Source organism: uncultured Mobiluncus sp. (assembly GCF_902488535.1).
Lineage (GTDB): Bacteria > Actinomycetota > Actinomycetes > Actinomycetales > Actinomycetaceae > Mobiluncus.
In genome coordinates this window covers 1-57,671 of the sequence record NZ_CABTWO010000009.1, presented here as the reverse complement: position 1 = coordinate 57,671, position 57,671 = coordinate 1, and the positions used below count along the sequence as shown (strand labels likewise).

Below are 57,671 nucleotides of genomic sequence, written 5' to 3'. Positions count from 1 at the left end.
TTGGCGTGACTACTACCATTCGGAACCGGAGGAACCTTGGGCCTATTCGCTGCCCGAGCTGCTGCACGCCAACGAAAGTTCGGCCCAGGCGCAGCGCGCCGTGTTGCGCCAGGCTGCGGAGATTGCGGTACCGGGGTGCAATGTGACTGCGGTGACCTTGGCTCTGCTGCCGGCGGTATGGGCAGGACTGGTGGACACGTCGGACATTGTGGCGAACCTCGCGGTGGGCTATTCCGGGGCTGGCAAAGCCATGAAATCCCACTTGATGGCCGTAGCGGCGTTCGGCAACGCCCAAGGCTATGCCATGGCCGGCGTACACCGACATATCCCCGAAATCGCTCAAAATTTCCGAGTTGCCGGCGCCACCGAAGTCAAGCTCAGTTTCACTCCCGTATTGGTTCCCATGAATCGCGGCATTCTCGCTACCGTTACCGCGCCCTTAGTCGGGTCTGGCGACACGAGTGAACTACGCCGTGCCTATCACGAAGTTTGCGACAACGAACCGCTATTGGAATTCCTTTCCGAGGGCGTCTGGCCCACCGTGTCGATGGTGAGCGGCTGCGCCAAAGCGGCGATTCAAGTGGCGGTGGATGAACGCGCCGGTAAGGTTGTGGCGCAATGCGCTATCGATAACTTGGGCAAGGGCACCGCGGCAGGCGCCATTCAAGGCATGAACCTGGCTTTGGGCTTCCCGGAGCTGACCGGAGTTCCGGTGGTATCAACCGCACCGTAACCATTTTTGTAAATTTATACAGGATAGCTTATATTTATAAAAAACTGTTTTGGAAACAGTTTTATGCAGGAGGTAGGAAGTGAGCGTTACTTATCCCCGTGGTTTCAAAGCCGCCGGTGCCCATGTGGGCCTGCGCGGCAAGCTGCATCCGGATATGGCCATCGTGAGGAATCTGGGCCCAGATTCAACCGTGGCGGGAGTGTTTACTTCCAATCGTGTGTTTGCTGCCCCGGTGGGTTGGGACCGGAAAGTCGTTGCTGGTGGTCGGGCTCAAGCCGTGGTCATCAACTCGGCAGTAGCCAACGCCTGCACCGGTGCACAGGGGGATCGGGACGCCGCTGCGATGGCAGCGCATCTGGGTCAGGTTCTCGGCGTGGCTGAAAACGAATGTCTGGTGTGCTCCACCGGAATCATCGGACGCGCTTTAGATATGCCGAAAATGACCGCCGGTATTGATACAGTCGCCGCCAAACTACGTGAGGACGGAGGCGACGAGGCCGCCGAAGCCATCCTCACCACCGACACGAAGTCGAAAACTGCTACCCACGAAAGCTCTTCCGGGTGGAAAATCGGCGGCATGGCGAAAGGCGCCGGAATGCTGGCCCCTGCCTTGGCGACCATGATTGTGGTCATCACCACCGATGCTGTTTGGGACCAGGACGCCCTGCAGGACATACTGTCCGATACGGTTGAAAAAACCTTCAACCGCCTCGACTCGGACGGCTGTATGTCCACCAACGACACCGTGTTGCTGCTGGCATCTGGCGCATCAGGGGTCAAGCCCGACCCGAACGAGTTCGCCGCCGGCCTTCTGCAAGTCTGTAAAAGCCTAGCCCTGCAGCTCCTGGGAGACGCCGAGGGAGCTCATCACGATATTGAAATTCGGGTGACCGGGGCTGCCAGCGAAGCGGGTGCTCTCGAGGCCGCCCGAACGATTTCGCGGTCCAATCTGGTGAAAACCGCCGTGTACGGCAACGACCCGAACTGGGGGCGTATCCTGTCCCAGCTGGGCACGGTGCCGGAAGACGTCCTGCCGTTCGACCCGGCTCATGTCGATGTTTCCATTAACGGCGTAAAAGTTTGTAAAGACGGGGGAATCGGTGAGGATCCCTACCTGGCTGATATGAGTCCTCGAGAGTGCCACATCCTGGTAGAGCTGCACGCCGGTCAGGAAGAGGCCCACCTGTGGACCAGTGACTTGACCCACGAATACGTGCATATCAACGGGGATTACACTACGTAACCAACCCTGGGGTGTAAACCCAAGTGCGGAACTTGAGAAATGGAAGGAACACGATGATCACGCCGATACAGAAGACCGAAGTGCTGCTGGAGGCCATGCCGTGGCTGCGCAGCTACCGCGGCGCTACTGTCGTCATCAAATACGGTGGCAACGCGATGGTCAACGAGGATTTGCGTCGCGCTTTCGCCGCCGATATTCAGTTCCTGCACCAGGTCGGTTTGCGGACGGTCGTGGTACACGGCGGTGGTCCACAGATTTCCGAAATGCTGGACCGTCTGGGCTTGGAAGCGCCCTTCATCAACGGCTACCGGGTGACGACCCCGGAAGTTATGGAAGTCGTGCGCATGGTTCTCACCGGCAAGGTCCAACGTGAACTCGTGGGCCTGCTCAATGTGGAGGAATCTCTGGCAATCGGGCTCACCGGCGAGGACGCTGGTTTGTTTGGAGCGCGGAAACGCCAATGCCCTCCGGACAGCGACCTGGGACTGGTCGGGGACATCGTCAATGTTCATCCCCGCGCAGTCGTGGATCTGCTGGAACGGGGCAACATTCCGGTCATTTCCTCCATCGCGCCTTCCGTTGACGACCCCAACATCGTGCTGAATGTCAACGCCGACGCGGTCGCGGCGGCCCTAGCTATCGGCTTAAAAGCGCGCAAGCTCATTATCCTCACCGACGTCGAAGGACTTTACCGGAATATAGATGACCCGGCATCTCTCATCAGGTACCTGACGGCCAGCGAATTGGCGCGTATGTTGCCGACTTTGAAATCGGGAATGGTGCCGAAAATGCAGGCCTGTCTCGATGCTGTGCAGGGCGGTGTGTCCCGCGCGACTATCATCGACGGACGCTTGGCTCACTCCATGCTCCTTGAAATCGTGACTGACCAAGGAACCGGCACCGAAGTCATACCCGACAATGTCCGTCCGACGCGCCCTCATGACGGCGAGCCGCTGCCCACGATACAGTTCCGGCGAGACTAGCCCCATACCTCCGAACCAGCCTAGTGAAAGAAGCAAAAATGGACGTCAAAGAGTGGATTACGCGCTATGAAAACTCGATAATGAATACTTTTGGGACGCCGAAGACCGTGTTGACCCGCGGGGCGGGCTGCTTTGTGTGGGACGAGGACGGCCATCAATACCTCGACTTGTTGGGCGGTATCGCGGTCAACGCCCTGGGACACGGTCACCCGAATATCGTCACCGCTTTGCACGAACAGGTCGAAACGTTAGGCCACGTCAGTAACTATTTTGCGACCCAGCCTCAGATTGAGGCCGCAGAACGGATTTTGTCCATTATTGAGCCCGGCGGAGCTCCGCAGGGCTCGCGAGTCTTCTTTACCAACTCTGGTACCGAAGCGCTGGAGGCGGCGTTTAAGTTGGCGCGGGCTCGCGGGGGAGCCGCGCGCAGCAGGTTCCTCGCGCTGGAAAACTCGTTTCACGGACGTACCATGGGGGCACTGTCGCTGACCTACAAATCGATTTTCCGTGATCCGTTCCTGCCCATGCCTGCTGAAGTTGATTTTCTGCCTTACAACATCGCTGCCTTGGAGCGTGCCTTTGACGGTGAGCGAGGAGAGTCCATCGCGGCTCTGTTCATCGAGCCGATTCAAGGCGAAGCCGGGGTGCGTCCGATTTCTGACGACTTCCTCAAGGTGGCGCGCGAAGTGACGGCACGCGCCGGGGCCCTGCTGGTTTTGGATGAAGTTCAAACCGGCATGGGGCGCACGGGAACCTGGATGGCTCACCACCAGTCGGGAATCATTCCGGACGTGGTGACGCTAGCAAAAGGGCTGGGCGCCGGGTTCCCGGTCGGAGCTTGCGTGGCTCTCAATGGCGAAGCGGCAAGCGTGTTAAAGCCGGGGATGCACGGTTCTACTTTTGCGGGGAATCCGCTGGCGGGAGCCTCGGTGCTGGCGATGATTAACACGGTTGAAGAGGAAGGCTTGCTGTCTAACGTCCAAAACGTGGGGGACATCTGGAAACGCGAGATTCTCGAACTGGAACACCCCCTCATTAGTGAAGTCCGCGGGCGCGGCTTGCTGCTGGGAATCGGTTTGCGCAATCCTTTGGCCAAGCCGCTGGCTGATGAGCTTTTCAAAGCGGGATTCATCGTCAATGCCCCGGATACCTTCACGATTCGGCTGGCACCACCGCTCATCATCAACCCGTCTCAGACCCGGATGTTTACCCAAGCGCTGCCGGAAATCCTCGACCAGGTGCAACGCCAGGCAGACCAAGAAATTCTTCTCGGAGGCTCGCGTGTCTGAAAACCTAGTAGTGCAATCCAAAATTTCCCGCCATAGCGCCATTTCGCGCCTCTTGGCGGAAAATGTGGTGCGCTCTCAAGGGGCTTTGCAGATTCTGCTGGAAAACGCCGGGTTCTCAGTCACACAAGCGACGCTGTCGCGGGACCTGGAGGAACTGGCGGCTACCAAGGTGCGCGATGAAAAGGGGGAGCTACGCTACGTTTTGGGCGGCGTGCGCACCGCCGCGGATTTGCCGTTGCAACTGCCAGGAACGTTGGAACGTTGGTGCGCCCCGCTTTTGATTCAGGCAACTCAGGCCATGAATCAGGTGGTGCTGCGCACTCCTCCAGCCACCGCCGGCACTCTGGCGTCGGTCATTGACAAAGAAAATCTGGAACACGTGTTGGGTTGCCTAGCGGGGGACAATACCATTTTGGTCGTCTGCGACAGTGTGGAATCTGCCAAAGAATTGCGCGATAAGCTGCGAGGCCTGGCCAAGCGCTAGACCTACACTATATTCCCCCTGATTTAAAACCTTTAGCACACAATTTTTAGACCTATTTATCAAATAATGAGAAAGAGAGAAAACAATGACTGAACGGGTAGTGCTGGCTTATTCCGGCGGTTTGGACACTTCGGTGGCTATCGGCTGGATGAAAGACAAGCTCGGTGTAGACACCATTGCGGTGTCGGTGGATGTGGGCCAAGGCGGCGAGGATATGGATGTGATCCGCCAGCGCGCTCTTGACTGCGGGGCAGTGGAAGCCTACATCGCCGATGCCAAAGACGAGTTCGCCACCGAATACTGTATGCCCTCCCTACAAACCAACGGCCTGTACCAAGGCCAATACCCCCTAGTCTCGGCGCTGTCCCGCCCGCTCATCGCCAAACACCTGGTGATGGCGGCTAAACAGTTCGGTGCCACCACCATGGCTCACGGCTGCACCGGAAAGGGCAATGATCAGGTCCGTTTCGAGGTGTCATTTACCTCGCTGGCTCCGGACTTGAAATGCGTGTCGCCGATTCGTGATTTGTCCCTGCAGCGCGACGTGTCGATTGCTTACGCAGAGGAACACCACCTACCCATCGAGGCGACGAAACATAACCCCTTCTCGATTGACCAAAACTTGTGGGGCAGGGCTATTGAAACCGGCTTCTTAGAGGACCTGTGGAACGCCCCCACCAAAGATGTGTACAACTACACTGATGATCCGGCATTTGCGGGAATTCCCGATGAAGTCGTCATCACCTTTGAAAAGGGCATTCCTGTCGCGATTGACGGAGTAAAAATGACTCCGCTGCAGGTCATTCAAGAGATGAACCGGCGTGCCGGTGCCCAGGGGATTGGGCGTATCGATGTCGTCGAGGACCGCCTCATTGGGATTAAATCGCGCGAAATCTATGAAGCTCCCGGAGCAATGGCACTGATTACCGCCCACCAAGCCCTGGAAGCCGTGACCCTGGAGCGGATGCAGCTGCGTTACAAGCGCCAGATGGTAGAGCCGGCGTGGTCCGATTTGGTTTACGAAGCCCAATGGAATTCGCCTCTCAAGAAATCCTTGGACGCTTTTGTGGTGCACACTCAGGAATACGTGTCCGGCGACATTCGGATGGTCATGCACGCCGGACAGGCGGTCGTCAATGGGCGCCGTTCTGAGGCTTCCCTCTACGATTTCAAACTGGCGACCTACGATTCGGGGGATTCATTCAACCAGGACGCGGCGCGCGGTTTCATTGAACTGTACGGAATGCAGTCCAAGCTGGCCGCGGCGCGTGACGTCAGGTATGGCAAGGGCATCACGCTGCAAGCCTCGCACCTCTAAAGGTCAGCGTCCGGGCTTTTCGAGTCGCAGCCTCTCCACAGTTCCCCGGCAGCCGAGCCATTCGGTTTGGCTGCCGGTGGTACTGTGGCGTTGAGAGAAAAAGGAGCAAACATGAGTGAAAAGTTGGCCCTGTGGGGCGGCAGATTCCAGGGCGGACCTGCCCAAGCGTTGGCGGCACTGTCGGTGTCGACCCAGTTTGATTGGCGTTTAGCAGATTACGACTTACAGGGCTCTTTGGCTCATGCCCAGGCGCTGCGGGCGGCGGGTCTGTTGACCGAGTCGGAATACGCCGACTTGAGCGCTGCCCTGCGCCGTCTGCGGGCGGATGTGGCTGACGGAACTTTCACCTTTTCCCCCGATGACGAGGACGTTCATACCGCCCTGGAACGCGGATTGCTGCAGGAAGACTACGCCGGACCGCAACTGGGCGGAAAACTGCGGGCGGGACGCTCCCGCAATGACCAGATTGCCACCCTCGTGCGGATGTACCTGCGCGACGCCGCCACCCACCTGCAAGGGCTGATAACGGCGCTTTGCCAGGCGATTTTGTCCCAGGCCGACCGTGCCGGAACCCATATCATGCCTGGTCGAACGCATATGCAGCACGCCCAGCCGGTGCTGGTGGCGCACCAGCTGATGGCGCACTTTTGGCCCCAGCTGCGCAACTTGGAACGTTTGCGGGACTGGCAAAAGCGCAATGACGCCTCCCCATACGGGGGCGGAGCCCTCGCTGGCAATACGTTGGGGCTGGACCCGGAACTGGTGGCCCGTGAGCTGGGCTTTTCCCAGGTATGTCCGAACTCTATTGACGCCACGGCTGCACGAGACGGGGTGGTGGAGTTTCTCTATGTCCTCACCCAGGTGGCGGTGGATATGTCGCGGTTGGCGGAGGAAATCATTATCTGGAACACCGCTGAGTTCGGCTACGTCACGTTGGACGATTCCTATTCGACCGGGTCCAGCATTATGCCGCAAAAGAAGAACCCGGATGTGGCTGAACTGGCTCGCGGCAAAGCGGGACGTCTGCTTGGCGACTTGACTGGACTAATGACCACGATGAAAGGCTTGCCGCTGGCTTACGACCGGGACCTGCAGGAGGACAAAGAACCGGTGTTTGACGCTATCGACACCCTGGAAGTCCTGCTGCCGGCGGTGACCGGAATGGTGGACACCATGACCCTGCACTATGAGCGTCTGGAAACGCTGTCTACCGCCGGTTTCTCCCTCGCCACCGATGTGGCTGAATGGCTGGTGAAACGCGGTATGCCTTTCCGTCATGCTCACGAAGTGTCGGGAGCCTGTGTGGCGTTGGCAGAAGGGCGGGGCGTTGGGCTGGAGGACCTCAGCGATGCTGATTTTGCGGGGGTTGACCCGCTGCTGACCCCTGAGGTTCGCGACGTCCTGACCGCTGCAGGTTCGGTTCGGGCCCGCCGCGGGGTGGGAGGTACCGCTCCGGAGCGCGTGGCTGAACAGATTGCGGCGGCCCGCCAGCAATTGCAAGCGTTCCAGCGCTAACTCTGCCCTGTCGGGGTGATACAGTGCCTCCCCGGGAGAGGCCAGCGGCGCTCTGGCTTATTGTTCACGTTGTGTAGACAAATTAAACTTTAGTGTACATAAAATGTAAATCGAGGTATAATAAAAATATCGAGCGGACATCGGTGATGACCGACTCGAGAGGTGGGGCACAGGGCTCACCGAGACGTGTACAGAGCGATAGCAAAGGAGGTGCAACGGTTATGAGTAGCATATTGAACTGGCTAAAGACCGCCCCAAAAACTTTCACCAGCGTGAAGGTTATTTCCGGCGAGGCGCCCCAGATGTGCGCAGACACTGTGATGGCCCAGGCCTATCGAGTGAACATGGCGCAAGAAATTTTGGCTGACCGTTAAGGGGGACGGAAACCAAAAAACAGCGACGACGCAAGCGGACAACGATGTCCGCTTTTTTGTTGCCTAAAATCCGGCGTGCCGGTGCTGAAACGCGAGTGCCGGCTAGTTCGTCAGCCGTGGAGTCTCGCAAACAAAGCCCTTGAATCCGTGATTGCAATAGCCGTGGGGGTGGTGAAACAGGTACGCCTGGTGATATGGCTCCGCGAGCCAAAACTCGCCGGCAGCGGCCAGGCTGAGAATCTCGGTCGTGATCGGCCCTCGACCGGCCTGGGCAAGGGTTTTCCCGAAAGTTTGCCGGGATTGCTCAGCCAGCTGACGCTGTTGCGCAGTGGTGTAAACAATCATCGAACGGTACTGGCTGCCCCGGTCGTTGCCCTGCCGCTCGCCCTGAGTGGGGTCGTGGTTCTCCCAAAACACTTTCAGCAGGTCCCCCGCGCTCGTGCGGGTCGGGTCGTAGACTATCCGGGTAGTTTCGGCGTGCCCGGTTTGACCTGTACAGACATCTTCATAACTGGGGTGTGGCCAGTGACCTCCCAGATAACCTACCGCCGTGTTGATAACCCCGGGCTGGCTCCAATAAATGCGTTCCACTCCCCAAAAACACCCCATTGCCACGTAAAGAACCTCGTAAGGCTGGGGCCACGGCCCGGTCAGAGAGGTCTTAAGCACGGGGTGGACGCCGGGCAGGGCAGGTTCAGGGTTGTTTTGAAAGCCAAAATCCATAATCCTAGTGTGTCACCGCGCGCTGGGATTGTCCTGGGCGGGGTTTCTCTCCCGACTACAGAGTTATTAGACTCGAAAGCGTGTTTCAGCCGATAGTGGTCGCGGCAGCGATCGTGGACGACCTCAGCCAGCCGACACAGGTGCTGGGGGCGCAACGTTCTTATCCCGAACAATGGCGGGGTTTCTTTGAATTTCCCGGTGGCAAGACCGAACCTGGAGAAACTCCCGAACAAGCCCTGCGTCGGGAGTTGCGTGAGGAACTGTCAGCGGAAATTATCGTGGGGGAGCGCTTGGAGGAAACTTGGCCTGCTCACGGGGGATTTCAGATGTTCGTGTACCTGTGCGTCCCCGCGCCGCACAGCGTGGCACAGGTCGGGGCGGCGCATCTGTCCCTGCGATGGGTCGACCTTCAACATTCCGAGAGTTTGCCTTGGTTGCCCGCCGACTATCCGATTCTGACCGCGATTGCACGGCATTACGGCATCACGCAGAACTAAATAGCGCGACATTGCTCCCGCGCCGCTGCGGGTACCTCCAGGCGTGACACGAAGCTCACTCGGTTTCGAGTTTCGGGCTCACAAGGGAGCTGCGGCGGTGTGGCGCGAAAAATGGGTTTTTCTTTTTCCAGTTCAAGCAGGGGTTTTAGTGTGACAGGTCAGGATAGTGGTAGTTTAGACCCCGTGTAAAAAGCTGTTAGCCCTACCGAGGGCGGCAAAAACTGAAACTATTTGTATAGAGAAGGCGAGAAATCCTTGTCAAATCAGCCTGCGGCCGCTGCGACAAACAATGCCGGAGCCCAGTCCGCTCATCCTTACCGCGAGTTAACCTTCCGAGCCGTTATTGTCGGCGGATTAATCACCCTGATTTTCACCGCCGCTAACGCGTATCTCGGATTGAAAGTCGGCTTAACCTTCGCCACTTCTATCCCTGCTGCCGTGATTTCCATGGCCATCCTGCGTTACTTCCATGACCACACGGTCGTGGAAAACAATATCGTCCAGACCATCGCGTCAGCAGCCGGGACCCTTTCGGCCATTATTTTCGTGATTCCTGGCCTGGTCATGGTGGGATATTGGTCTGGCTTCCCCTACTGGGAGACCACCGCCGTGTGCATGGTCGGCGGCATTCTCGGCGTGATGTATTCAATCCCGCTGCGTCGCGCCCTGGTAACCGGCTCCGACCTGCCCTATCCGGAAGGGGTAGCGGCCGCGGAAGTGTTGAAAGTGGGGGACGAAAGCGGTTCCGCAGAGGAAAATCATCGCGGTTTGCTGGTGATTATCTGGGGTGGTCTGGCTTCCGCAGGAATGGCGCTGCTCACGGCGTTAAAAGCTGCCGCGGGGTCCTTGAGCTTGAACTTTAAGATTGGCGCCGGAGGCACCATGATTGGTGGTTCACTGTCTTTGGCTTTGATGGGAGTAGGACACTTGGTTGGTCCCGCGGTTGGCATCGCGATGCTGGTTGGTTTGCTGCTCTCTTACGGGATTCTGCTGCCGATTCTGACCCAAGGTCAGGTTGCCGGTCAGGATCTCGGTGATGTGGTCAGCACGGTTTTCGCCCACGACGTGCGGATGATTGGTGCCGGAGCCATGGCGGTGGCTGCGGTGTGGACCCTGCTAAAGATTATCGGGCCCATCCTGCGCGGTATCGCGGACTCCTTAAAATCCTCGAAACTGCGTGAAACCGGAAACCAGGTTCCCCTCACGGAACAGGACATTCCTTTCAAGTACGTAGCTGGCATCACCTTGCTGTCCATGATTCCCATTGGCTTGCTGTTGTGGAACTTCCTGCGGAATTCGCCTATCTCGCACCATCTCGCGGCACTCATCATCCTCAGCATTCTGTTTGTGCTGGTTCTGGGCTTGCTGATTGCCAGTATCTGCGGTTATATGGCGGGCCTGATTGGGGCCTCGAATTCTCCTATCTCTGGCGTGGGCATCATCGTGATTATTGCGGCTTCGCTGCTGATTCTGTTGGTGACCGGCAACACCAGCCAGACCCACCCCACCGAACTGACCGCCTACGCGCTGTTTACGACCGCAATCGTCTTCGGCATCGCCACCATCTCGAACGATAACCTCCAAGACCTGAAAACTGGCCAGCTGGTCGGAGCTACTCCGTGGAAACAGCAGGTGGCGCTGATCATCGGGGTTATTTTCGGTTCGGTGGTGATTCCTCCGGTCCTGCAGCTGCTGATGACCAGCTTTGGTTTCTCCGGGATGGAAGGCGTGGACGAGACTACCGCTCTGCAGGCTCCGCAAGCGACCCTGCTGTCCACCATCGCCAAGGGAATTTTTGGCGGGGACATGAACTGGCAGCTGTTCGGTCTGGGGGCTTTGATTGGTGTCGTCATCGTCATCATTGATGAAATCATGGGTCGCGTCAGTCGTTTCAACCTGGCTCCGCTCGCCGTGGGCATGGGCATGTACCTAAACATCACGACCACCCTGGTCATCTCTCTGGGCGCCCTGGTGGGCTGGATTTACAACCGTTGGGCGCAACGCCAAGAAAAGGCGGAACAGTCCAAGCGTCTCGGGGTGCTGCTGGCTACCGGCATGATTGTGGGCGATTCACTATTCGGAATCCTCAACGCCGGCATCATCGGAGCCACCAGCAACGCGGATGCCCTGGGAATCATTCCTGATTCTTTTGCGCCGGTCGCAAAAGTCGTGGGAGTGGTCGTTTTTGTTGGTTTGCTGGCCGTTACCTACCGCTGGGTCATGAAGAAATCCAGCGAGTCCGCGCTGACACCAGCCTCAGAAATCAACGATTCTTCCACGGATAAAGCCTAAACGACCCTGTCTAAGTGGGTTTACGGAAAGGAACAAACTCGATGACAGAAACATCCGCTCGGAGAGTACCGTACTTGGATAAAGCCTTTCCTGAAGTCGCTGCTGCCATGGAGGAAGTGACTCGTAGGCTCAAGCCCGTTTACGAGCAGGTCGGTCTACCGGCTAGTCTGATTGAACTCGTTTGTCTACGTGCCAGTCAGATGAATAGGTGTGGGACTTGCCTTTCTGTACACGTGCCGCGGGCGCTAAAAGCCGGTGTAACTCAACTCCAGATTGATGTGTTGCCCAGTTGGAGGGAAGACACGGAATTGTTCACCCCTCAAGAAAAGGCCGCACTGGAGCTGACTGAGCACATAACCAGGCTCCCCGAAGGAGTGCGCAACTCCAGCGTGGGGGAGCGCGCGCAGACATTCTTTACCGAAGCTCAGGTGGCTGCTCTCGAATGGTGCGCCATCATGATTAATGCCAACAACAGGATTTCAATTGCTTCGCATCACCCGATTCGCAAGTATCTGCCAGTATCCAGTTAGGAGAAAAAATGCTGCCTTTTCCAGCAATAGTCCCGGTGAAGCCCGAGGAGCTTTCACCTTTCGAAAAATTTAATCAACTCGTGGCCAATGCCCTCGGTACCGTTTATGGCATGAGCATTGGCTATGTGCTGATTGTGGTACTGCTCGGTTTCGGAATCTACGCGACAATTCGCACCGGTGCTGTCCAGTTCACCATGTTTTCTAAAATGTGGAAAACCGTGATGGGTTCCCGAAAAGGCTCCCATGGAGGCATCAGTTCTTTCCAGGCTTTCGCGGTGGGGTTGGCCGACCGTATCGGCACCGGCAACATTGCCGGGGTAGCTCTCGCGATTACCCTGGGCGGTGCCGGCTCCATCTTTTGGATGTGGATTGTGGCTCTGGTCGGTATGGCCAGCGCTTTTATCGAGGCGACCTTGGCGCAGATGTTCAAGGTCCGCAATCCTGATGGAACTTTCCGCGGCGGCCCCGCTTTCTATATTGAGCGCGGTCTCGGTTCGCGTGCCTGGGGTTCTGTTTTTGCGGTTTTGCTCATCTTCACCTACGCTTTCACTTTCCAGCTGATTCAGGCCAATACCCTGGCCGGCTTAGCGAAAGCGAACTTCGGAATGCCAACCTACGCCACCGGGCTGTTGCTGGTAGCCATCACCGCGCCTTTCTTTATTGCCGGGATTCGTTCGGTGGCGCGTATCGCCGAGTACTTGGCTCCGCTGATGGCAGTTATTTACATGACGTTGGCTTTGATTGTCATCATCGAGAATATCGGACAACTCGGTACAGTTTTCGCCATGATTTTCCAGGGCGCTTTCGGCGTGAACTCGGTAGCAGGCGGCACCTTAGGTGGGTTGTTTGCAGCTTTGATGAACGGCACGAAGCGCGGCTTGTTCTCAAACGAAGCCGGTATGGGTTCCGCCCCGAACGCGGCTGCAACCGCCACCGTGTCCCACCCTGTCAAGCAGGGAATGATTCAGTCCCTCGGCGTATTCGTGGACACCATTTTGGTCTGCAGCGCTACTGCTTTCATCGTGCTGCTCGGAGGCGTCTATGATCCGAATGCGGCTGAACAGCCCTCTGACGGCGCGGCCCTCACGGTTGATTCCCTAGCTGCGTTGGGTCCCTGGACTAAACCGATTATTCTCATCGTCATCTTTATGTTCGTTTACTCGACTTTGCTGGGTAACTTTAGCTATTCCGAAGGCAACATCAAATACCTGCTGGGTATCGAAAATAACGCTTGGATCGTCAAGGCGATTTCCATCATCGCGGTGTTCCTGGGCTCAGTGCTTTCCTTGAAAATGGTGTGGAACTTGGGCGACTGGACCGCGGGGTTGATGGCCATCATGAACTTGGTGGCTTGTACCCTGCTGTTCAAGTGGGCTCTGGGTGCTCTCAAGGATTACCAGCACCAACTGGAAACTAAGAGTGAGGACGAAATTCAGTTCTGTTCCACTGACAATAAGTTCCTTCCTGGTGAGCTTCCCACCGATATTTGGACGAAAGAAGCTATCGCGCAGGGACGCAACATTTCCAGTGACCCCACTTCCTGGGAACACGGAGACTAATCTGAACAATCAGTTAGCCCCAGGAACCGCGATGTTCCTGGGGTCAGCTGTGTATCCCCCGAGCTTGTGCGTCGAGCCGTTCCCCGGCCTTTTTGTGTGCGCGGCAAACCCGGTAGCATAGAGGGGCGTGAAAACGCGACGACTACGAACTATTGAAGGAAGTAAACGTGAGCGATCTGATTGACGAACTGACTTGGCGGGGCCTGATTAAGCAACACACCGATTTGGACGCGTTGCGCCGGGCTTTGAACGAAGGTCCGCTCACGTTCTATTGTGGTTTCGACCCCACCGCAGCATCCTTGCATCACGGACACTTGGTGCAGCTCATCATGATGCGCCATCTGCAGCTGGCGGGACATCATCCCATCGCCTTGGTTGGGGGTGCGACCGGTTTGATTGGCGACCCGCGCATGACTTCGGAACGCCAACTGCAGGACAAGGAAACTGTGGCGGGTTGGGCGGATCGTCTGCAGCACCAAATCGAGCGTTTCCTCGATTTCGAGGGTGATAATCCGGCGCGAATGGTCAACAATCTGGAGTGGACCGCGCCCCTGTCCGCGATTGATTTGCTGCGTGACCTAGGTAAGAACTTTCGGATGGGCACCATGCTGTCCAAGGACGCAGTGGCGCGGCGGCTCAAGAGCGAAGAAGGCATTTCTTTTACAGAATTTTCCTACCAAATCCTGCAAGCCAATGACTACCTGCAGCTGTACCGCAAGTACGGTGTCACGTTGGAAACCGGGGGTAACGACCAGTGGGGCAACCTGGTTGGCGGCATGGACCTGATTCGCAAGATTGAAGGCAAAGATGTTCACGTGATGACCACGCCTCTGATTACCAAGTCTGACGGTACCAAGTTCGGTAAATCCGAAGGCGGGGCGATTTGGCTCGACCCGGAGATGTTCAGCCCCTACGCGTTCTACCAGTTCTGGTTGAACACCGAGGATGCCGACGTGGTCAACCTGCTGAAAGTCTTTACTTTCCTGAGCCGCGAGGAAATCGAGGCGTTGGAAACCGAAACGAAGCAAAACCCGGGGAAGCGTGCCGCCCAGCGGGCTTTGGCCGAAGCCGTAACCACCCTGGTGCATGGGGCGGATGAGACCGAGCGGGTAAAGGCCGCTTCGACGGCATTGTTCGGACGTGGCGACTTGCGTGAGATAGACGGGAAAACCCTGGTAGCGGCCACTGCTGACCTGCCGCGCACCCAAGCCGTGCTGGGCGAAACCAATATTTTGCACCTGTTGGTGGACTCGGGATTGGAAAAGGGTATTGGGGCGGCAAAACGTACTGTCGCCTCCGGGGGCGCGTACCTGAATAATGAAAAAGTCGAGGACGAAAGCCGGGTCGTTACCGCTGCTGATGTGCTGCCCGGCGGGGTCGTCTTGTTCCGGAAGGGCAAACGGCAGCTCGGCGTAGCCGTTACCGAATGAAGGTAACGCAGACATTTTCCAATTCCGCGTTCACCTTTCGTAGATAGGCAATCTGTCCTAAAATGGGTTTAAATCCCAGTGGTGTGATACTGAACTGTCAAAGGAGACTGTAATGTCCGATACGGAAACAAAGACCATTTACCCTTCTGCCCAGGCCGAAGCCCAAGCACATCAGATGCACCAGCGCTGTGAGGCTTCTTTCCGCAGCTTGGTGCCAAACCTGGAGCGGGTGGTAGGGCTGCCGGAAGGTCGTCCGTTACGGGCCGTACAGTCGCCGTTTACCGGCATTGATGCTTTCGGGGTTCCCCAAGCCACCCTGGCCGACTTGGACCAGGCCATAGTGCGTGCTCGCAGTGCGGGGCGGCGCTGGGGCAAGGCTCCCGCCGCCACCCGGGCGCAGTTTTTGTACAGACTTCATGACGTGCTGTGGCAGCACATGGACGAAATCCTCGACGTGATTCAGTGGGAAACCGGCAAGTCCCGCTACCACGCTTATGACGAAATCCAGGATATTGCCCTGAACTGCCGCTACTATGCGCGCACCCTCTCTCACGCGGTTCGCGACGAGCGCCGTCGCGGGGCTTTTCCCGGCGTGACGCGCACTTTCGTAATGTATGAGCCCAAGGGCGTTGTGGGGGTAATTGCGCCGTGGAACTACCCACTGTCGATGGGGATTACGGACGCTATCGCGGCTCTGGCGGCTGGTAATGCCATCGTGACCAAGCCGGATTCCAACACCCCGTTGTCAGTGGTGGTCGGTAAAGCCCTGATGGTCAAGGCCGGGTTGGACCCCGATTTATTCATTTTGGTGCCCGGACGCGGCTCCGAACTGGGAACCCCGCTCATTGAACAAGTCGATTTTATGATGTTTACCGGTTCTACCGCCACCGGCCGGATTATTGCCAAGCAATCGGGCGAAAACCTGATTGGGGTTTCGGCTGAGCTGGGCGGCAAGAACCCGATGATAGTGCTGGAGGACGCGCGAGTCGACGATGCGGTGGCAGGACTGGTGCGGTCCGCCTACGCCAACACCGGCCAGCTTTGCGTCTCGATTGAGCGTCTCTATGTCCAAGACTCGATTTACGACGAGTTCAAGGCCAAGCTCGTCAAACGTATCAACGATATGAAGATTGCGGTTTCCTTTGATTGGGAGACCGATATGGGGGTCTTAGTTTCCGACCACCAGCTCGAAACGATTGATACCCAAGTTCAGGATGCTCTGAGCAAGGGCGCGGTAGCTCTGGCCGGCGGCCACGCACTGCCCGAAATTAGCTACACCGCCTATGCCCCCACCCTTCTGGAAGGTGTCGAGGAGGGAATGACCCTGTACGACCATGAGACTTTTGGTCCCGTGGTGTCGCTGTATCGTTTCCACACCGATGAACAGGCTATCGCCCTGGCTAATGACACGAATTACGGTTTGAATGCCTCGGTTTGGGGCAAACCGGCTCACGCTGTGGCAGTAGCTCGCCGGATTGAGGCCGGCACGGTCAATGTCAACGAGGGATTCACCGCCGCCTGGGGTTCCACCGATGCTCCCATGGGTGGCTGGAAAGATTCCGGCTTGGGGCGTCGTCACGGGATAGAGGGCATCCATAAATACATGGAATCGCGCACTATCGCGGTGCAAAACCGCGCAGTACCGATTGCACCGATTATGGGCTTGAGCCAGGAACAATACGTCAAGGTACTGAAATTCGCCCTGAAAGCTATGCGGCGGCTGCATCTCTAGGGACGCATTTTCGTCTTTACGGCGGGTTCGGAATCGTGCCGAAGTAACGTTCGGTGTGACCGGACCCGCCGATTTTTGCGAACGAAGGCTCTAGCGGGGAATGAAGTAGCGTACCCGCCAGGCGGCGTCCCCGGACTTCGGGCGCCAGTTTTCGTCCGAACGGGTCAGGTCCAGTTGCCAGCGAACCGGGTCGATGACCGGGGCGTAAGCCACCGTGCTCATGGGAGGCACTATAGCGGTCATGTCCAGTTGGGTGACCACCAGCAAATCCGCCAGTCCCAGCTCCATGACTTCGCGATAAACTTTGGCTCCGCCGGTAATCCACACCTGGGGGGTGTCGGCACAAAGTTCCAGAGCCTCCGTAAGGCTGTGCGCGACCTCAATGTCAGGGGCAGTGAACTCGCGAGACCCGGTAAGCACGATATTACGCCGACCGGGCAAAGCCTGTCCCAGAGAGAGGAATGAGGCGCGCCCCATAATTACCGGACTGCCCATGGTGGTGTCTTTGAAATGTTTAAAGTCCGCGGGGACGTGCCACAGCATCTTGCCGCCAGCTCCCAACACTTGTGCCTTGTCCTCGGCCCAAATCATTCCCAGCACACCGATGCCGTGTCCGGCGCGTGACCCCGACGGGGAACCCTCCGGGGCGGGTGCCGAGTCAGGAGTGACGGGCGGAGTCCATCCGTAGGGGTTGTGCACCGGTTTATTTGCGCCAGGGTTTAAGCCGACCATGCTGCCTCTCACTTCAGACCGCTACGGGAGCGGAAATCTTTGGGTGGTGTTGATAATTCGCCAGACGAATCATGTCAAAAGTGTAGCCGTCAATGGAGTCGGCTTTATCCAGTTCCAGAGTGGGGAAGGGGTACGGCTCACGAGACAGCTGCTGGGTGACTTGGTCCACGTGGTTGGCATAGATGTGGCAGTCTCCGCCGGTCCACACGAGTTCGCCGACCTGTAAATCAGACTGTTGAGCCAGCATATGGGTCAGCAAGGCATAGGAGGCGATGTTGAAAGGCACCCCCAGGAACATATCCGCCGAACGCTGGTAGATCTGCAGGGAGAGCCGGCCTTGCCCGACCCAGCATTGAAAGAAAGCGTGGCAGGGAGCCAGCGCCATCCGTTCCAACTCCGAAACGTTCCAAGCCGACACCAGCATCCGCCGGGAAGAAGGGTCGTTTCGCAATGTATCGAGCAGGTTTTTCACCTGATCCACCGGACCGGCCGCGGTGGGCCAGGCACGCCACTGGTGGCCGTAGATGGGCCCCAAATCACCGGATTCGTCCGCCCACTCGTCCCAGATATGGATATTGTTTTCCTTTAGCCAGCGGTTATTCGTCCCCCCCTGCAAGAACCACAGCAGCTCGCCGACCACCCCGTGCCAGTACAGACTCTTGGTGGTGATGGCGGGGAAGCCCTGCGAGAGGTCGTAGCGCAGTTGGCGCCCAAAAATTGAGCGGGTTCCTGTTCCGGTACGGTCGGCTTTTTCCACGCCGTGAGACATAATGTCGGCTAGCAAGTCCTCGTATTGGTGGTCGGTGATGGTCATATCTTCCCTTCTTAGACGCGCTGAAGGTGGTATAGAACCACTGTATCAGGGACCCCTACAGCAAAAATTCGTCTGCTCTGGTGGTCTCTTTGGCGAAAGCGTTTTTAATGGTCTTTACCACGGCTCGCTCTACTCCAGCCGCAAAAAAAAGAATTGCGCAGGTGACTTCGCCCTCCAGCGTAACCTCGGTGCCGGACTCAGGAATCGGCTCAGATCTCGCCGCCATAGTGGTCGAAAACTTTACCGGAACACCCGCCATCGAGCCGCTCATGGTGCCGTTCTCGACCCATCCGGACTGATCCAAATCCCAGACTTCCACCACTTTTAGGTTCAGCCCGGAATTGAGTTTATTGGCCAGCTGGTCGAGGTATTCAGTAGAAATCGACACGGTGGAAGACACCCGGATGCGGTTATCGACCAGACTCAAATCGACTTGGGCGTTGTTATCAAAGTCGGCCCAACGTTTCTTGTAGTATTCCGGATTTTTCAACATCGCGGTGACTTGGGCACGAGAACCGGGATAAACCAGGGTCTGGGTAAATTTCATGTCGGGTTTCTCCTGAAGTTTCAATTACCTCTATATTCTAAATGCAGGTTGCTCAAAACACAGCCCAACGCATAACCTGAGAGGGTGTCCACGTTTAAACGCTCCCTGGGGGAACCACCGTTCCAGGAATTACCCGAAGAAGCAGTAGAACAGCTGTATCGTTTGGTGTCAGACTGGCAGATTATTTCTGACCTTTCCCAAGCTGATTTGTTGCTGTGGTTGCCCAACCGTTACGACGGCATGTCTTGCGCGGCACACTGTCGTCCGGCCACGGGTCCGACGGTGCACCTCGATGATGTCATTGGGCTAAACCTGCCCGCTACCCGTCTGTCCCTGCTGGAACAGGTCTTGTTAAAGGGGGAAATTATTGAGAACCCCGTACACCGCTGGACGGGGATGAATACGGTATCTGAAGTGCTGGTGCCCGTGCCTTTTGCGGGACGAAATATCGGGGTTCTGGCGATTGAAACCAACCTAGCTTTCCAGGTCGGTGAGATTGGCGGTGAGGGTTGGTTCAAAGCGGTTTCCCGAACCCTGTGGAAGATGGTGGCGGCCGGAGATTTTCCTTTCGAGGTCACCCCGACCACCGGCAAACACGGCAATCCCCGGGTGGCCGATGGGGCGCTGATGCTGGATAGCGAGGGGGTGGTAGAGCATTGCTCACCAAACGGGATTTCTGCTTTTAAACGGCTCGGGTTTCACAACCAGCTCTATGGCGCGAAACTTAGCGACTCCGTCTTGCCGCTGCTGGAAAAGGGCAGCGTTATTGATGAGGATTTGTCTACGGTCCTGTGGGGACGCTCCTCGGCGCTGGCTGAGATTGACGTGCGCGGAGTGGATTTGACCATCCGTTCGCTACCGCTGGTCGAGGAAGGGGAGCGGATTGGGGCCCTGCTGCTGTGCCGCGACGTGACCGAAAAACGTCATCGCGAAAAGGAACTGTTGAGCAAAGATGCCACTATCCGCGAAGTACATCACCGGGTGAAAAACAACCTCCAAACGGTTAGCGCCCTGCTGCGCCTGCAAGCTCGTCGTTCGGATAACACGGTGGTTCAAGAGGCGCTGTCGCAGGCAGAACGGCGTATTTCGATTATCGCGATGGTGCACGAGGCGCTGTCGCATACGGTTGATGAAACCGTGTCTTTTGACGACACATTCCGTAAGCTGTTGGCTTTGGTAGCGACTGCCGCGTCTTCGGATCACTTTGTGGAGACGCGTTTCTTGGGCAGCTTTGGGACACTCGGTGCAGATGCCGCCTCCGCCCTGGGGCTGGTGCTCACCGAACTGGTTACCAACGCGATTGAACACGGTTTGGAGGGCCGCGGCGGGGTGGTTGAGGTCGAGGCGCACCGGGACGACGACAACGAGACTCTGGTGGTGACGGTGACCGACGACGGACACGGACTCGCCGGCAATTCGGTCGGTTCAGGCTTGGGCACCCAGATTGTCCAAACTTTGGTGAAAACAGAACTGGTCGGGACAGTGCAGTGGGAGAACCGAGAACCGCCCGCGAGTGGCACGATAGTGCGTCTCACCGCTACCAAACTGTGAGTCAGCAGCCAGGTGGGGCTGGTAAAAAAACCGTGGTGGTGAGCTACTTATTGCGCTCACCACCAGCGGGGTCTTTACTGGGTTTGACGCCCCCAGAAGCGTGTAACTTAGAGGCTCGAAGCGCGGCGCGCACGGGCATTGCGGGCATTGCGACGCTTCAACGAACGACGCTCATCCTCGCTGGTGCCGCCCCAGACGCCGGCATCTTGGTTATTGTCCAGAGCCCACTTCAGGCAAACATCCACAACCTGGCAGGTCGCGCACACGGCCTTGGCTTCTTCAATCTGAGCCAAAGCGGGGCCGGTGTTGCCTACGGGGAAGAAAAGTTCAGGATCTACGGTTAAGCAAGCTGCTTGATCACGCCAGTCCATAATTACTCCTTAGAGTTCAGTGCAAAAGATTCGGTTAGGGATTTGTAAAACTTTTGCGTGTAACAAATTCGACTTATTAAGACTGACATCATTCGGATGCTTTTTCAAGAGTTGTAGATGAAGAATTTTTCCAAAATCACGTGATATGTGTCACATTAGCATTAGGAGGGACCAGCCCACCCACCTCGGAGCCGTCCCGATAAATCGCGGAGAATCCACCAATAACCTGGAGTTTTCGGACGAAATCCATCTCGATATCGAGATAATTTGCTACCCGGTGCCGAGCCTCGAGGGTGTTTCCTAAATGGGTCAAGGTAACTTTCCGATTGGTAAAATTTGGTAATGAGAGGGTTAAATTTCCTGACATAATCCCAGGTGAACGCAATTCTAAGAATGTTAAGTCAAACTTCAGGCTACTCTCAATAGGCTCCCATAAAATATTCAGGTTAGGGGTGTTGCGTTCAGATTTGGAGACAATGATTAAGGTATCCCGGTCGATATGTTCAATTTCAAAATCTTCCGCCTCAATTACCTGATAACCAAGACGGCGATATTCACGTTTCAACTGAGCCACCAGGGGACGCAACTCGGAGAGGCCGTCCACTACCCAGTGACGCCGCGCGGGTGAAAAGCTCAGCCAACCGCGGCGCAATGAGGACCAGCCTAACGTAACTTGCCGAGCGGCGCGGGGCATTTCTCGATGGGAAAATAATTTCGGCATCTCTGTTAGGAAAATTGCCTCACCTCTCGGGGCCGTCGGCGCATCATCAGGAGAGTCCAAATCGAGCACAGTGCCGGCCACTTCGGCTAAGCCCTCAGGGTTGGGCAGGCCGATTTGGGCGGTGGCACACATGTTTCCGATTTGCCACGCCCCGCGGCCGGGCGTTATTACGGCAGGCAATGCCTCGCTCAAACGCCCGCGCACTCCGTTCGATTCGATGCCGGCAGAATGCAAATCCACCGTATCGCGCGGACACAACACGAATTTCTCGCCAGCCAAGGCTCCCCAAGCACTATGCCCAGCATTCAAAGGAGCGGTGAAAGCCAGTGCATAGCCCCCTGCTGCGGTCTCGCTCAGCAACGTTTCCAGTCGCTTGACCCCCTGGCCCGGATAGAGCCGCTCCAACTCGTCAGCCAGCAGGTCCGCTCGGTCAATAGCCACCGCGGCTCCCTCTAAACCACGGTTAGCCGCCAAAGATATGAATTGATTGAGTTTCCACAAGTCTTTCGCCGCGAACACGGTGAGTAAACGAGAGAGCGGGGACGTCAATGGTTCGCCCAGTCCGCCCAACTGGTTCCAAAACGCTGATGGGTCGGGAGTGACGACTACCGTAGAACGACCTTGTCGGAGCCACGTCGTGCTGAGGGTGGCCAGTGCGGTGGTCCGTCCGCTGCCGGGGTTGCCGAAAATTCCCAAGCTCGTTTGGGGCAAACGCCAGGTCTGGCGAGCCTGGTGGGGGAAGTCTAGCAGGGCGAAATTGCCTGAAGGACAAGGCACAGCCAGAGGCAAATCGGGACACCAAATTTCCGGTAGGGGTGTGTTTTCGTGGCATTGTTCCCAGGCCTGGCGAACCTGATCTACACAATGGCGCACCCAGTCGGCTCTACCGCACCAGGCGGCTTGTGCCACTCCGGAGGTGAGTCCCTCCCAATACAGACGCCCCGGAATGGGCGGAAGGTCCGCCGCCCGTGTATCGCTGAGTATCTCGGTAGAGTCCTGGGCGGAACGGACCCGCAAGGCGATGCGCAGGTTGGTATTAGCCAAAATCTGTCCGTTAACCACCCCACCGGGCTTTTGCGTAGCCAATATCAGGTGCAGACCCAGCGAGCGTCCGTGCGTAGCCAAGCGAATCAGGTTTTCCAAAGTCTCGGGATGATCCGTGGCTAGGGCGCGAAATTCATCCACCACGATGAGGACTCGGGGCAGCCGTTGCCCGGTGAGCTGGTGATAATGTTCCAGGTCGCGGGCTTTAGCGCGTGACAGGATCGTCTCACGCTGCTTCAAAAACGCTTCCAGGGAAGCTAGGGCACGAGCGGTGAGCTGGGGTGTCAAGTCCGTCAGTACGCCGTGCGTGTGGGGCAGCGCGCCCAGCGCCGCAAACGCCGCCCCACCCTTGTAATCAAGCAAAATAAACCGTAGGTTGCGGGGAGAATAGTGCAACGCCAATGCCATCAGCCAGGTGGTCAGTAGCTCTGACTTCCCGGCTCCGGTTGTGCCCGCCACCAGAGCGTGAGGTCCCTCTTTCACCAAATCAACAAGCCAGGGACGTTCTGCGGTACTCACCCCGAGCTGAGCGCACAAACCTGAGGGAGGTTCCTGCCAGCTTTGGGCGATAGCCTCGGGACTGGTTTGCCACCACTGGCTCACATCTACCAGATCGGGCAGGTTTTCGGCGGGGGGTATGGCGGTCAAGCTGAGGTGCTGCGGATTGTCCCCCAGCGCGTCCATAAGAGAGCTAAACCAGGCGGCGGTGATAGCGCGGCGGCGCGGGGGCAGGTTGAGGATGCGGTGGGCCCACGGGGGAGGCGTATCAGGGGCGATGCTCATCCCGACTTCGTCGCTCTGCAAATGTGGGGTCTCGCCGGGGTTAAACACGCGAATCACCAGGATCTGTGGGGCTGTTTTTTCCGATTTTTCGCGCGGCTTGATTCCGCGCCACGGGTTGGGGTTCTTTTCGCTGAGGCGGGCCTGGCCAAACAGGATGGCTTGGGCGATGACCCAGCGGGCTTGATCCGCGCCTTTCACTCCGGTGAAACACAGCGTTTCCCCCGGTTGAATCTCTAGGACTCGGCGGCGCAGTTTTCGACCCGAAAACACCCGAATCGCGCTGACCTTTTGCGAAGGCATCACCAGGGGAGCAGCAGCGGCGAGCCACAGCTTTTCTGGGGTCGGCACCGCTAGTGCCCGTCGAATCAACACCACCAGGGCAATCGCGCCGGCGATGCCCAAAATCACCAGCAGGCGCCACCCCAGGAAAGCCCCCAAACCCAACATGAGCAGCAGTGGCAGGAACATAAACAAAGCGGTGCGTCCTGCAAATTGCCGCGGAGCTGGGGGCGGAACCAGACGAAGGTCGGACGGGCGGCGGCTCAGGCGCAAAGTGGTGTCCCCAAGTTTCAGGCGCGCCCCGGGCTTGAGACGGCAGGCACGACGTATCCGATGAGGCCAGGGCAGAGTTTTCCACATCTTGTACACAGGGGTGGACCCGGGGAACGGCAAAGCGCGCAAAGATTTTTTCGATGGCTCCAGGTGCAGATTTTGCCGCGAAACTTGCGGGTCGCTCAGCCCGCTCAGTCTGCCGAAAATCCCTGGGATTGCAGGCAGTGCCTGGCCGGAATCGGGTCCGGCGGCAACGACCCAGAGTAGCGGAGAAGTCAGGGCTGCTCGTGGCTGCAAGAAATGTTCCATACCCTCAAGTTAGAGACCCTGGCCGATTTTCGCAAACAGTTATCCACAGGCTGTGGATAACCTTGGGTGAGGAGTTGTTGATAACCCCTAAAATGTTGTGCAAAACCTGTGTAGAGAGTGGCTCTGCCCCAGAAAACCAGGGGAGCAAGTCCTCTAGCGGAGGAACCTATACCAGGGAAATCAGTGAGTTTGGTAGCAAATCTGGGCAGCGACCTGTTGCGCCTGAGCCTCGTCACGCAGCAGAGTAATAATTGCCAAAGCAAAGTCGATGGAAGACCCCAGCGCCCGCGCGGTGATAATCCGGCCGTCACGGATCAAACCGGTGTCGTTATAGTCGACATTCCCCAGGCCGTCTTGAAAACCGGGATAGACAGTGGCTTTGTGCCCATCGAGCAAACCCAGCGCACCCAATACGGTCGGACCGGCGCACACCGCCGCCAGATTCCCCTGGTGAGAACGCAAAATTTGGGACAGTTTGGCTGACGCCTTGAGATTATTCACCCCGAGCTTGCCGCCGGGAATAATCAGGACTTGTTCGTCGCTAGGAGCAAAGTTGTTGATGTGAACATCGCAAGTCAGAGGAACCTGGTGCGAACTGACGATGGTTCGCGCCTTTTCATCATCACCGGCGGCATCGTTGACCGCCACCGTTTGTATCTCGATACCCCCGCGCCGCAACAAGTCCACGACCAACAGGGCTTCACATTCTTCAACTCCATCGGCCACAAAAATACTGGCTTCCATTTCGTCTCCTCTAACCATCGGATTCAGTTTCATTTTTAAGTTTAGCTGGGGGAAGGGTTCGCGGTGGGGTCAGAATGCTAGTCCCGGCGAATTTCGAGCGCGACCGCGACAAATTTTCCCCAAACAGCGTCGGGGCGAAACTGCGGATTTTTCGCTTCCGGGTTGGCCCTAAGATGGAATCGTGAAGAAAAAAACCGCTATCCCTGAGGCTGCTTTAGCCCAGCACGCTGAACTGGTAGATCAAATCGAGGCGGCGCGCACGGACTACTACGACGAAACTTCCGAAACCGGCGTGACCCGGCTGAGTGATGCGGAATACGATGCCCTGTTCGTACAGTTACAGCTGTTGGAAGCGGCCTACCCCGGCCTGGTGACCCCGGACTCGCCAACGCAAACGGTCGGGGGCGGCGGGCAAACGGCCAGTACGGAAGGGTTTCCTCCGCATCGCCACCTACAACAGATGGGGTCTATCGACGACGTTTTCTCTTACGCCGAGGTTGACGCGTGGTGGGCGCGGGTGGACAAAAGCCTAGAAGGTCAGGATTTCTCGGTTTCCGCCGAGGTCAAGGTGGATGGGCTGGCCATGAGTTTGACCTATCTTCACGGCGCGCTCGCGGTCGGGGCTACGCGCGGGGATGGCTTCACCGGCGAGGACGTGACTGAGAACGTGAAAACCATCGCCACCGTGCCGGTGCGCCTTGGCGGTGAAAAGGTGCCGGAACTGGTGGAAATTCGCGGGGAAGTGTACCTGCCGCTGGCCGATTTCGCCGCTATGAATGCGGCTCGCGAACGGGACGGAGAAAAACTGTTTGCCAATCCGCGCAACGCCGCCACCGGCTCTTTGAAACAAAAAGATCCCGCTCAGGCGGCAAAGCGTCCCCTCGCGTTTTTAGCTCACGGGGTCGGGGAAGTCCGTTGGGCTGACCCCGGTGCGGCGGCGCATCTGGAGACCCAAGAGGACTTTTATGAGCTGTTGGAATCGTGGGGTTTGCATTCCGTGCGGGAAACCCCCGCCAGCTTGGGGCTGCCTCTGGCGGGAATGCGCTCCCTGGCTGAGATTCACACGGTCTTAGACCAGATGACGGCGCATCGCCACGATTTTGCCCATCAGATTGACGGCGTAGTGCTGAAAGTTGACAGCTTTGCGCAACGGGACGCCCTGGGGTCTACGGCGCGGGCGCCGCGTTGGGCGTGTGCTTACAAGTTTCCTCCCGAAGAGGTCCACACCCGTTTGCTGGGCATAGAGGTGCAGGTGGGACGCACCGGACGAGTCACGCCCTTCGGGGTGATGGAGCGGGTCTTGGTTGACGGCTCCTACGTTTCGCGCGCCACGCTGCACAATGCCAAAGAAGTCGCCCGCAAAGATGTGCGTCCCGGTGACACCGTCGTGTTGCGTAAAGCGGGGGACATTATTCCCGAAATTTTAGGGCCGGTAATGTCCCTTCGACCAGTGGGTTTACCCCAATGGGTGATGCCCGATACCTGCCCCTCCTGCGGGACGAGGCTCGGAGCGCAAAAGGAAGGTGACATTGACTTACGCTGCCCCAATCAGTCGGGGTGTCCGGCACAGATTACCGAGCGGCTCATTCACGTAGGTTCGCGCAACGCTCTGGATATTGAAGGCTTGGGCGAGGAAGGCGCCCTAGCGCTAACCCAGCCGGAGTTCGGGCGCGCCGACGTGGCTGCTGCTCTCGCGGCGGGGGGTCGTTGTGAGCTGGAGGACGGAACCATTGTCGCTGTTCGGCCTGGTCAGGGACTCGGCCTGGAAGCCATCGAGGACCTCTTGCCACCCGTTCAGTCCCCGGTCCTGACTTCGGAGGCGGGTTTGTTTGCTTTGCAACCTGAGGATTTGCGTGACGTAATGGTGTGGCGCGAGATGCCAGGCACGTCCGGTCGGGATTGGCAACAGGTTCGGTTCTTTTGGGCGAAACCGAAACTGTTGCCGAAAGCCGCTCAGGAAGCAACCGGGCAACGCTTCGGACCTCCCGTGGCCGGGAAAGTCGTCCAGACATTTTTTGAACAGCTACGGGCCGCGGAGTCAAAAGAACTGTGGCGGGTTTTGGTGGCACTATCCATTCGGCATCTGGGTCCGGTCGCGGCACGGACTTTAGCTCGACAGTTCGCCACAATGTCAGCTATCCGAGCCGCTAGCGTGGAACAGCTCGGTGAAGTTGAGGGAATAGGCGAGGTCATCGCCGCCTCTATTCACGACTGGTTCACAGTCCCGTGGCATCAAGAAATCGTGGATGCGTGGGAGAAAGCCGGTGTGGGAGCCAACTTAGACAGAGACACCGGAGCCAAACGAGAAGATCCGCAAACCCTGGAGGGCCTGACGGTAGTCGTAACCGGAAACGTCCCCGGCTACACTCGTGAATCCGCCCAGTTAGCGGTAGAGGCCCGCGGAGGGAAAGCGACCAGTTCGGTATCGAAAAAAACTGACCTAGTCGTGGCCGGCGCCGGCGCGGGGTCCAAACTGGCCAAAGCCCAGGCGCTGGGCATCCCCGTCATTGAGTCTGCCGACTTCGATAACCTGCTGGAAAAGGGCATATCCAGAACCTAATGGAATCCACCGCTTGGCGACGTTTCGGGCTGCCTCGTGGGCAGTTGGTTTTTGGGTGCGGGTTGCTAACCGTGGACAGTCTCAGCGGAGTGCTGGTGTATGGGCGAAATCCCGAAAACGCAGCTCTACAAAACCGAGCCGAGGGGGCGCAGCAAACGCTCAATAACCCGATTGACCACGGGGCGTTCTTCCCACTGCTCCAGAGTTAGCTGACGAGCGTTGGTGAGGTCATTGAGAAAAACCTGTTCCATCTGGTCGGCCAGGTCGGTGGAAAAAATCTCCATATTAATTTCATAGTTGCCGGTCATGGACAGGCGGTCAATGTTTGCGGTTCCAATCGTGGTCCAGCATCCGTCGGCGGTGGCGGTCTTGGCGTGAACCATAGCCTCCTGGTAGAGCCAGATTTCCACCCCGGCTTCCAACATCGGGGAATAATATGAGCGAGCCACCCAGTCAGCCGCAATATGGTTGGACGTTTCCGGCATCAAAACTTTGATATCCACTCCGCGCCAAGCCGCCGCGATGAGTTCCTCCAAAATATCCCGATCCGGGATGAAGTAAGCCTGAGTTATCCAAAACCGCTTTCGAGCCTTGTTTAACGCTTTGATGTACAGGCCACGGACCGGGAACAGCAAACGGTTCGGTTCGTTGCGAGCCACCTCGATCTCAGGAATCCAGTGGCGGGGTTTAAATTGGGGCAGCTTGGGCAGATGCCGGGTTTTATGGGCATTCCAAAAATCGGTGAAAGCGTCGGTCAGTTCCCACACCGACGGGCCGGTCATGCGCAGGTGGGTATCGCGCCACTGAGTCGCATAGAGCGAACCGATGTTATACCCGCCGATAAAGCCAATCTTGTTGTCAACGGTGAGGATTTTGCGGTGGTCGCGCCCGGTGGAACGCAGCGAGAGAAAGAACGAACGAAACAGCCCGAAACGCAGAACATGCAGGTGATGCAGGCGAGGAAAGCGGGTCATGGCGGGAGGAACATTGATGTTACCAAAAGCGTCCCAAATAATAAAGACCTCAACCCCGCGCTTGGCGGCATCAATCAAAGCCTCTTTGAACAAGTGCCCGATTTCGTCATTTTTCCAAATGAAAGTCTCAAAGAAAACGTGAGATTGCGCCGAACGGATGGCTTGCAGCATCGCGGTGTACACCTCAATTCCGGAGGTGTAGACCTGCATTTTGTCATCGGCAAAGGTGATTTCGGGCAGTTGGGTTACCGGGAAAGGCTTGACGGTGGACTGGCGCCAGGTTCTCAGGGTATCGATGACGACCGTAATCGCCCCGGCGATGAGTTCAAACAGCAGGAACCCACCGAAAATTCGCGCCAACACCCTGGGCAACTGCTGCGGAGTCTTCACCGCCAGTTCCGAAAGGCGGGTAAAGAAACGGGCGATTCGGCGGAAGGCCTCACCGCGCGGCTTCGCACTACCACGACTGTGCATTCCGTGTTGCAGTTCTCCCGCTCGTTTGCCCATATTTGTATTCCTTTCCCACTAACAGTGTAGTGGACGCAATCCCAGTGCCACCAGCGTGTCAGGGCACAAGCCCGAAAAGGCTTTCCTGGTTCCCCACGGCTTTATCGTTGTCCTCCACCAGTTTTACCATCTGGGCAGGGTGCGGCGAAGCGGCGGCGCCGCAGACCGCAAGGGTTAACCGCCACGCTGGATTTTCGTTAGACTCTAAGGTATGTCGACTATTGATGCTGATGAAGTGAGGCGCGTCGCTGGCTTGGCCCGAATTGCGCTGACCGAGGAAGAAATCCAAAAATTCGCTGCTGAACTGGACGTGATTACCCAGGCGGTGGCGAAAGTAAACGAGGTAGCGAAACCGGATATTCCGGCGACTTCGCACCCGATTCCGCTCACGAATGTGTGGCGTGAGGACGAGGTGGGTCAATGCCTCGACCACGATGAAGTACTCCAAGCCGCCCCGCAGCCAGACCGCGGGATGTTCGGCGTACCCAAGATTATCGGGGAGGAGTAAAGATGAGTAACACAGAACTTTACCTGTTGTCTGCCCACGATTTGGCCGCGAAGCTGGCGGCCAAAGAGGTCACCAGTGAGGAACTGGTGCGGGTGTTTGCCGACCGGATTGAACACCTCGATAAGGACATCCACGCTTTCCTGTTTGTTGACGTGGAAGGGGCGCTGCAAACCGCTAAAAAGGTTGACGCGGACCGCGCCGCCGGCGTGAAACTGCATCCTTTTGCGGGCGTGCCAATCGCTATCAAAGACAATATGGTGCAGCGGGGTAAACCCACCACCTGCGCTTCAAAAATCCTGGAAGGCTGGCTGCCGCCCTATGACGCCACCATCGTGCTAAAGCTCCAGGAGGCAGGACTGCCTATCCTGGGCAAAACCAATATGGACGAGTTCGCCATGGGGTCGTCTACCGAGCACTCGGCTTTCGGCCCGACCCGCAACCCGTGGGATTTGGAGCGGATTCCGGGCGGATCAGGCGGTGGTTCGGCCGCGGCGGTGGGAGCCTTCATGGTGCCGTGGGCGCTGGGCTCGGACACTGGCGGTTCCATTCGTCAACCCGGAGCTGTCACCGGTACCGTCGGCGCGAAACCGACCTACGGTGCGGTGTCCCGCTACGGTTTGATTGCGATGGGGTCCTCCCTGGACCAGATTGGCCCGGTCACTCGTGACGTACGCGATGCGGCGGCGCTTCAGATGATTATCGGGGGGCACGATCCGCTTGATTCCACCTCTTTGGACGAGCCGGTACCGGACATTACCGGGGCGCTGGCCGACATTGGCACAGATGCGACCGGTTTGCGCGTCGGGGTCGTCAAACAGCTGCAAGGCGAAGGCTACCAGGCCGGGGTGTTGCAGCGTTTCCAGCAGGCTGTGGAGCGTCTGCAAAAGGCGGGGGCGAACGTTATCGAAGTGGATTGCCCTTCCTTTGAGTACGCTTTGGCGGCCTATTACCTGATTATGCCGGCAGAAGTGTCGTCTAACCTGGCTCGTTTCGATGGGGTGCGTTACGGTCTGCGGGTGTTGCCACAGGACGGCGAGGTTACCACGGAACGCATGATGGCGGCGACTCGTGAGGCGGGCTTCGGCGATGAAGTTAAGCGCCGCATTATTTTGGGTACTAACGTGTTATCTGCGGGTTACTATGACGCTTACTACGGTTCGGCGCAAAAGGTGCGTACTCTGCTACAGCGTGACCTGGCGGCAGCCTTTGCACAGTGTGATGTGCTGCTGACTCCCACCGCTCCGACCACCGCTTTCAAGTTTGGCGACAAGCTCGACGATCCGATGAGTATGTACCTCAACGATGTGGCGACCATCCCCGCCAACTTGGCTGGGATTCCCGGTATTTCGATTCCTGCCGGGGTGGCCCCGGAAGACGGTCTGCCCGTGGGGGTGCAGGTGCTGGCTCCCGCCCGCGGGGACGTCACCATGTATGAGGTGGCAGCCCGGATGGAAGCCCAACTGGCAAAGTCTAGTGAGCCGATGCCGCCCTGCCCGGCCGCGGCATGGAAGGAGGGCGCAAAATGAGCGACAAATTGATGAGTTACGAAAAGGCTACCGAACGTTTCGATCCCGTTTTGGGGTTGGAGGTTCACGTTGAGCTGGGCACGAAAACCAAGATGTTCGACGCGGCTCCCAATACTTTCGGGGGCGAACCGAACACAAACATTACCCCGGTTTCCCTGGGGTTGCCCGGATGCTTGCCGGTGGTGAACAAGCGTGCCGTGGAGTACGCGATTCGTATCGGTTTGGCGCTGAACTGCCAAATCGCCGAGTACTGCCGGTTCGCGCGGAAAAACTATTTCTATCCCGACCTGACTAAGGCATTCCAGACCTCCCAATATGATGAGCCAATCTGTTACGACGGCTGGCTCGATGTCGAGTTGGAGGACGGTAGCGTGTACCGGGTGGAAATTGAGCGTGCCCACATGGAGGAAGACGCCGGCAAGAACACCCATATCGGCGGGGAGGACGGCCGTATCCAAGGAGCGGATCACTCCCTGGTGGACTACAACCGCGCCGGAGTACCGCTGGTAGAAATTGTTACCAGACCCATCACCGGGACCGGGAACCGCGCCCCCGAGGTTGCCGCCGCTTATGTGCGTACCTTGCGGGATATTTTCCGGGCTATCGGGGTCAGTGAAGCCCGGATGGAACGCGGCAATGTGCGCGCAGACGTGAACGTGTCTTTGCGCAATAAACCGGAGGACCCGATGGGAACCCGCACGGAAACCAAGAACGTGAACTCCTTTCGAGGCATCGAGAAAACCGTGCGCTACGAGATGCGTCGCCAGGCGGCAATCCTTGCCGAGGGCGGCAAAATCGTCCAGGAAACCCGCCACTACCACGCGGTGGACGGGACAACCTCTTCGGGCCGTGAGAAATCCGATGCCGAGGATTACCGTTACTTCCCCGAACCGGATTTGGTGCCATTGGCGCCGAGCCGGGAATGGGTGGAAGAAATCCGCCAGACCCTGCCCGAACTTCCTGCCGTGAGGCGCAAGCGCCTGCAGGGCGATTGGGGATTCACCGACATCGAAATGCGCGACATTGTCAACGCCGGCGCGGTGGACCTCATTGAAGAAACGGTTTCAGCCGGAACCGACGCGGGCGGGGCCCGCAAGTGGTGGATGGGCGAAATCGCGCGTTTGGCAAAGGGCGAGGAAAAAGACCTGGAGGAAATGGCGATTACTCCCGCCCAAGTGGCCGAACTGCAAAGCCTGGTTGAGGACGGCAAGATTAACGACAAGTTGGCCAAACAGGTTATCGCTGGCGTGCTGGCAGGCGAGGGCAATCCCGGTGAAGTCGTGAAGGCACGTGGCTTGGAGGTCGTTTCTGACACGGGCGCTTTGGAAACTGCTGTGAAGCAGGCGATTGCTGATAACCCGGATGTCGTCGAAAAGATTAAAGGCGGCAAGATGGCGGCTATCGGTGCGCTGATGGGCCCGGTTATGAAAGCCACCCGCGGTCAAGCCGATGCCGGAACGGTAAAGTCCCTGATTATGAGCGAACTCGGACTGTAACCGAATCCGATTTCACCTTTAAATGTTTTGTTCCCGAACCAAATGCTCATGTACGGTAAGGAAGCAAGCAACCGAAAACAAGAGATAGACCGCCAGCACTACACTATTCCGAACCAAAGACCAAAAGATAAGCATTGTGGGAAAATCTAAACTTTTGGATTTTCCTACAATGCCAACTACGGCGGAATCCCTCCCACTCCTTATATCTTTCTGTATACATTGAATTTGTATTTAGTAAAATGCAGACAACACCACGGATCGGCTTTTGGTTGGACAATTCCAACCAAACACCACAGCAGACAGCAGAAAACATTCTGAACGCTAGGAAGCCGGTATGATTGTTACATATAAGGGGAAGAAAAATTTCTTTTAGGTACTTGCTTTCCTAAAACTGATGTGATACAATGATTTAATCCAGAAAAGGAGTAAAAAATATGCGGCAAGGTATTCTTAAATAAAACTATAATCAAATAGTGGGAACAAAGGATTATGATAGCTCCTTTTGTAGGGGCTTAGTTTTTTGTACCCAATTTAAGAATACTTTTGCCTTATCAATTTTGACATATCCCCAAAAACAGCAATCACAAACAGGTGTATGCTGTATATGTGTATGTCCGCAACTTATAATCCCCAGTGGTAAAAGTATTTTACTGCTGGGGATTTTTATGCCCTTTGGGGCTGTAAAGGGAGGACAATCACATGAAAATAATCAATATTGGAATTCTTGCCCATGTAGACGCTGGAAAGACGACCTTGACGGAGAGCCTGCTATATGCCAGCGGAGCCATTTCAGAACCGGGGAGCGTCGAAAAAGGGACAACGAGGACGGACACCATGTTTTTGGAGCGGCAGCGTGGGATTACCATTCAAGCGGCAGTCACTTCCTTCCAGTGGCACAGATGTAAAGTTAACATTGTGGATACGCCCGGCCACATGGATTTTTTGGCGGAGGTGTACCGCTCTTTGGCTGTTTTAGATGGGGCCATCTTGGTGATCTCCGCTAAAGATGGCGTGCAGGCCCAGACCCGTATTCTGTTCCATGCCCTGCGGAAAATGAACATTCCCACCGTTATCTTTATCAACAAGATCGACCAGGCTGGCGTTGATTTGCAGAGCGTGGTTCAGTCTGTTCGGGATAAGCTCTCCGCCGATATTATCATCAAGCAGACGGTGTCGCTGTCCCCGGAAATAGTCCTGGAGGAAAATACCGACATAGAAGCATGGGATGCGGTCATCGAAAATAACGATGAATTATTGGAAAAGTATATCGCAGGAGAACCAATCAGCCGGGAAAAACTTGCGCGGGAGGAACAGCAGCGGGTTCAAGACGCCTCCCTGTTCCCAGTCTATCATGGCAGCGCCAAAAATGGCCTTGGCATTCAACCGTTGATGGATGCGGTGACAGGGCTGTTCCAACCGATTGGGGAACAGGGGGGCGCCGCCCTATGCGGCAGCGTTTTCAAGGTTGAGTACACCGATTGCGGCCAGCGGCGTGTCTATCTACGGTTATACAGCGGAACGCTGCGCCTGCGGGATACGGTGGCCCTGGCCGGGAGAGAAAAGCTGAAAATCACAGAGATGCGTATTCCATCCAAAGGGGAAATTGTTCGGACAGACACCGCTTATCAGGGTGAAATTGTTATCCTTCCCAGCGACAGCGTGAGGTTAAACGATGTATTAGGGGACCAAACCCGGCTCCCTCGTAAAAGGTGGCGCGAGGACCCCCTCCCCATGCTGCGGACGACGTTTGCGCCGAAAACGGCAGCGCAAAGAGAACGGCTGCTGGACGCTCTTACGCAACTTGCGGATACTGACCCGCTTTTGCGTTGCGAAGTGGATTCCATCACCCATGAGATCATTCTTTCTTTTTTGGGCCGGGTGCAGTTGGAGGTTGTTTCCGCTTTGCTGTCGGAAAAATACAAGCTTGAAACAGTGGTAAAGGAACCCTCCGTCATTTATATGGAGCGGCCGCTCAAAGCAGCCAGCCACACCATCCATATCGAGGTGCCGCCCAACCCGTTTTGGGCATCCATAGGACTGTCTGTTACACCACTCTCGCTTGGCTCCGGTGTACAATACGAGAGCCGGGTTTCGCTGGGATACTTGAACCAGAGTTTTCAAAACGCTGTCAGGGATGGTATCCGTTACGGGCTGGAGCAGGGCTTGTTCGGCTGGAACGTAACGGACTGTAAGATTTGCTTTGAATACGGGCTTTATTACAGTCCGGTCAGCACGCCGGCGGACTTCCGCTCATTGGCCCCGATTGTATTGGAACAGGCATTGAAGGAATCGGGGACGCAGCTGCTGGAACCTTATCTCTCCTTCATCCTCTATGCGCCCCAGGAATACCTTTCCAGGGCTTATCATGATGCACCGAAATACTGTGCCACCATCGAAACGGCCCAGGTAAAAAAGGATGAAGTTGTCTTTACTGGCGAGATTCCCGCCCGCTGTATACAGGCATACCGTACTGATCTGGCCTTTTACACCAACGGGCGGAGCGTATGCCTTACAGAGCTGAAAGGATATCAGGCCGCTGTCGGTCAGCCGGTCATCCAGCCCCGCCGTCCAAACAGCCGCCTGGACAAGGTGCGCCATATGTTTCAGAAGGTAATGTAAAGATACATAATCGTCAAGACGGCAACAATCAGAAGTTATGGAGGGTAACAATGGAATATAGTAAGGAAGATTTAATGGAAGCAAAAAAGCAAATTTGGGGAGTGGGAGAGAACATGGGAACAGAGGAAAGTAAAAAAATCTGGGAGGAGAACGCACAATTTTGGGATAATGCAATGGGTGACGAATCTAATGAATTTCACAGAGAGGTAGTGCGTCCCAAAGTAACGGAACTTCTATCTCCTAATCCTGCGGATTACATTTTGGATATTGCGTGTGGCAATGGAAATTATTCTTCGTATCTTGCACAAAGAGGCGCTTCGGTTGTCGCTTTTGATTACAGCAAAAAAATGATAGAATTGGCTAAAAGACGGCAATCACAATATGCAAAACAAATTGAATTTTGTGTGGCGGATGCGACCGATAGAAAAAGTATATTAGAATTAAAAAGAAATCGAGCCTTTACGAAAGCAGTTTCTAATATGGCAATTATGGATATTACGGATATTGAACCACTTCTTATGGCTGTTTATGAACTGTTGCAGGAAAGCGGAATTTTTGTCTTTGCAACGCAACACCCTTGTTTTGTCACGTTGACTGAAAAATATATGACACCGCACAGTTACTATGATATAGCGATTGAAGGGCAACCGAAAGAGCAGATTTATTATCATCGTTCCATACAAGATATTTTTAACCTTTGTTTTAGAGCTGGATTTGTCATTGATGGATTTTATGAAGAATGTTTTAAAACCAACAAAGAAATTCCTATGGTAATGATAGTAAGGCTTAAGAAGGTAAAACGTGATAGCTTAAAATAAATTCAAGTTTGTCGGGTAAATAGCAAACCCAGCCGAGCCAGTCAACGGTCAAGATGAACGGCGCATATGCGCAGCCGTTGACAGCCCCGCCCGCCTTTGCTGGTAGGCAATCAAGGGGCGACAGCAAGAAGTGCCACCGCCCCGCACTATTATTCAGAAAGGGGAATTTCCATGACCGACCAGATAGCCTATCAAGAATATATCCAGCGCAGGTACAACGCCTTTTGCAAGACTGTTATCCGCTGTGCCGCCTTGGACAAGATTTTGAAGCTTAAACGGCAATGGGAACGGCAAGTTTCCCTTGACTATCTGATGAACGAGAAGTTTGTCCAGTTTGCCGCGTCGGAGCCGGACGAGGAATACCCATTTACCGTCTGCGGTCAGACCGTCCTGCTCTGCAACGCCGCCCTTGCCGACGCGATCTCTGTTTTGCCGGAGCAGACGCGGGAAGAAATCCTGCGCTATTACTTTCTGCGCCAGCCGCAGCGCGTGATCGGCGCGTGTATTGGCCGGTCACGCAGCACAGCGGGGCGGCATATCCAGCTTGCCTTGCAGCGGCTACGCGAAGAAATGGGGGTGAGCCGGTATGAGTAGACTTCTCCCCTATGAAACAATCCTCAAAGCCCGTGAGGGCGACCCAGAAGCCGTGAACGCTGTCCTGCTCCACTACGCCGGATATATCCGCTATTTCTCAAAAGTGAACGGGCAGGTCAACGCCGAGGTGGAGGACTATGTAAAGCAGCGGTTAATTGACTGTCAATTCAAGTTCCGGCTTGACGAACCACCGGACAAGTCATAAAAACTGAATACCAGCCGCCACCGACGCGGCCAGCGAAAGCAGTAAGTCTTGAAAAAGATTTACTGCTTTTTTTGTTGTCCGGCTCCGCTCCCGGCCATTTTGCCCCCTGCCGGTTGTAGTAGTAAGCGAGGAGGGAATTTTTCTGCCCTGGTGTTTGGCATTTGGAGCATTTACCCGTAGTAGAGGGCAAAGAGAAAGGATTTCTCCAACACCGGGTAGAAACCACTGCGTCCGGTGTCATTTTAGCGAAAGCGGGCAGGAATGCCCTTTACAGGATTAGTAGTAGCAGAAAAAGAGAAACAAACTTTTGTGGTTGCAGTTTTCCAAAAAAGTGGCGGACGGAAGTGAGAGAAAGTTTGCAGTCACGGAGAGCAAGTTTCTACCACGGTGCCAAAATCCGCAATTCTGCAGTTTTGCCCCTCGCGGGAAACTTGTTGGGGAGTGCCTTCCCCAAACCCTGCTCATGCGCCCTTACGGGCGAGAAAGGAGGTCACACCATGCGAAAGAAATACAACACGCCCCACCGCAGCCGCGTTGTGAAAACCCGGCTGTCCGAAGATGAGTATGCCGACTTCACAGCGCGGCTTGCGCCCTATGGTATCAGCCAGTCCGAATTTCTCCGGCAGGCGATACGGCGGGCGACCATACGCCCGGTTGTCCATGTGTCGTCGGTCAATGACGAGTTGCTTTCCGCTGTCGGGAAGCTGACAGCCGAGTACGGCAGGATCGGCGGCAACCTCAATCAGATTGCCCGGTATCTGAACGAATACGGCGTACCCTACAACACCCTTTCCGGCGAGGTACGCGCCGCCATATCCGACCTTGCCGTCCTCAAGTATGAAGTCCTCAAGAAAGTAGGTGACGCGGTTGGCAACACTCAAGCATATCAACTCTAAAAACGCCGACTACGGAGCCGCCGAGCAATATCTTCTCTTTGAGCATGACGAGTTTACCATGAAGCCCGTCCTTGATGAAACCGGCAGGCTTATCCCCCGCGAGGACTACCGGCTGTCCACGCTGAACTGCGACGGGGAGGATTTTGCCGTTGCGTGTATGCGGGCCAATCTCCGCTATCAGAAAAACCAGCGGCGGGAAGATGTGAAAAGCCACCACTACATCATCAGCTTTGACCCGCGGGACGGGCCGGACAACGGCCTGACCGTAGACCGGGCGCAGGCGTTGGGGGAACAATTCTGTAAAGAGCATTTTCCCGGCCACCAGGCCCTTGTCTGCACCCACCCGGACGGGCATAACCACAGCGGCAACATTCATGTGCATATCGTCATAAACAGCCTGCGGATTGAGGAAGTGCCGTTCCTGCCCTACATGGACAGGCCGGCCGATACGAAAGTCGGCTGCAAGCACCGATGTACCGACGCTGCCCTGCGCTACTTCAAATCCGAAGTCATGGAGATGTGCCACCGGGAGGGGCTTTATCAAATCGACCTCTTGAACGGCAGCAAGAACCGCGTCACCGACCGGGAGTATTGGGCGCAGAAAAAGGGACAGGCCGCGCTGGACAAGCAGAACGCCCCCATGATTGCCGATAGTATCACGCCCCGGCAGACCAAGTTTGAAACGAACAAGGAGAAGCTGCGGCAGACCCTACGGAAAGCCCTTGCCACCGCCGCCAGCTTTGACGAGTTTTCCTCTCTGTTGCTGCAGGAGGGTGTGACCGTCAAGGAGAGCCGGGGGCGGCTTTCCTACCTCACGCCGGACAGGACAAAGCCAATTACCGCCCGGAAGCTGGGCGACGATTTTGACCGCGCCGCTGTCTTTGCCGTTTTAGAGCAAAACGCCGCCAGAGCAGCCGAAGCGCCAGCCAGATCCCCCGATCCCCCACGCACCATAAAAGACCGCTTGCAGGTTGCCAGAGCCGAGATAGCCGCCCCGAAACAGGACGGAGTGCAGCGGCTTGTGGACATTGAGCAGAAAATGGCCGAGGGCAAAGGCCGGGGCTATGAACGCTGGGCGAAGATACACAATCTGAAGCAGGCCGCCAAAACGCTGTCCGTCTACCAGCAATACGGCTTTACTTCCCCGGAGCAGTTAGAAGCCGCCGTTGACACCGCCTATCAGAAAATGCGCCAGACCAGCGGCGAACTGAAAGCACTGGAAACGAAGCTGCAAGGGAAAAAGAAGTTGCAGCGGCAGGTGTTGGCCTACGCCCAGACCAAGGCCGCCCGCGACGGGCTGCGGGCACAGAAATCCGAGAAAGCCCGCGCCGCATACCGGCAGGCCCATGAGAGCGATTTTATCATAGCCGACGCAGCAGCCCGGTATTTCAAGGCGCATGGCATTACCAAGCTGCCCGCCCGGAAAGCGTTGCAGGCCGAGATCGAGCAGCTTATCTCCGAGAAAGACGGCCTGTATAACACCTATCACGAACAGAAACAGCGGTTCAAGGAGTTGCAGACCGTCAAGCGGAACATCGACCAGATTTTGCGCCGGGACGAGCCGCACCGCAGAAAGGAGCAGAGCCATGAGCGATAACCTGCCCCACATGGACTACCGCCAGCACCGGCGGGCGCGGCGGCTGGTACATGAGTGCTGTAACTACGATGAGGGGAACTGCCTGCTATTGGACGACGGGGAGCCTTGCGTGTGCGTCCAGAGCATTTCCTTTTCCCTCATGTGCCACTGGTTCCGTGTGGCTGTCCTGCCCCTTGACGGGGAGCTGGCCGCAGCCCTCTTGTGCCGGGGAAGCCGGAAACGGTGTGCCGTCTGCGGGGCGGCCTTTGTCCCCAAATCCAACCGGGGAAAATACTGCCCCGACTGCGCCGGGCGCATGAAGAAAATCAAAGCCGCCGAGAGAAAGCGGAAACAAAGGCAGAGATGTCACGCTTTAGAGCCTTTCAAACCCGCATAAATCAAGGCTTTTTTCGTGGGTGTCAAAGGGTACGCGATACATTTATCCTTTTCCCCCGGAAACGGCGTTTTAATGCGTGACAATACGCCAAAATCAACCCGAACACAGGGAGGTGATCCTATCGCTGATTATATCAGGGCAGACACGCGGCTGCCCGCCTATCTGCCGTATCCCCGTTTCCTGCTGAAAATGGAGATTTCACAGACCGCCAAGCTGCTGTATTCGCTGCTGTTAGACCGTTCCACCCTCTCCCAGAAAAACAAGTGGCTGGACGACGAGGGCAGGATTTATATTATCTATCCCATCGCGGAGATAGCAGAAATACTGGATAAAGGCAGCACCACCATCAAGGGGGCGCTTAATGAACTGGACACGGCGGGGCTGTTGGAACGGGAACGGGGCGGCTTCTCCGCACCGAACCGGCTTTATGTCAAAGTACCGCCAGTGCCACAGGTACAGTTTTCAGACCAACTGATGGCCGGAAGTCCGCCCCTCATAGAGCCGGAAAACCGTCCTACTGATGGTCAGAAAACCGACCTTATGATGGTCGGAAAACCGTCCCCTAACCAAACTACTATAAACAACCTTACAGAGAGCCAAACAAAGGGAGTGAGTGGGGGGCCGTCCGCGCCCTATGGCCGATATGGAAATATTTTTCTGTCACAGACCGAATACGACGAGTTGCAGGCAGAGTACCCTGACAGGCTGGAACGGTTCATCGAGGAAATGAGCCGCTACCTTGCCGCCAACGGGAAAAGCTACCAGAACTATGCCGCCGCCCTGCGGATATGGGCGGGGAACGACAAAAAGGAAGCCCCTAAAAAGGGCATACCAGACTACTCATGCAAGGAGGGCGAGAGTTTATGAAGAATGAAATCAACGCGGTTTTGGAGAATATGACGACCACCATCCCGGAGCCGGAGGACTACACCGGCGAGGACGGTTTACTGTACTGCGGCAAGTGCCGCAAGCCGAAAGAAGCCTATTTTGCGCCGGATAAGGCCGCTATCTTCGGGCGCGACCGCCACCCGGCAGAGTGCGACTGCCAGAGAACCGCCCGCGAGGAACGGGAAGCCGCCGAAAAGCGGCGCAGACACCTTGACACCGTGGAAGAACTGAAACGCCGGGGCTTTACCGACCCCACCATGCGGGACTGGACTTTCGAGAACGACAACGGCAGGAACCCGCAGACCGGGCTTGCCCGCCGGTATGTGGAGCATTGGGAAGATATGCGGACAGACAATATCGGCTGCCTGTTCTGGGGCGGCGTAGGCACCGGCAAAAGCTACCTTGCAGGCTGTATCGCAAACGCCCTCATGGAGAAAGAAATCCCCGTCCGCATGACGAACTTTGCTCTTATCCTCAATGACCTTGCCGCCAGCTTTGAGGGGCGCAACGAGTACATTTCCCGCCTTTGTCGTTATCCGCTGCTGATCCTTGACGACTTCGGCATGGAACGCGGGACGGAATACGGGCTGGAACAGGTGTTCAATGTGATTGACAGCCGTTACCGCAGCGGCAAGCCGCTGATCGTCACGACCAACCTTACGCTGGACGACCTGCACAACCCGGAGGACACCGCCCATTCCCGGATTTATGACCGCCTGCTTTCCATGTGCGTCCCGGTACGCTTTACCGGCGACAACTTCCGGCAGGAAACCGCCAAGCGGAAAATGGAGAGCATGAAGAAACTGATTACCGACTGAAAGGAGTATTGCCTATGGCAGATAACAAGCAGCACGACACCCGCACCACCCGCCGCCCTGACTGTGTGACGGAAATCCGCATGGGCAATTCCGTCCTTGTCGTGTCCGGCTATTTCAAGAAAGACACCACAACCACAGCCGCCGACAAAATGGCGCGGGTACTGGAAGCGGAAGCCGCTGCTACACAGGAGCCGACTTATCCGGCGTGAACCGGGGCATGGAAAAGCGGCCATGCCAGGGAGCATGACCGCTGGAACGAAAATCGGAAGTGCTTTAGCAATTCTTAATCTCATTCTCTATAAAATAATTTGCAATTTCAAAGGCTTTTATTCTTCTCTTTGCCAATGTGATTTGTGATTTATAACGCTCGGAATTATCCTTTGATTCAAATGTTTTTACTGTTTCTCTTAGCTTGTGCAGAGTTGAATCAATTTGCCTTTTGGCCGCGGTTAATTCATCTATTGTATACTTCATGTTTTCTCCTTTAACTTCTGATTTTTTTGTTAAATCAGAGTATACCACGGAGTTATGAACTTTTCTACTGCAAATATGGGACGACAACCCATACCATAAAAATCGGAAAATTGAAAAGCTGTAAAGAAGCAAATTTAACGCTTTTGCCGCTGTACAGCCCCCGCCGTTCCGTGGTACAATGAAACCACGGAATAGTGGGGCTGGCTGTCGGAAACGGAGGATTTTATGTTAAGACAAGCCACCCAAAACCTCATTACCGCCCTTTATCCGAGATTGTCCCACGAGGATGAATTGCAAGGCGAGAGTAATTCCATATCGAACCAAAAAAGGATACTCGAAACCTACGCAAAACAGAACGGCTTTACCAATCTGCGCTGGTACACCGACGACGGTTTTTCCGGCGCGAACTTCCAGCGGCCCGGATTTCAAGCCATGCTTGCGGACATTGAAGCCGGGAAAGTGGGTACGGTCATCGTCAAGGACATGAGCCGGTTAGGGCGAAACTACTTGCAGGTAGGGTTTTACACGGAAATGCTGTTCCCTCAAAAGGGAGTGCGTTTTATCGCTGTCAACGATAATGTGGACAGTGCCAGCGAGGGCATGGACAACGATTTTACCCCGCTGCGAAATCTGTTCAATGAATGGCTGGTGAGAGATACGAGCAAGAAAAACAAGGCAGTGAAAAAGTCAAAAGGCATGAGCGGCAAGCCTGTTACCAGCAAGCCGGTTTACGGCTATGTGATGGACGAGGACGAGAATTTTATTATAGACGAGGAAGCCGCCCCGGTGGTGCAGCAGATTTACCAGCTTTGCCTTGCCGGGAACGGCCCGACCAAGATTGCCCGTATGCTGACGGAGCAGCAAATCCCCACGCCGGGGACGCTGGAATATCAGCGGACAGGCAGCACCCGCCGTTATCACCCAGGCTATGAGTGCAAATGGGCGACCAACACCGTCGTTCATATCCTCGAAAACCGAGAGTACACCGGATGTCTGGTGAACTTCAAAACGGAAAAGCCTTCTTATAAGGTCAAGCACAGCATAGAGAACCCCGTCGAGAAGCAGGCCATTTTCGAGAACCACCATGAGCCGATCATCGACAAGGAAACATGGGAACGGGTGCAGGAGTTACGCAAACAGCGCAAACGCCCGAACCGCTACGATGAAGTGGGGCTGTTCTCCGGGATTTTGTTCTGCGCCGACTGCGGCCATGTGCTGTATCAGCAGCGGTATCAGAACAAAGACCGCAAACAGGACTGCTACATCTGCGGCAGCTACAAGAAGCGCACCCGCAACTGTACGGCGCACTTTATCCGCACCGATCTGTTGACCGCTGGTGTCCTGGCAAATCTCCGGCAAGTGACCGAATACGCAGCCAAGCATGAGAGCCGGTTTGTGAAACTACTTGTCCAGCAGAACGAGATCGGCGGCAAGCGAAAGACCGCCGCAGCCATCAAGCAGCTTGAACAGGCGCAGGAACGCATTTCTGAAATCAGCCGCATTATCAAGCGGCTGTATGAGGACAATGTAAACGGCAAAATCAGCGATGAGCGTTTCATGGAACTGTCGGCTGACTACGAAGCCGAGCAAGCGGAGCTGAAAAAGAGAGCCGCCGCCCTGCAAGCCGAACTGGACAAGTCACAGGCAGCTACCGTCAACGCCGAGAAATTTATGGGCATTGTCCGCAAGCACCTTGCCTTTGAAGAACTGACCCCCACTCTCTTGCGGGAAATGATCGAGAAAATTGTGGTGCATGAGTGCAGCTATGATGAGAACGGCACCCGCAGGCAGGACATTGAGATTTATTACAGCTTTGTCGGCAAGATTGACTTGCCCGAATAACCGCCCGACCTATCCGACACAATGGCCAAGTGTCGGATAGGAACGGCAAAATTTTTTGCACTTCTATTGCTTCTTTATCACACATAAGCAAATGGTCCGGGAACAAAACATTTTTAGAGCTTTGGCCTATTTGACGTATTCCTCGCCGGTACCGTAATGCTCAATCACGTAGTCGAGGTCCTTATCCCCGCGACCTGACAGGTTCACCAGGATGGATCCCGTCTTACCTTTGCGGGCTTCCTTGATGGCATAAGCCAGGGCGTGAGAGCTTTCGATGGCGGGGATGATGCCTTCCAAGCGCGAGAGCAAGAACAGGGCTTCGATAGCTTCCTCGTCTCGAATGGTCACGTAGTTGACGCGTTCCATATCGTGTAGCAGGGAGTGTTCGGGGCCAACCGAGGGGTAGTCCAGGCCGGAGGCGTTGGAATAGACCGGCGCGGGATCGCCCTTTTCGTCCGCGAGCATGATCGAGTTGAATCCGTGCATCACACCTTCGCCGCCGTAGGTAATGGAAGCCGCGTGATCGCCCAATGCCGTGCCCCGGCCTTGAGGTTCCACGCCGTAAATCTCTACCGGATCGGCCAGGAAGGGGACAAACATACCGATGGCGTTGGAACCGCCACCCACGCAGGCCATCACTTTATCCGGCAGATGTCCGGTCTGTTCCAGGAACTGAGCCCTGGCCTCGGCTCCAACCACCTCTTGAAAATCGCGCACCATAACTGGGAAAGGATGCGGACCGGCGGCGGTACCGATACAGTAAATCGCGTCGTGGTATTCCTCGGAATAAGCCATGAAAGCGGCGTCCACGGCTTCTTTCAGGGTCTTGAGACCCGCACTGACTGGAATCACGCGCGCGCCCAGCACCTTCATGCGCGCCACGTTCGGAGCCTGCTTGGCGATGTCGACCTCGCCCATATAGATGTCGCATTCCAGCCCGAAGTAAGCGGCGGCGGTGGCCAGAGCGGTACCGTGCTGTCCAGCACCCGTCTCGGCAATCAGCTTCTTTTTGCCCATGTATTTAGCGAGCAGCCCTTCACCCATGCAGTGATTGAGCTTGTGTGCCCCGGTATGGTTCAAGTCCTCGCGCTTTAGGTAAATCTGGGTGCGGCCCAGTTTCTGGCTCAGGCGCTGGCAGTGATACACCGGGGTCGGGCGGCCTTGGAAGTCCTTGCGGATGCGGCGCAACTCCGCAATGAACTGGGCGGATTGGGCGATAGTGTTATAGGCTTCCGCGTACTCGTCAAAGGCTTTGACCAGCTCCGGGTCCTGCAGGTAGTTGCCGCCGTATTTGCCGAAGTACCCCTTTTCGTCAGGGTATTCCTTTAAGTAGTTGTCAAAATCGCGGTATTTATTCATCTTTTCCTCCAAAGTTTTCGCAATTTCTTACTGAAACCGGTTGGTCCGAGTCGGACCGGTCACAAGATAAAGGTACGCACTTTTTCGCCCGAAGTACAGTCATGTCCAGCATTCGAGCAGATTTGTCTCATATAATGAATCGACACCTGTCAGCGCTGGGTGTGGAGGTTTTGACCTTCGGATCGAGGAAGGGTGGTTGAATCCTTCTTTAGGTTACATCTATTTTGCATAATCAGCTCGAATTAGAATTGTCAATGTTATTTAAAAATCTCCATATATGCTTTTTAATATAAGCAATTAATACGTTTCGTTATTATTGCAAGGTTCTGAACTGCGGAAACGCCGGGCGTTAGGGTTCGGGTTTACAATCGAGAAAATATAGTTGACAGTTGTAATTAAGAATTATTCATTTCTGTTTACTTATCCCGAAAGGAAAGAAGCCATGAGTACTCAACCAGTAGTTAGTGATTGCGCAGTATCCGTTTGCTCTTATAACCACGACGGCTGCCAAGCCACCGCGATGACCATGGGCACCAAGGGCTGCTCCACCTTTATTGCCTTGCCTCAGGTCGGAGGCCTCGGAAAGCAAGCCGCGGTCGGGGCTTGCCAGAAATCCGACTGCAGCTTCAATGAGCACCTGGAGTGCCAGGCGACTGCCGTCAAAGTTGGTGGAAAGACAGGCGAGTGCCTCACCTATAACCGCGCTGCTTAGCTTTTCCCCTATAAATACATAAATCTGTGTGTGCGAACAGACGATTGTTCGCACACACAGCTGTTTTTAGACCTTAACTATTTTGAATATTCTGTATCCCCGTGAGCTAGGTGGGGCTACATTAGAATTTCAGTCATGTGTGAAATTCTTGATTTGCGTTCTCTGGCCGCGCGCGAACTCCCGGCGTTGTGTGAATTCGGCATGAAATCTAAGGTTCCCGCCGGATTTGGCTATCTCGGCCCGAATGGTGACGTCATGCCCGAGCTCGGGGCACAACTGTGGATTAATTGCCGAATGACGCATATGTTTTCGCTGTTCACCCTGGCGGGGATACATCCCGAGCAATCCCGCGAACTGGCTACTCACGGGATTCATGCCCTGAGGGAATACTTTGCGGACCATGAACACGGCGGTTGGTTTTCTTGGATTGACACCGAACTCGATGCATCCGGGCAGTCTCGCCCCAACCTCGTGAAAGGACCCCGTAAGGAAGCCTATGCGCATGCGTTCGTGATTGTCGCGGCCAGTTCCGCCACCGTCGCGAAAATCCCGGGGGCGCGCGAACTGTTGGACGAAGCCAGGCGTATCCAGGATGCTTATTGGTGGGATGAATCAGCGGGGGGAGCCCGAGAATCTTACGCTAGGGACTGGACGGAGCTGGAAGACTACCGCGGCGCGAACGCGAATATGCACACTGTAGAGTCGTGCCTATCGGCTTTTGACGCCACTGCCGACACCGAATACTTACGCCGGGGTGCTTCTATCGCCACAAAAATTATTAATGAGTCAGCCCGGGAATACGACTGGAAAATCCCAGAGCATTACACCGGTAATTGGCGCATAGATTCCGATTACAACCGCGATAAACCGACCGATCCGTTCCGTCCGTGGGGAGCCACGCCGGGTCACGGTTTCGAGTGGGCGCGTCTGATTTTGCAGCTCCAGGCCGCAGCCGAGGCTGCTGGGTTAGATCTGAATTTGGATTGGGTTCCCAAGGCCGCAGCGGGACTTTACCGTAGTGCGCTGGCTTCGTGGGGTAGCGATGGTGCTGATGGGATACCCTACACGACGGATTTCGAGGGCCGCCCGGTTTCCTCCCAACGGATGCACTGGGTCATTTGTGAAGCGCTTGGCGCCAGCCTGGTGGTAGCACAGTACTTTACCGGGCGGGCGGGTCAAGAGAGCGCGGACTTGGCAGCGACTGCGGCCCAGTGGGTGCAACGTTTTAGTGAATACGCCCAGCGCTGGCTGATTGAATCTCCCGGCCGGTGGCGCCACGAGCTTGATGCGCATAACCTACCCGCGGTGCTGACGTGGCCCGGCAAACCAGATATTTACCACGCTGGCCAGGCTATGTTCCTGTCTAGCCTGCCGATACAACCGGGTTTCGCCGCGGCCCTGCACGGTTAGACCCTTCAGAAACACTTGGGGTGTGTTTTCAGGATTTTGCGGGTTTTAGGTAAAAAATAACCTATAAAGTGGTAGAAATTAACAACGTTTGGCCGTTTTTCTGGCATGAGTCGCGTTGTAAGTTTTATAGAGTCGCGAAGTTAGGGGACTCGCTTGCGAAAAGTTGTTCTCGTTTTTCAGGTTTTGGCTCTGATAGTAGCCGCCGCGGTTTTAGTGCCGCTGCCAGCAGTATCAGAGTTGGGTGGCAGCGATTCTGAATGGGGCACTGATGCGTTCGACGCAAAATACATTTCATTTCCTGATTTCTGTAATTTTTTTCCATGGATGTGTGTGACAATAAATCGTGCTTAGAGAACTCTTCAAGCCCAGAACAAGCAAGATTCAGGCTTTGACTTTTACCCTGACCGCTGCAGGCTTGTTGACCTTGAACCTAGTAAGGTTGACAAATAGCGATTTCAGAAATGTACCCCAGATTGTTCTTTTTGACCTTTTCTTTGCTCTTTCCCTAGCCTGTGTGGGAATTTTCCCTGAGATTGGAACCGCATCATACCTGGTCTTCTACCTGTTTTCGGTCGGTAATGATTTTTTGTCTCTAGGCTCTATTTTTCTCGTACTGGGTTTGATACCAATTTGCGTGTTCTGGATATACAAAAAACACATTTTTATATCAGGTACGATTTTTGTCTCCGTTCATGCTCTCACAGTACTTTTCAATTCTGGACATCGAGAGGGATTTATCGAATTTATCGTTTTTGAGTTCGTCATAATCGCTATTTTAGGATTCCTCTCCAGAGCTTTTTCGAAACAGCTTGATGAACTGGATAATAGGGTGTCAAGTGCTAGGAGCGAATCAAAGGCAAAAGAGGACGAGATACGCCGCGATTTGGCAGGAGAGCTCCATGACAACACCGCCAAGGATTTAACTCAGATCTCTTTGTTGGCTCAGCAGTACGCACAAAGCTCCGCTACGGACACTGACCGGCTGCATTGGAAGCAAGTTGAAACTATAGCTAGAGGAGCATCCTTGCGACTGCGTCCCCTGATTCATCATCTCAAGCCCACTGGAGCCGTTTTGCCTGTAAAAGAAATGATTGCTCAGAATCGTCAGATGCTTTTACAAGAGAATATTGAGTTGGAAATTGAACTTGATTTCGACCGGCTGAACGGTTTACCGGAGTCGCAACGTAAACTATTCAACTTGTTTGTGCAGGAAGGTTCTCTCAATGTCTTGAAGTACGCTCCGAGACGGAGCGTGGTAACCCTAGACGTCGAAGTGCTTACAAACGGAACCATTCTGGTCATCATGAAGAACCGGATAGATACGAAAGCAGCAAAACGTGGGCATCTCTCTTCGGGGTACGGGTTGGAAAATCTGCAACGAAGTATTTCAGAGGTGGGCGGCAGCCTGGGCTTTGACCGGATCTCCGGTCACTGGATTCTGAGAGCGGAAATTCCAGGACAAGAAGCACGAGGGCATACGGCAAAAAATAACGATGAGGGAACTTCACAGAAGGGAGTTCTTTATGGTTGAACAGGAAAAGCTGCGGGTTCTTCTTGCTGACGATGACCCGTTGATTCGCTCGGCTCTCGCTTCGGTCATGGCAAATGAGCCATCCATTGAGAACGTTATCGCTGTTGAAAATGGTGAACAAGTTTTGGTAGCTCTCAGCGCGGATCATTTTGATATTGCCTTATTGGATGTCGAGATGCCGGGGATGGGTGGGCTGACTGCTGCCAAAGAGATAGCCAGGCGTTTCCCGGAGGTGAAGACCGTCATGCTGACTTCGTTCCCGTATCCGGACTTCCTGGAGCGAGCGTTGGTGGCGGGGGCTAGGGGATTTCTCACCAAAGACACCGAAGTTGATGTCATTGTGCAGATGCTCCATCGGGTAATGAACGGGGAGCAGCCAGTTAGCCCGGAACCACAAAAGTTCATCGTGGAAGATTATCGGAAAACCGCAAAATCCCGGGAGCGTTTCGCGCAGTTCGTGTCAGCAATTGAGGCTTTGGAAGCCCGCTATCAGCCACTTTTGTCGCCACTGGCACAGGGTTTTTCCAACAAGAAAATTGCCGAAGCCGTGTATCTTAGCGAGAAGACCGTTAGGCACTATGTGTCGGAAATTTTAGAACGAACAGGTTGTGACTCCCGGACTGAATTCGCCTTCAAGGCTTTGGAAACCCGCTGTGTGCAGCTTTCTTATGACGATTGAGCATCTGCTAGGTGCAAATTCACCTAGAGATGACTCGTCATTGGGTCAGAATTTCCTCTTGCCGGAGGTAAGGACCCCTCATACCCTGAGATTGAACGGTAAGAGCTGTTCTTTAACGAAAGGAAAATCATGAAAAGCAAAGTTACTGGGCTTGGTTTCGTCATGGTAGCCGCCATGGCATTGTCTTCGATTGTTGTCCCTGCGGCGCAAGCTCACCCACCGATGTACGCTAACTGTGCGACTGGCTATGCCTGTATTTGGCAGGATACTTCATATACCGGGAAACATTATTGGAAACAGTCTGCGAATGCACAACCTACGCCTGCTGCTATGAACAACCAGGCATCCTCAGCGGCAGCTAACGGGGGACATTGTGGGATGACAAGATTCTATGATGCCGAGAGTGGCAGTAACGACGGCGCCTATTTTGATTTGTTTAGCCGTTCCGTTTATCCAGACCATTATTTTGAAGACCCCGATCTCTCGAACGGAGCAGGTGTAAACGGTAATAGCTCCCAAAATTGGGATAACCGTATCAGCTATATCAGGTTCTACAATTGTGTCCATTAACATGACGAAACAACGACTGTTGCGGTGCCTGCTTGCCGTTGTGCTGCTTTCCGTGTCCGTTGCGGCGTGTTCCTCAGAGGTGGATGCGGGAAGGTCGAACACCTCCGGCGTAAACCTGAAGTCTGAGGTGAACCCAACGGCAGGAACGGTGGTTTTTCCCGGCGATCGTTTTGCTCTTTCCGAAGTGGAGCGGATGCATTTGGTTGATGCTGATCTGGTTGCATATGCCGTGTGTGCGCGTGAACACGGTGTACCGTTTTATGCCCAATTTATTGGAAATGGGAAAGCTCCCGAGTATAGCATGCGTGGTGGTTTCGGTGGACCTTGGACGGTGGAAATGGCAAATAAATATGCTTATTTAGGTCCGATGACTGAGGCCGACATGATTGAGAACGGTATAATTTCACCAACGGAAAAAAGCGAATATGTAAATCCGAATGAAAGTATTACACCTGAAGACCGAGAAATTATGTCAAAGGGTTGCCGTAAGTATAAAACAGCGGAAAAATTTAGGCGTTATTCAGAGCAACAGGGCAGGCCTCCAGCTGTGGATTCTTTGAGGGTATCAAATCTTTGGACAAAAATAAAAAAAGATTCAGATTATAATCCGCTCATTTCAGATTTAAAGAAATGCTATGCAGATTCCGGAATATCGGTTAAACCCAGCTCTGATGCGATATTGGGATTCACAGTTGTCGGAGCCGACTATAGCACGATTAATGCTCAGCAAATTGAGTTGGCTGTTAGAGATGCCAAGTGTCAGGTCAAAATTGATTTCATGCAAAAAATGGCAGATATTATAGCTCGCGTACAGACACCCATAATTGTCGAAAACCTTGAGGATTTAACAGCTTGGCGAAAGCAGCTTGATGGGGTACTGAAAGAAGCAGATGAGTACATTGACGCTCATCAGGATGTCATTTGGAAACAGGCTACTTCCTGACCCACGCACGTACTCTCATAGTTCCCGGCGGTACGATTTGGGCAACGGGCGCATTGCGGCAATGGTGTTCGTCTTCGCAGCACTAACCACAGGTTAGCTTAGTTTGAATTCGGAGTTGGCCCTTAGGGCTGCAAGGCAAAATCAGGGTTCAATCAGGGTCATCCCTAATTGTGTGTTTGATTTCATAGGTTTAGTTTAGTTACAAAGCACCTTTGGAGTTTGGAGGTACAAACGGTTGTATCATACACCCAACTGAAAAAGACAATTACCTTGCCATGAAATCTATTTGTGTCAAAGTTGCACTGACCTATGGTAAGACCGCTATTGTATTGGATCTTGTTTATGATTGTATTTGAGAGTTGTAACTTTGTTTGGAAAAAACTTATTGCCAGCCTGACGCTGGTTTTCACCATGCTTTTAGTGCTCGGCTGTGCCTCACCTATGAATACGATAGATCAAAAACAAAAAATACAAGATAGTACTAATGGGCTCATTTTAACAGCAGAGATAATCCCTGAAAAATCGACAGTAATTTTTCCAAGTGAACGGTTTTCTGTGCAGGGAAATGAAGGTTCAATCTTGATGACTGCTGAACTTATTGAGTATTCTAAATGTATGCAATCAAATGGAATTTCTTGGGTTGCTCAAGATTTGACCAAGTCCTATGAACCAGAGTCCCAGATGTTTTATGAGTTTGGTCCATGGACTGAAGATATGGCAAATCGCTTTGGCTCAGTACAACCAATGAGTCAAGATACACTTTTTGCTAACGGATTCATTACATCCAAACCAGATGGTTACGATTCGAGACATAAGGAGAATCCTAACACCCTCATACCAACCACATCATCATTCATTAGGATATCAAACGGTTGTAATAAAAAGGTGGAATCTATGAAAACTTCCTACACTTACTTACTAAAAACTAAACCTAAAGTTTTTGATAACCTATCAATCTCCAACTTTTCTACAATTTTTGCAAAAAACTCTAAATTTATTGCCATCAAAACCGACTTGAAGAATTGCTACCGACGCGCTGGCTTGTCCTTCGAAGATTCCGATAGTCCGTTAGGTTTTCATATTAAGGGTGCCAGCTCCTCCGTTATAAATGTGACTCAAATTCAATTAGCTCTGCAAGACGTCAAATGTAAAACACAGACTCACACAATTGAACGGATAGCTGACTTGTGGGCAAATTATGAGGCTCCTTTTATTGAGAAAAATTCCGCTGATTTACAAGCATATCGAGCTTCTATAGACAAAGCTTTATCTCAAGCAAAAGGGGTGATAGCAGAAAATTCCGACGTGCTTTGGAAATAATACCCCATGTCTACAAGTTTTCTAAGTTATCCACTAATAGATACGTATTCATAACTAACAGTATTTATACTTTTTATGGTGACACTTTTAGTCTATGTTATTTTATTTACAGTTTATTTCACATAACCTGCAAGAGATGGAAGAGCAGTCGAATATAAGCCAATAACTTTTCGAATACTTACAGTTAAAAAATAAAGTTACATAGGGAGTAATTAAATGATTCAAGATAATTCTGAAACAACGCACAATTTGACCGACTCTAAGCTAGCAGCTTTAGGCCGTTTGCGCGCAAAATTTCAGGACAATAGTCTTGCCTGGATTCTGTCGGCTGTTATTATCTTGTTGACGCTACTGTTGGTGATTAGTTTGGTGGCCTTATTCGTGCGTTCACCGAACGAAGCTGCCATTGAAAACTCACGCATTACCCCCGTTGTGACCGCGAAAGTTGAAAAGAAAACTTTTGACCTGACTCCAGTAGAAATCGAAGGTACAGCCTCAACAGGTGCCAGTGAAAATGTGGCGGCTACCGGCACGGTTACCGCCTTGAACGTTGCTGGTGGCGACACGGTCAATTCTGGTCAGGTCGTTGGCCGTGTGGACGGCAACCCAGTCATTGTCCTGAATATGCCGTTTAAATTGTACCGTGATATCAATACTGGCGATGCTGGTGACGATGTACGTGAAGTGCAACGTGCCTTGCAAGCCCTCGGACTTTACCACGGGCGCGTGGATGGATCCTACGGCTGGACTACTTCTCAAGCCGTTAACTTGCTCTACTCCCGCAACGCTATCCGCCCGCCCCAGGCAGCAGTACCTGTTGCACCAGCCGAGTCTGGAGAGACTACTGACGCGCCGGCTCCCGCACAGCCTGCACCACCGGCCTTGACCCCGGTACTGAAAGCCGAAATCATGGCTATGGGAGCCCCCCAGGCAACAGTGACCGCCGTGGCGCCTATCGGGACGGTACTCTCTGACACACAGCCATTGGCAACGTTGAAACTGGGCAACCCCAGCGTCACCTTACGAGTCAACATCAGCGAATCCTCCAGTTTCCCCGTTGGTCAAGAGGTAGAAATAACTGACCCGGCTCAGGGCAAAGTCGTCGCCCGGGGAAGCGTCTCAACAGTCGGTGAGTTTAGCACCAACCCCACAGCAGGCTCTTCCGATGTGAAACCCGGATACGACGTTAGTGTGAATGTCACGCACAACAATGGTCTGACCGACGGTGCAAAAGTCATGGTTTCTCCGGCAGGGGCGCAAGGGAACAAGACCGCCATCGCCATTCCCGCCACCGCGCTGCGGGAAATCGGCGGAAAAACTTTCGTGGCCGTGGCCGGAACCAAAATCAAAGGCGACCGCCAGGACAGAAAACAGGTCGAAGTCCATGTGGACCAAGTCGTCGACGGCTGGGCGCTACTGGCAGAAAAACCTGCTCCGGCTCTAAAACCGGGACAAACCGTAATCGTGGCGGTGCCCCGATGAAACTGTTGGAAATTAGGGACTTGACGAAAACCTATTCGGTGCGCCCGCCGGTGCCGGTATTAAAAGGTGTAAATCTGGATGTTGAAGAAGGACAAAAAGTCTTGGTTGCGGGTCGTTCCGGAGCGGGGAAATCGACTCTGTTGAACATCATCGGACTGTTGGATGAGCCCACCAGCGGTGAATATGTGCTGCAAGGTGAACACGTCGAGTCTCTGCCAGAAGCCAAGAGAGACAAAATTCGCGGGGACACGCTCGGTTTCGTGTTTCAGGACTTTCACGTTTTGGGACACCGCAGTGTGCGGCAAAACCTGGAACTGAAACTGTCCATCAGTCACGTGCCGGTATCCGACCGCGAGGAACGCATTAACGTCGTGCTGGATGGGGTCGGCCTAAAGCGGCGTGAACACGCTTTGGCGCGGCTTTTGTCCGGCGGGGAAAAACAGCGCCTCTCCCTGGCTCGTGCCATCATCTGTGACCCGAAAATCATTCTCGCTGACGAGCCTACCGGCAACCTCGATTCGGGCAATGCTCGGGTCGTGTTGGGTTTATTGAACCGTGAGGCAGCTAGGGGAGTCACGGTTATCGTTATCTCTCATGACCTGCGATTGCTGAGATGGGCCGACCGTTCACTGGAGCTCAGAGAGGGGGTGCTGCATGAGAAGTGAAACGCGCCACGACATTGCCCTCGATTTTCTCGCTGATGTTGCCATTGAGCTGAAAACCCAAGCCATGAGAACTATTCTGTTGACCTCTGCAGTCGCGCTGAGCATCGGGGCACTTCTCGCTTCGATGGGGATAACGAATAATGCAGCGCACGCCATTGACGCCGATTTGGCAGCATCTACGGGGCGCCAAGTTGTGGTGCGGCTAGCGGAAGACACTGCGCCGGAGGAATCTGGCGCCCCGTCCAACACGAGAAAATCAGGCGGGGAAACTATACAGCGGGAGTATCCGTCTGACACGGTGGAGCGCCTGCAGGTTCTTTCCGCGGTACAACACGTGGGAGTGATGCTTCCTGTCAGCCAGGTTCACGGAGTCACCGTCGCGCGGCCTGTTACAAAAACCACCCGCGATAACCAGTCAGTGCGGGCCGTGACCTCGGACTATTTCGCCGCTGGTGCGGCACGAGCGACGGGAGCGGTGAGTCTTATGGATTCCGAGCTCCCGGTGGCGATTTTGGGTGAAGCTGCAGCTAAGACCTTTGAGGTTCCCTTTACAGCTGACCTTACTGGGGTGAGCATGCTGATTGACGGACGCCAGTTCGCTGTGGTTGGTTTCGTGAAAGGGGATGGGATGTGGGCAAACGACGTGTTCATCCCCTATACAGTGGGACTGGGAATAGCAGGTAACGACCGCCAGACCGAAGTATTGTTGCATTCCAAGGTTGGGGCGGGTTCCCAAGTGGCAAAGGTGGCGCGGTTGGCTTTGCGTCCCGAAGCGCCGCAGACTTTGGCGGCTTCGCAAGTGATCTCGGCGGGGGCCTCGCGGGGGAAAGTCGCGAATGTGCTGGGACAGCAGGCTGCGTGGATTGGCGGGTTCTTGCTGATTTTGACCATGTTGCTGATTACAAATTCGATGGTGGTTTCCGTAACTTCACGCACTACTGAGATTGGGATTCGTCGAGCTTTAGGAGCGTCTCGGTCTGCCATAGCGATCACCTTCCTGGTCGAGGGTGCTTTGGTGGGTTTTTTGGGCGGCTTGGCGGGTTCGGTTCTGTCGGCACTAGTCGTGTTGGTGGTGTCCGCATTCAGCGGCTGGTCAGCATTTCTAAGCGCGGTGTGGTTAGCAGGCGGGCCGTTGTTGGGCACAGCGGTGGGTGTGCTGGCCTCAGTTTATCCGGCCGTACGGGCCGCCAGGGTTCAACCCGCAATAGCAGTGCGTTCCAACTAAGACAATGCCGACAGGTAAGGTGTCCCGAAATGTTGACGGACTCAAATACCGGATGTATATTTAGGTTAAGCTAACCTAAGCGTAAAGGGGCGCTGAAATGTTTAGAAAACTATCCGTAACTATTGCGGCTGTATCCCTGCTGTTAGCTCCATCGTTGGCATTTGCAACAGATAAACCACTCCCGACTGCTCAAGAGCAGGAATTTTACCGTGAAGCATATGGTCACAGTTTTTCCCCTCAGGAACATGAGGAGTACCTGTCGATTTTCGGCTCTGTGCCGACTCCAGAAGAAGTTCGTCAATATGTAGCCTCCTCCGAAGCAGAGCAAGCTGAACTGGACAGAGAAAGTGCTTCGTACGCAAGCCTTGATGGCACAACCTTACAAGGTTATTGGTCCAGCGACCTGTTTTCTTATGGTCGTTGGATAGGCCGCGAAGTTTGGGCTCTTTCCCTAATGCCTAGTCAGACTGTGATTCCAGCAGTTTCAGCCAAATATTCAGGTGAAGGATGGGTTCAGATATACAACCGCTTCAATGGAGACCGCCATTGGTCTTTCTATAAAAGTAAAGGTGCAGATAGCAGTATGAGGAAACAGTACCTATGCCATGTACGGTATGGTTCTATCAAAGTCCCGTGGAACATTGAACCATCAAAACTCCCTAGCGCGATTAATGATGTTACCTGTAACTGATTCGATTCTTTCCCGCCAATCTGAGGAGTAATAATGGATTTGCTAGTGGCTTTTACTGCTGCCCTCATAGGGCTAATCGGCGTGTTCGAACTGGTCTACGCCCTCAAGTTCTTTGCTGGTTTTCCGCCAACCTCCTGGCAGCGAGTGGCTTACGGCCTGTTCGCAGTGTTGGCTTTGGCTTCAATCTACCTGCCGGACTATCTGCTGTTGCGTTTCCGTCCTCTGATTGACCCGGATGTACAAGATTTCTATAACCAAACCTTCCTGCCAGTCTTTAGAGGCTGCGCCTGGGTGGTGGCGGTGGCGACCTTGGTCATCCTCATCTGGCGAGAATCCCGAATCAAGCCGACGGCTCCCTCGCAGTTGGTCGCGTCAGTCGGCTGAGTAAACCCAAGCTGGCAACAAGTTCCTTCTCGTATTTTCGTTGAAAACTCAGGGATTTCCGGGTTCGCGACACGCCCGAACGAGCAACAGAGGCTCCAAAATTTGCATCGCGTTCGAGCCTGGTGTATTGTTTTATCTGTTGCGCTCTTTTGGGTTATTCCGAAGGGTTGCAGCGCCCCGATTGTTGAAATCTCGGTGAAAACTGGGGTGGATCGGTGAGTGGGTTTGTTGGTTTTGATCTCGATAGCGTTTTGTTTTTTGTTTACGCGTTTTTTGGTGCCCTTTTTTTGGGGTGCTTTTTTGTTAGTGTTTTTGCGGTTTTCTGATTTGATGAGGACCGTGTTTGTCAGGTTTTTCTGGCTCTTTTTGGATGGACTGTTTTTGGTTTGTTTTTTTTGGAGAGTTTGATCCTGGCTCAGGACGAACGCTGGCGGCGTGCTTAACACATGCAAGTCGAACGATGAAGCGGGTGCTTGCACTCGTGGATTAGTGGCGAACGGGCGAGTAACACGTGAGTAACCTGTCCTTTTCTTTGGGATAACGGCTGGAAACGGCTGCTAATACTGGATATTCAGGCGTCACCGCATGGTGGTGTTTGGAAAGGTTTTTTCTGGGATTGGGTGGGCTCGCGGCCTATCAGCTTGTTGGTGGGGTGATGGCTTACCAAGGCTTTGACGGGTAGCCGGCCTGAGAGGGTGGTCGGTCGCACTGGGACTGAGATACGGCCCAGACTCCTACGGGAGGCAGCAGTGGGGAATATTGCACAATGGACGGAAGTTTGATGCAGCGACGCCGCGTGGAGGGTGTAGGCCTTCGGGTTGTGAACTCCTTTTTCTCGCGAAAAAGGCACAGTTTTGGCTGTGTTGATGGTAGTGGGGGAAGAAGCGCCGGCTAACTACGTGCCAGCAGCCGCGGTAATACGTAGGGCGCGAGCGTTGTCCGGATTTATTGGGCGTAAAGAGCTCGTAGGTGGTTCGTCGCGTCTGTCGTGAAAGCCAGCAGCTTAACTGTTGGTCTGCGGTGGGTACGGGCGGGCTTGAGTGCGGTAGGGGTGACTGGAATTCCTGGTGTAGCGGTGGAATGCGCAGATATCAGGAGGAACACCGATGGCGAAGGCAGGTCTCTGGGCAGT

At 54.8% G+C, this 57,671-nt stretch carries 52 protein-coding genes and 1 rRNA gene (1 of these 53 running past the window's edge); 43 read left to right on the top strand and 10 right to left on the bottom strand.

Annotation, left to right across the window (positions count from 1 at the left end; translation table 11 throughout):
* The 8 genes from argC to RDL66_RS04550 all read left to right on the top strand — a co-directional run.
* Nucleotides 1-733, top strand: the 3' portion of a protein-coding gene (argC, locus tag RDL66_RS04585; protein WP_308535521.1) for an N-acetyl-gamma-glutamyl-phosphate reductase. 350 nt of this gene lie to the left of the window's left edge; only the last 733 of its 1,083 coding nucleotides appear in the window; its start codon lies off the left edge, out of view; it ends in the stop codon at nucleotides 731-733.
* 79 nt (nucleotides 734-812) lie between these two features.
* Nucleotides 813-1,976, top strand: coding sequence for a bifunctional glutamate N-acetyltransferase/amino-acid acetyltransferase ArgJ (gene argJ, locus RDL66_RS04580; RefSeq protein ID WP_308535520.1), 1,164 nt, complete (start codon nucleotides 813-815; stop codon nucleotides 1,974-1,976).
* Nucleotides 1,977-2,029: 53 nt separating this feature from the next.
* Complete coding sequence (gene argB, locus RDL66_RS04575) at nucleotides 2,030-2,959, top strand: acetylglutamate kinase (RefSeq protein WP_308535518.1); 930 nt, start codon at nucleotides 2,030-2,032, stop codon at nucleotides 2,957-2,959.
* A 38-nt stretch (nucleotides 2,960-2,997) separates the two neighbouring features.
* Nucleotides 2,998-4,248: an acetylornithine transaminase gene (locus RDL66_RS04570; protein WP_308535517.1), complete on the top strand. Its 1,251-nt coding sequence runs from the start codon at nucleotides 2,998-3,000 to the stop codon at nucleotides 4,246-4,248.
* Nucleotides 4,241-4,732: an ArgR family transcriptional regulator gene (locus RDL66_RS04565; RefSeq protein WP_308535515.1), complete on the top strand. Its 492-nt coding sequence runs from the start codon at nucleotides 4,241-4,243 to the stop codon at nucleotides 4,730-4,732. The genes RDL66_RS04570 and RDL66_RS04565 overlap by 8 nt, the downstream gene beginning before the upstream one ends.
* An 85-nt stretch (nucleotides 4,733-4,817) precedes the next feature.
* A complete protein-coding gene (locus RDL66_RS04560) occupies nucleotides 4,818-6,050 on the top strand; it encodes an argininosuccinate synthase (RefSeq protein ID WP_308535514.1) in 1,233 nt (410 codons plus the stop codon).
* A 111-nt stretch (nucleotides 6,051-6,161) separates the two neighbouring features.
* Complete coding sequence (gene argH / locus RDL66_RS04555; protein ID WP_308535513.1) at nucleotides 6,162-7,565, top strand: argininosuccinate lyase; 1,404 nt, start codon at nucleotides 6,162-6,164, stop codon at nucleotides 7,563-7,565.
* A 221-nt stretch (nucleotides 7,566-7,786) separates the two neighbouring features.
* Nucleotides 7,787-7,939: a hypothetical protein gene (locus RDL66_RS04550; protein WP_299293535.1), complete on the top strand. Its 153-nt coding sequence runs from the start codon at nucleotides 7,787-7,789 to the stop codon at nucleotides 7,937-7,939.
* Nucleotides 7,940-8,041: 102 nt separating this feature from the next.
* On the opposite strand, the gene msrA is transcribed toward RDL66_RS04550, so the two are convergent.
* Nucleotides 8,042-8,662 carry a peptide-methionine (S)-S-oxide reductase MsrA gene (gene msrA / locus RDL66_RS04545; protein ID WP_308535510.1) on the bottom strand — a complete coding sequence of 207 codons (621 nt, stop codon included), beginning with the start codon at nucleotides 8,660-8,662 and terminating at the stop codon, nucleotides 8,042-8,044.
* An 80-nt stretch (nucleotides 8,663-8,742) separates the two neighbouring features.
* On the opposite strand from msrA, the gene RDL66_RS04540 reads away from it, so the two are divergent.
* The 6 genes from RDL66_RS04540 (at nucleotide 8,743) to RDL66_RS04515 (ending at nucleotide 16,702) form a co-directional block, all read left to right on the top strand.
* Nucleotides 8,743-9,159, top strand: a complete 417-nt coding sequence (locus RDL66_RS04540) for an NUDIX domain-containing protein (RefSeq protein WP_308535509.1) — start codon at nucleotides 8,743-8,745, stop codon at nucleotides 9,157-9,159.
* Between the two features lie 255 nt (nucleotides 9,160-9,414).
* Entirely contained in the window at nucleotides 9,415-11,451 is a 2,037-nt protein-coding gene (locus RDL66_RS04535; protein ID WP_308535507.1) for an OPT family oligopeptide transporter, read from the top strand.
* 41 nt (nucleotides 11,452-11,492) lie between these two features.
* Nucleotides 11,493-11,981, top strand: a complete 489-nt coding sequence (locus RDL66_RS04530; RefSeq protein ID WP_308535505.1) for a carboxymuconolactone decarboxylase family protein — start codon at nucleotides 11,493-11,495, stop codon at nucleotides 11,979-11,981.
* A gap of 8 nt (nucleotides 11,982-11,989) precedes the next feature.
* Nucleotides 11,990-13,540 (top strand): alanine/glycine:cation symporter family protein, encoded by a 1,551-nt coding sequence (locus RDL66_RS04525; RefSeq protein ID WP_308535504.1) that lies wholly within the window; start codon nucleotides 11,990-11,992, stop codon nucleotides 13,538-13,540.
* Nucleotides 13,541-13,707: 167 nt separating this feature from the next.
* The gene (gene tyrS / locus RDL66_RS04520) at nucleotides 13,708-14,970 is read left to right on the top strand and encodes a tyrosine--tRNA ligase (RefSeq protein WP_308535502.1); all 1,263 of its coding nucleotides are present in this window, start codon (nucleotides 13,708-13,710) and stop codon (nucleotides 14,968-14,970) included.
* Between the two features lie 112 nt (nucleotides 14,971-15,082).
* Complete coding sequence (locus RDL66_RS04515; protein ID WP_308535501.1) at nucleotides 15,083-16,702, top strand: succinic semialdehyde dehydrogenase; 1,620 nt, start codon at nucleotides 15,083-15,085, stop codon at nucleotides 16,700-16,702.
* Nucleotides 16,703-16,792: 90 nt separating this feature from the next.
* On the opposite strand, the gene RDL66_RS04510 is transcribed toward RDL66_RS04515, so the two are convergent.
* From RDL66_RS04510 to RDL66_RS04500, 3 genes are read right to left on the bottom strand one after another with little or no spacing between them, the layout of a single operon-like run.
* Nucleotides 16,793-17,434, bottom strand: coding sequence for a dihydrofolate reductase (locus RDL66_RS04510; RefSeq protein ID WP_308535551.1), 642 nt, complete (start codon nucleotides 17,432-17,434; stop codon nucleotides 16,793-16,795).
* A gap of 13 nt (nucleotides 17,435-17,447) precedes the next feature.
* The gene (locus RDL66_RS04505) at nucleotides 17,448-18,248 is read right to left on the bottom strand and encodes a thymidylate synthase (RefSeq protein ID WP_308535499.1); all 801 of its coding nucleotides are present in this window, start codon (nucleotides 18,246-18,248) and stop codon (nucleotides 17,448-17,450) included.
* 55 nt (nucleotides 18,249-18,303) lie between these two features.
* Nucleotides 18,304-18,795, bottom strand: a complete 492-nt coding sequence (locus tag RDL66_RS04500) for a DUF2505 domain-containing protein (RefSeq protein ID WP_308535497.1) — start codon at nucleotides 18,793-18,795, stop codon at nucleotides 18,304-18,306.
* Nucleotides 18,796-18,879: 84 nt separating this feature from the next.
* Between RDL66_RS04500 and RDL66_RS04495 the strand changes: the two genes are divergently transcribed.
* Nucleotides 18,880-20,346 (top strand): histidine kinase N-terminal domain-containing protein, encoded by a 1,467-nt coding sequence (locus RDL66_RS04495; protein WP_308535495.1) that lies wholly within the window; start codon nucleotides 18,880-18,882, stop codon nucleotides 20,344-20,346.
* 107 nt (nucleotides 20,347-20,453) lie between these two features.
* On the opposite strand, the gene RDL66_RS04490 is transcribed toward RDL66_RS04495, so the two are convergent.
* The 3 genes from RDL66_RS04490 to RDL66_RS04480 all read right to left on the bottom strand — a co-directional run bounded on the left by RDL66_RS04490 (nucleotide 20,454) and on the right by RDL66_RS04480 (nucleotide 24,903).
* Nucleotides 20,454-20,717, bottom strand: a complete 264-nt coding sequence (locus tag RDL66_RS04490; RefSeq protein WP_295027371.1) for a WhiB family transcriptional regulator — start codon at nucleotides 20,715-20,717, stop codon at nucleotides 20,454-20,456.
* 136 nt (nucleotides 20,718-20,853) lie between these two features.
* Complete coding sequence (locus RDL66_RS04485) at nucleotides 20,854-24,126, bottom strand: FtsK/SpoIIIE domain-containing protein (protein ID WP_308535493.1); 3,273 nt, start codon at nucleotides 24,124-24,126, stop codon at nucleotides 20,854-20,856.
* Nucleotides 24,127-24,306: 180 nt separating this feature from the next.
* The gene (locus RDL66_RS04480) at nucleotides 24,307-24,903 is read right to left on the bottom strand and encodes a DJ-1/PfpI family protein (protein ID WP_308535491.1); all 597 of its coding nucleotides are present in this window, start codon (nucleotides 24,901-24,903) and stop codon (nucleotides 24,307-24,309) included.
* 145 nt (nucleotides 24,904-25,048) lie between these two features.
* On the opposite strand from RDL66_RS04480, the gene ligA reads away from it, so the two are divergent.
* On the top strand, nucleotides 25,049-27,430 hold the full coding sequence (gene ligA, locus RDL66_RS04475) for an NAD-dependent DNA ligase LigA (protein ID WP_308535550.1): 2,382 nt from the start codon (nucleotides 25,049-25,051) through the stop codon (nucleotides 27,428-27,430).
* Between the two features lie 125 nt (nucleotides 27,431-27,555).
* On the opposite strand, the gene RDL66_RS04470 is transcribed toward ligA, so the two are convergent.
* Nucleotides 27,556-28,878 (bottom strand): phosphatidylserine/phosphatidylglycerophosphate/cardiolipin synthase family protein, encoded by a 1,323-nt coding sequence (locus tag RDL66_RS04470; RefSeq protein WP_374042904.1) that lies wholly within the window; start codon nucleotides 28,876-28,878, stop codon nucleotides 27,556-27,558.
* 244 nt (nucleotides 28,879-29,122) lie between these two features.
* Between RDL66_RS04470 and gatC the strand changes: the two genes are divergently transcribed.
* The 13 genes from gatC to RDL66_RS04405 all read left to right on the top strand — a co-directional run bounded on the left by gatC (nucleotide 29,123) and on the right by RDL66_RS04405 (nucleotide 41,461).
* Nucleotides 29,123-29,419 carry an Asp-tRNA(Asn)/Glu-tRNA(Gln) amidotransferase subunit GatC gene (gene gatC / locus RDL66_RS04465; protein WP_299293579.1) on the top strand — a complete coding sequence of 99 codons (297 nt, stop codon included), beginning with the start codon at nucleotides 29,123-29,125 and terminating at the stop codon, nucleotides 29,417-29,419.
* A 2-nt stretch (nucleotides 29,420-29,421) separates the two neighbouring features.
* Nucleotides 29,422-30,945 carry an Asp-tRNA(Asn)/Glu-tRNA(Gln) amidotransferase subunit GatA gene (gene gatA / locus RDL66_RS04460; protein ID WP_308535487.1) on the top strand — a complete coding sequence of 508 codons (1,524 nt, stop codon included), beginning with the start codon at nucleotides 29,422-29,424 and terminating at the stop codon, nucleotides 30,943-30,945.
* Nucleotides 30,942-32,441 carry an Asp-tRNA(Asn)/Glu-tRNA(Gln) amidotransferase subunit GatB gene (gatB, locus tag RDL66_RS04455; protein ID WP_308535485.1) on the top strand — a complete coding sequence of 500 codons (1,500 nt, stop codon included), beginning with the start codon at nucleotides 30,942-30,944 and terminating at the stop codon, nucleotides 32,439-32,441. Before gatA ends, gatB begins: the two co-directional genes overlap by 4 nt.
* Nucleotides 32,442-33,140: 699 nt before the next feature.
* A complete protein-coding gene (tet(W), locus tag RDL66_RS04450) occupies nucleotides 33,141-35,060 on the top strand; it encodes a tetracycline resistance ribosomal protection protein Tet(W) (protein WP_308535483.1) in 1,920 nt (639 codons plus the stop codon).
* A 50-nt stretch (nucleotides 35,061-35,110) separates the two neighbouring features.
* Nucleotides 35,111-35,878 carry a class I SAM-dependent methyltransferase gene (locus tag RDL66_RS04445; RefSeq protein WP_002586626.1) on the top strand — a complete coding sequence of 256 codons (768 nt, stop codon included), beginning with the start codon at nucleotides 35,111-35,113 and terminating at the stop codon, nucleotides 35,876-35,878.
* 171 nt (nucleotides 35,879-36,049) lie between these two features.
* The gene (locus RDL66_RS04440) at nucleotides 36,050-36,472 is read left to right on the top strand and encodes a sigma-70 family RNA polymerase sigma factor (RefSeq protein WP_002586616.1); all 423 of its coding nucleotides are present in this window, start codon (nucleotides 36,050-36,052) and stop codon (nucleotides 36,470-36,472) included.
* On the top strand, nucleotides 36,465-36,677 hold the full coding sequence (locus tag RDL66_RS04435) for a helix-turn-helix domain-containing protein (RefSeq protein ID WP_002586615.1): 213 nt from the start codon (nucleotides 36,465-36,467) through the stop codon (nucleotides 36,675-36,677). Before RDL66_RS04440 ends, RDL66_RS04435 begins: the two co-directional genes overlap by 8 nt.
* A gap of 497 nt (nucleotides 36,678-37,174) precedes the next feature.
* Nucleotides 37,175-37,573, top strand: a complete 399-nt coding sequence (locus RDL66_RS04430; RefSeq protein ID WP_002596229.1) for a plasmid mobilization relaxosome protein MobC — start codon at nucleotides 37,175-37,177, stop codon at nucleotides 37,571-37,573.
* Nucleotides 37,545-39,170 (top strand): relaxase/mobilization nuclease domain-containing protein, encoded by a 1,626-nt coding sequence (locus tag RDL66_RS04425; RefSeq protein ID WP_002596230.1) that lies wholly within the window; start codon nucleotides 37,545-37,547, stop codon nucleotides 39,168-39,170. Before RDL66_RS04430 ends, RDL66_RS04425 begins: the two co-directional genes overlap by 29 nt.
* A complete protein-coding gene (locus RDL66_RS04420; RefSeq protein ID WP_002596231.1) occupies nucleotides 39,160-39,546 on the top strand; it encodes a cysteine-rich VLP domain-containing protein in 387 nt (128 codons plus the stop codon). Before RDL66_RS04425 ends, RDL66_RS04420 begins: the two co-directional genes overlap by 11 nt.
* A 72-nt stretch (nucleotides 39,547-39,618) precedes the next feature.
* Nucleotides 39,619-40,413, top strand: a complete 795-nt coding sequence (locus tag RDL66_RS04415) for a replication initiator protein A (protein ID WP_006356266.1) — start codon at nucleotides 39,619-39,621, stop codon at nucleotides 40,411-40,413.
* Nucleotides 40,410-41,252: an ATP-binding protein gene (locus RDL66_RS04410; protein WP_002596233.1), complete on the top strand. Its 843-nt coding sequence runs from the start codon at nucleotides 40,410-40,412 to the stop codon at nucleotides 41,250-41,252. The genes RDL66_RS04415 and RDL66_RS04410 overlap by 4 nt, the downstream gene beginning before the upstream one ends.
* Nucleotides 41,253-41,266: 14 nt before the next feature.
* Complete coding sequence (locus RDL66_RS04405) at nucleotides 41,267-41,461, top strand: transposon-encoded TnpW family protein (protein WP_002596234.1); 195 nt, start codon at nucleotides 41,267-41,269, stop codon at nucleotides 41,459-41,461.
* 64 nt (nucleotides 41,462-41,525) lie between these two features.
* On the opposite strand, the gene RDL66_RS04400 is transcribed toward RDL66_RS04405, so the two are convergent.
* Entirely contained in the window at nucleotides 41,526-41,774 is a 249-nt protein-coding gene (locus RDL66_RS04400; protein ID WP_233265681.1) for a hypothetical protein, read from the bottom strand.
* A gap of 177 nt (nucleotides 41,775-41,951) precedes the next feature.
* Between RDL66_RS04400 and RDL66_RS04395 the strand changes: the two genes are divergently transcribed.
* Nucleotides 41,952-43,568, top strand: coding sequence for a recombinase family protein (locus RDL66_RS04395; RefSeq protein ID WP_308535460.1), 1,617 nt, complete (start codon nucleotides 41,952-41,954; stop codon nucleotides 43,566-43,568).
* 126 nt (nucleotides 43,569-43,694) lie between these two features.
* Here the strand turns inward: RDL66_RS04395 and trpB are convergent, their stop codons facing one another.
* Entirely contained in the window at nucleotides 43,695-44,927 is a 1,233-nt protein-coding gene (trpB, locus tag RDL66_RS04390) for a tryptophan synthase subunit beta (protein ID WP_308535459.1), read from the bottom strand.
* 442 nt (nucleotides 44,928-45,369) lie between these two features.
* Here trpB and RDL66_RS04385 point away from each other — a divergent pair, with 442 nt between their 5' ends.
* The 13 genes from RDL66_RS04385 to RDL66_RS04325 all read left to right on the top strand — a co-directional run.
* A complete protein-coding gene (locus RDL66_RS04385) occupies nucleotides 45,370-45,639 on the top strand; it encodes a hypothetical protein (protein ID WP_308535458.1) in 270 nt (89 codons plus the stop codon).
* Nucleotides 45,640-45,774: 135 nt separating this feature from the next.
* Nucleotides 45,775-47,049, top strand: a complete 1,275-nt coding sequence (locus RDL66_RS04380) for an AGE family epimerase/isomerase (protein WP_308535457.1) — start codon at nucleotides 45,775-45,777, stop codon at nucleotides 47,047-47,049.
* A gap of 343 nt (nucleotides 47,050-47,392) precedes the next feature.
* Nucleotides 47,393-48,580, top strand: a complete 1,188-nt coding sequence (locus RDL66_RS04375; protein ID WP_308535456.1) for a histidine kinase — start codon at nucleotides 47,393-47,395, stop codon at nucleotides 48,578-48,580.
* A complete protein-coding gene (locus tag RDL66_RS04370; protein WP_308535454.1) occupies nucleotides 48,573-49,259 on the top strand; it encodes a response regulator transcription factor in 687 nt (228 codons plus the stop codon). Before RDL66_RS04375 ends, RDL66_RS04370 begins: the two co-directional genes overlap by 8 nt.
* A 129-nt stretch (nucleotides 49,260-49,388) precedes the next feature.
* Nucleotides 49,389-49,829 carry a peptidase inhibitor family I36 protein gene (locus RDL66_RS04365; protein WP_308535452.1) on the top strand — a complete coding sequence of 147 codons (441 nt, stop codon included), beginning with the start codon at nucleotides 49,389-49,391 and terminating at the stop codon, nucleotides 49,827-49,829.
* Between the two features lies 1 nt (nucleotide 49,830).
* Nucleotides 49,831-50,772, top strand: coding sequence for a hypothetical protein (locus tag RDL66_RS04360; protein ID WP_308535450.1), 942 nt, complete (start codon nucleotides 49,831-49,833; stop codon nucleotides 50,770-50,772).
* 342 nt (nucleotides 50,773-51,114) lie between these two features.
* Nucleotides 51,115-52,092, top strand: a complete 978-nt coding sequence (locus tag RDL66_RS04355) for a hypothetical protein (protein WP_308535449.1) — start codon at nucleotides 51,115-51,117, stop codon at nucleotides 52,090-52,092.
* 216 nt (nucleotides 52,093-52,308) lie between these two features.
* Nucleotides 52,309-53,574: a peptidoglycan-binding domain-containing protein gene (locus RDL66_RS04350; protein ID WP_308535447.1), complete on the top strand. Its 1,266-nt coding sequence runs from the start codon at nucleotides 52,309-52,311 to the stop codon at nucleotides 53,572-53,574.
* Nucleotides 53,571-54,239 carry an ABC transporter ATP-binding protein gene (locus tag RDL66_RS04345; RefSeq protein WP_308535445.1) on the top strand — a complete coding sequence of 223 codons (669 nt, stop codon included), beginning with the start codon at nucleotides 53,571-53,573 and terminating at the stop codon, nucleotides 54,237-54,239. Before RDL66_RS04350 ends, RDL66_RS04345 begins: the two co-directional genes overlap by 4 nt.
* Nucleotides 54,229-55,464 (top strand): ABC transporter permease, encoded by a 1,236-nt coding sequence (locus RDL66_RS04340; protein ID WP_308535443.1) that lies wholly within the window; start codon nucleotides 54,229-54,231, stop codon nucleotides 55,462-55,464. Before RDL66_RS04345 ends, RDL66_RS04340 begins: the two co-directional genes overlap by 11 nt.
* Nucleotides 55,465-55,561: 97 nt before the next feature.
* Complete coding sequence (locus tag RDL66_RS04335; RefSeq protein WP_308535441.1) at nucleotides 55,562-56,155, top strand: DUF2599 domain-containing protein; 594 nt, start codon at nucleotides 55,562-55,564, stop codon at nucleotides 56,153-56,155.
* Nucleotides 56,156-56,188: 33 nt separating this feature from the next.
* A complete protein-coding gene (locus RDL66_RS04330) occupies nucleotides 56,189-56,539 on the top strand; it encodes a hypothetical protein (RefSeq protein WP_296182153.1) in 351 nt (116 codons plus the stop codon).
* Between the two features lie 392 nt (nucleotides 56,540-56,931).
* Nucleotides 56,932-57,671 (top strand): 16S ribosomal RNA (locus RDL66_RS04325); the annotation flags it as partial.

Coding starts and splice junctions, on each gene's coding strand:
- argB (WP_308535518.1), top strand. CDS start 2,030: ATGATCACGCCGATACAGAAGACCGAAGTGCTGCTGGAGGCCATGCCG.
- RDL66_RS04570 (WP_308535517.1), top strand. CDS start 2,998: ATGGACGTCAAAGAGTGGATTACGCGCTATGAAAACTCGATAATGAAT.
- RDL66_RS04560 (WP_308535514.1), top strand. CDS start 4,818: ATGACTGAACGGGTAGTGCTGGCTTATTCCGGCGGTTTGGACACTTCG.
- argH (WP_308535513.1), top strand. CDS start 6,162: ATGAGTGAAAAGTTGGCCCTGTGGGGCGGCAGATTCCAGGGCGGACCT.
- RDL66_RS04550 (WP_299293535.1), top strand. CDS start 7,787: ATGAGTAGCATATTGAACTGGCTAAAGACCGCCCCAAAAACTTTCACC.
- msrA (WP_308535510.1), bottom strand. CDS start 8,662: ATGGATTTTGGCTTTCAAAACAACCCTGAACCTGCCCTGCCCGGCGTC.
- RDL66_RS04530 (WP_308535505.1), top strand. CDS start 11,493: ATGACAGAAACATCCGCTCGGAGAGTACCGTACTTGGATAAAGCCTTT.
- RDL66_RS04525 (WP_308535504.1), top strand. CDS start 11,990: ATGCTGCCTTTTCCAGCAATAGTCCCGGTGAAGCCCGAGGAGCTTTCA.
- RDL66_RS04515 (WP_308535501.1), top strand. CDS start 15,083: ATGTCCGATACGGAAACAAAGACCATTTACCCTTCTGCCCAGGCCGAA.
- RDL66_RS04510 (WP_308535551.1), bottom strand. CDS start 17,434: ATGGTCGGCTTAAACCCTGGCGCAAATAAACCGGTGCACAACCCCTAC.
- RDL66_RS04505 (WP_308535499.1), bottom strand. CDS start 18,248: ATGACCATCACCGACCACCAATACGAGGACTTGCTAGCCGACATTATG.
- RDL66_RS04500 (WP_308535497.1), bottom strand. CDS start 18,795: ATGAAATTTACCCAGACCCTGGTTTATCCCGGTTCTCGTGCCCAAGTC.
- RDL66_RS04490 (WP_295027371.1), bottom strand. CDS start 20,717: ATGGACTGGCGTGATCAAGCAGCTTGCTTAACCGTAGATCCTGAACTT.
- RDL66_RS04485 (WP_308535493.1), bottom strand. CDS start 24,126: ATGGAACATTTCTTGCAGCCACGAGCAGCCCTGACTTCTCCGCTACTC.
- RDL66_RS04480 (WP_308535491.1), bottom strand. CDS start 24,903: ATGAAACTGAATCCGATGGTTAGAGGAGACGAAATGGAAGCCAGTATT.
- RDL66_RS04470 (WP_374042904.1), bottom strand. CDS start 28,878: ATGCACAGTCGTGGTAGTGCGAAGCCGCGCGGTGAGGCCTTCCGCCGA.
- gatC (WP_299293579.1), top strand. CDS start 29,123: ATGTCGACTATTGATGCTGATGAAGTGAGGCGCGTCGCTGGCTTGGCC.
- gatA (WP_308535487.1), top strand. CDS start 29,422: ATGAGTAACACAGAACTTTACCTGTTGTCTGCCCACGATTTGGCCGCG.
- gatB (WP_308535485.1), top strand. CDS start 30,942: ATGAGCGACAAATTGATGAGTTACGAAAAGGCTACCGAACGTTTCGAT.
- RDL66_RS04445 (WP_002586626.1), top strand. CDS start 35,111: ATGGAATATAGTAAGGAAGATTTAATGGAAGCAAAAAAGCAAATTTGG.
- RDL66_RS04440 (WP_002586616.1), top strand. CDS start 36,050: ATGACCGACCAGATAGCCTATCAAGAATATATCCAGCGCAGGTACAAC.
- RDL66_RS04435 (WP_002586615.1), top strand. CDS start 36,465: ATGAGTAGACTTCTCCCCTATGAAACAATCCTCAAAGCCCGTGAGGGC.
- RDL66_RS04430 (WP_002596229.1), top strand. CDS start 37,175: ATGCGAAAGAAATACAACACGCCCCACCGCAGCCGCGTTGTGAAAACC.
- RDL66_RS04420 (WP_002596231.1), top strand. CDS start 39,160: ATGAGCGATAACCTGCCCCACATGGACTACCGCCAGCACCGGCGGGCG.
- RDL66_RS04415 (WP_006356266.1), top strand. CDS start 39,619: ATGCGTGACAATACGCCAAAATCAACCCGAACACAGGGAGGTGATCCT.
- RDL66_RS04410 (WP_002596233.1), top strand. CDS start 40,410: ATGAAGAATGAAATCAACGCGGTTTTGGAGAATATGACGACCACCATC.
- RDL66_RS04405 (WP_002596234.1), top strand. CDS start 41,267: ATGGCAGATAACAAGCAGCACGACACCCGCACCACCCGCCGCCCTGAC.
- RDL66_RS04395 (WP_308535460.1), top strand. CDS start 41,952: ATGTTAAGACAAGCCACCCAAAACCTCATTACCGCCCTTTATCCGAGA.
- trpB (WP_308535459.1), bottom strand. CDS start 44,927: ATGAATAAATACCGCGATTTTGACAACTACTTAAAGGAATACCCTGAC.
- RDL66_RS04385 (WP_308535458.1), top strand. CDS start 45,370: ATGAGTACTCAACCAGTAGTTAGTGATTGCGCAGTATCCGTTTGCTCT.
- RDL66_RS04380 (WP_308535457.1), top strand. CDS start 45,775: ATGTGTGAAATTCTTGATTTGCGTTCTCTGGCCGCGCGCGAACTCCCG.
- RDL66_RS04370 (WP_308535454.1), top strand. CDS start 48,573: ATGGTTGAACAGGAAAAGCTGCGGGTTCTTCTTGCTGACGATGACCCG.
- RDL66_RS04365 (WP_308535452.1), top strand. CDS start 49,389: ATGAAAAGCAAAGTTACTGGGCTTGGTTTCGTCATGGTAGCCGCCATG.
- RDL66_RS04360 (WP_308535450.1), top strand. CDS start 49,831: ATGACGAAACAACGACTGTTGCGGTGCCTGCTTGCCGTTGTGCTGCTT.
- RDL66_RS04355 (WP_308535449.1), top strand. CDS start 51,115: ATGATTGTATTTGAGAGTTGTAACTTTGTTTGGAAAAAACTTATTGCC.
- RDL66_RS04350 (WP_308535447.1), top strand. CDS start 52,309: ATGATTCAAGATAATTCTGAAACAACGCACAATTTGACCGACTCTAAG.
- RDL66_RS04345 (WP_308535445.1), top strand. CDS start 53,571: ATGAAACTGTTGGAAATTAGGGACTTGACGAAAACCTATTCGGTGCGC.
- RDL66_RS04340 (WP_308535443.1), top strand. CDS start 54,229: ATGAGAAGTGAAACGCGCCACGACATTGCCCTCGATTTTCTCGCTGAT.
- RDL66_RS04335 (WP_308535441.1), top strand. CDS start 55,562: ATGTTTAGAAAACTATCCGTAACTATTGCGGCTGTATCCCTGCTGTTA.
- RDL66_RS04330 (WP_296182153.1), top strand. CDS start 56,189: ATGGATTTGCTAGTGGCTTTTACTGCTGCCCTCATAGGGCTAATCGGC.